This is a genomic window from Pseudomonas sp. BLCC-B112, from assembly GCF_028550695.1.
Lineage (GTDB): Bacteria > Pseudomonadota > Gammaproteobacteria > Pseudomonadales > Pseudomonadaceae > Aquipseudomonas > Aquipseudomonas danubii.
Genome location: NZ_JAQQGK010000014.1, coordinates 23,746 through 80,711, shown reverse-complemented (window position 1 = coordinate 80,711; position 56,966 = coordinate 23,746). Strand labels below are relative to the sequence as shown.

Here is a 56,966-nt window from a genome sequence, read left to right as displayed (position 1 = left end):
ACCGTCGCCCTTTGGGCGGGCACCCTCGGCCTGGCCACAGGGTCTGCAGCGCTGCATGCCGAGGACTGGAAATATGGCGTGCGCGGCGGTGTGGCCAGCGTGCCGCGCTACAGCGGCAGTGACGAGCGCACCGTGGCGCCGATTTTCGGCGGCGAAATCATCAGCCCCTATGGCCTCTTCCTCAACACCGACCAGGGCCTGGGCTGGGGCCATGAATGGGGCGACCTGTCGTTCAGCACCTGGGTCGGCCCCAGCGAAGAACGGCGCGACAAGAACCACCTGGGCCAAGGCTCCAAGCGGCTCAAGGGCATGGGCCAGATCAAGTCACGTGCGCAGTTCGGCGCACACCTGGGTTACGACCTGGGCCCGTTCGAACTGGGAGCCACGGTGACCCACGCCGTGAAGAAGAATGACAATAAGGACACCGGTTCGGCGTACAGCCAGCTGCAGCTGAGCATTGGCACCAACCTGTACGAGGGCCGTTTGGGCAGCCTCGATGCCAGCCTCAACAGCCTGTTCGGCAATGCCGACTACATGCAGACCTGGTACGGCGTGAGCGGCACCCAGGCCGCCAACAGCCGCTTCAGCGCCTACCGCGCCAAGGGCGGGCTGGTGAGCAATGGCCTGGACCTGGAATGGACCCTGCCCCTCAACGAGCAGACCAAGCTTTCGACCCTGCTGTCCCTGCAGTACCTGGGCAAGGAAGCCGGCGACAGCCCGATCGTCGATCGGCGCATGCAGACGGTGCTGGGCACCCAGCTTGAGTACAGCTTTTAAGCGGTAGGCTTCGAGCGGCAAGCGGCAAGCGGCAAGCAGCGAACTGGCGGCTTGAAGCTTGCCGCTTACCGCTTGCAACTTGCCGCTGCCGCTAATCGACATGGGCCCAGGTCAGGCGAAACGAGGCCCCGCCCCACTCCGAATCCACCACCTCGACCCTGCCGCCATGCCACTGGGAGACCCGTCGCACCAGGGCCAGGCCCAGGCCGAAGCCACCGGTACGCCGGTCGCGGCTGGCGTCGAGCCGGGAAAAGGGTTCAAAGATTTTCTCCCGTCCGTCCACCGGCACGCCGGGCCCGTCATCATTGACCCGCACTTCGTAGCCCTGCTCCAGGCGCACCAGGGACACCTCCACCCGCCGGTCGGCGTAGCGAATGGCGTTGCGCAGCAGATTGATCACCGCCCGGGCCATGAAGCGTGGCTCGATCCGCACGTACTCGACCTGGCAGGAGCGGATCAGCAACTGCACCCCCGCCGCTTCCGCCTCCAGGGCGACACTGCCGACCACGCTGTCGAGCCAGCTCTGGGCCTGGATATTCTCGCGACTGATGGTGGCCGCGCCGTGCTCCAGGCTGGCGTAGGACAACAGCTCGGAGACCATGTCCTCCAGTTCGCCAAGGTCGGCGTACATGTCGGCGATCAGTTCGCGGTTTTCCTCCGGGTCCGGTTGCTGCTGCAACTGGTCCAGCTCGAATGACAGCCGCGCGATGGGCGTGCGCAACTCGTGGGACACCGCGTTGGTCAGCTCGCGCTGGTTGGCGATCAGGCCCTCGATGCGCGCCGCCATGCGGTTGAAGTGCTGGGCCAGGTCGCGAATGTTGGAACGCTGGGACAGTTGCAGGCGGGTGCTGAGGTCATTGCCGCCAAAACGCTCGGCGGCCAGGCGCAGGCGCTCCAGGTCGCGCCAGTGCGGGCGCACCCAGAAGTACAGGACGATGGCCAGCAGCGTGCCGAGCAAGGCATAGGCGGCGATGTTGTAGAGCAGGGTCAGGGGTGGGTCTTCCGGCAGCTTGATGCTCAGTAACTGGGGACCGTCGTCGATGCTGGAAATGAATTCGTTGAAATCATCCCGGACCACCAGCTGCTTGGCGCTCAGCAGCGCCCGCTCCTTCTGGTTGAGGTCCAGCTCGCCGGCCTGCACCAGCTTGAGCCCCAGCCCGTAATGGGGTTTGAGCAACTCCAGTTGATGCTGACGCCCGGCCTCGTCAAAGGGCCGCAGTTGCTCGCTGAGGCTATAGGCCGGCCCGCGCACTGCATCGCGGTTGTAGGCCTCGATCAGGTCCACCGCCAGGTAGTTGAGGAAGATGTGTTGCACCGCGGTCATGGCTCCGGCAAAGCCGAGGGCCAGGAACAGGTAGAGCCCCAGAAACAGCCGCAGCATTCAAATCTCCCAGGCGAATGGATTGAACAGGTAGCCCTTGCCCCACACGGTCTTGATGCACACCGGCTCGCGCGGGTTGTCCTTGAGCTTGCCGCGTAATTTGCTGATGTAGACGTCGACGCTGCGGTTCAGACCGTCGAACTCGATACCGCGCATGCGGTTCAGGATGTCATCCCGGGACAGGGTCTTGCCTGCCGCATTGGCCAGCAGCCAGAGCAGCTCGAACTCCATGGTGGTCAGTTCGATCGGCTCGCCGGACAGACGCACCTCGCGGCTGCTGCGGTCGATGCTCAGCACGCCGAACTCCAGGGCCCCGCGCAAGGCGGTCGACTCCGGCACCTGGCGCCGCTGCAGGGCCCGCAGCCGCGCCAGCAGCACCGCCGGCTTGATGGGCTTGATCACATAGTCGTCGGCGCCGGACTCCAGGCCGAGGATGTGGTCCAGGTCGTCTTCCTTGGCGGTGAGGATGACAATCGGGGTATCGGCCACGGCGCGGATTTCCCGGCACACGTGCAGGCCGCTCTGGCCCGGTAACATCAGGTCGAGCACCACCAGCTTCGGTTTGAATTCGAGAAACGCCGCCAAGGCCACATCGCCCCGGTGTACCGTCAGCACTTCAAAGCCATGCTGGGACAGGAAGCTGGCAATCAGCCCGGCGAGCTTCTCGTCATCTTCCACCAGCAGGACTTTGCCAAGACCCAGGTTTTCCATACCTTCCCGTTCGCAAGCACACAATTTTGAGTGCGCGCATTATAGAAGGACCCAGGTTAAAAAAAGGCTAAGGTCGCGGCAAAACCAGCGACTTATCGCGGTTTTGCGCAAAGTTTCATTCTTTTAAGAGTTTTTAACAATCTGCCCCTGCTTTTACACAAGGGCAGCGACACAAGGGTTGTGCCTTACCAGGCCGGTACGCCGCTGTGGAAGCGGAATTCCGGGTCCGGGGACTCGATCAGCTCCTGCTCGGCGGCCCGCACCTTGTCGATCACCTGAGCGATGTCCTTGGCGTCGCCATACTGGTAGGCCAGCTTCAGGTAGCCCTGATAGTGCCGGGCCTCGCTTTTGAGCAGGCCGAAATAGAACTTGCCCAGTTCTTCGTCCAGGTGTGGCACCAGGGCTTCGAAGCGCTCGCAACTGCGGGCTTCGATAAAAGCACCGACCACCAGGGTGTCCACCAGCTTCACCGGCTCATGGCTGCGCACCACCTTGCGCAGGCCCGAGGCGTAGCGCCCGGCATGCAGTTGGCGCAGCTCGACCTTGCGTCGTTTCATCAGGCGCATGACCTGTTCGTGGTGCACCAGTTCTTCCCGGGCCAGGCGCGACATCATGTTGATCAGGTCGACATGGGAATGGTACTTGGCGATCAGGCTCAGGGCGGTGCTGGCGGCCTTGAACTCACAGTTCTTGTGGTCGATCAGCAGGGTTTCCTGGTCGGCCAGGGCCGCCTGGACCCAGGCGTCGGGAGTCCGACAGCCGAGGAAGTCATGAATTTCCAAAAAGTTCATCGGCGCATTTCCGAGCAATCCGCCACAGCAAGGCGAGCAATGGCGGCACTATCAGTGATCGATAACATGAGGCTCACGAGACAAATAAGGCTTCACAGCGAAAGGCTGGCGATTATACCGGCCACGTCGCAGACCACCAGCGACCGCGCTTGATATGCATCAACATGCGGCGCGGGCGCCAGCAACTATAGTTGTGCACGCTAGGGTCTGTTCCCGTTTGGTGACGAGCCGCGTTGCTGGGCCAAACGGGAACAGACCCTAACCATTCATCCCTTTCCTGGAGATCCCGATCATGCAAAGTATCCGCAGCATCCTGGTGGTCATCGATCCCACGCCTGGCGAAAGTCTCGCCCTCAAGCGCGCCAAGCTGATTGCCGGGGTCACCCAGGCCCACCTGCATCTGCTGGTCTGCGACAAGAAGCACGAACACTCGGCGCTGCTCAGCGTGCTCAAGAGCAGCCTGACCGGCGAAGGCTACAGCGTTACCACCGAGCAGGCCTGGAACGAGAGCCTGCATGAAACCATCATCGACGTGCAGCAGGCCGAGGGTTGCGGCCTGGTGATCAAGCAGCATTCCCATGACAATCCGCTGAAGAAAGTCCTGCTGACCCCGGCGGACTGGAAGCTGCTGCGCTACTGCCCAACCCCGGTGCTGCTGGTCAAGACCGCCACCCCTTGGGCCGGTGGCGTGGTCATGGCGGCCATCGATGTCGGCAACATGGACGGCGAACACCGCACCCTGCATGCCAGCATCGTTGACTATGGTTTCGACATCGCCAGCCTGGCCAGGGCCCAACTGCATGTGATCAGCGCCCATCCATCACCGATGCTTTCGGCATCCGACCCGGTGTTCCAGCTCAAGGAAACCATCGAGAAGCGCTATCGCGAGGAATGCAGGGCGTTCCAGGCCGAGTTCGATATCGACGATGCGCACCTGCATATCGAGGAAGGTCCGGCGGACGTGCTGATTCCCCATATGGCCCACAAGCTGGGGGCCGTGCTGACCATCATCGGCACTGTGGCCCGTACCGGGTTGTCGGGGGCCTTGATCGGCAACACCGCCGAAGTGGTGCTCGACTCCCTGGACAGTGACGTGCTGGTGCTCAAGCCGGCGGACATCATGGACCACCTGGAAGAACTCGCCGCCAAAGTCTGAGACCCTTCCCCGCAACGCCAGCGCGTAACCTGCGTCGCCCATGACGACGCTGTCGCTGGCAAGCCCACGCCTGCAGCACCCTTTGCGCAGGAAGTGGCTGGCCGACGAACCTCTCAGCCCAGGGCGTCCTTGAGAAACCCCGGGGCGATGTAGCGCTGGTAGTGGGCTTCCGACAGCAGGAAGAATTCCCGATCGATGGCGTCACGCAACTCCGGCAGGCCCCAGTCGCGGAACTCCGGCAACAGCGCCATGCCGTAGGCGTCGAGCTGGTTGATCACCCGCGCGCCCCGGGCAATCAGCTGGTAGGCCCAGCAATACTCGGACTGGTGCGGCACGAAACGGATCTTGCGCTGCTCCAGTTGCCCGCGCAGACGCGCCGGGTCGAAGACTTCCAGCTTGGCCGCCATCACCTGCACCAGCAGTTGTTCAAGACGCAACCAGACCGCGCGTTTCTCCTCCTCGTTGTAACCGTTCCAGTTGATCACTTCGTGATGGAAACGCTTGCAGCCGCGGCACACCAGGTCGCCGTAGACGGTGGAGCAGAGGCCGACGCAAGGGGTCTTGATGGTCTGATTGGGCATAGAAAAACAACACACGCAAAGGCAAAACAGTCGGCAATGTTAGCCCTTTGTCTAAGATTGATCACCCCTCAAACTTCAATACAGCAACTTACGTTTAGATTTTTTTTGCCGTAGAATCAGCCAGCCTTTTTAGGCGCCAATGTCCGTTTGAAGCTGTTTTCAAAGCGTCACGAGCACAGTCGTTCCTTCAGAGCGGTGTTGGCGAGGGATTTTTCCAGCGGGGAAAAATCCAGCGCCAACCCTCATCAGCTCCCCGTTCTGCAGGCGTAAAACTTTGAAAGCAGCTTCTGTAAGGAATTGTCGGTAATTCTGGCTAAGTGGCCCACAACGCCACGCAGCGCATGAGTACGGCAATTTCGGGATGAGCGTCCCGGACACCCATTTGGGACCACTGATGAGGGTAATAACTGTGCTTGAAGCCTACCGCAAACATATCGAAGAGCGCGCAGCACTGGGTATCGTTCCCCAGCCGCTTAACGCCGAACAAACTGCAGGCCTGGTCGAGCTGCTGAAGAATCCCCCGGCTGGCGAAGAAGCTTTCCTCGTTGACCTGATCACCAATCGCGTTCCACCAGGAGTCGACGAAGCCGCCTACGTCAAGGCCGGTTTCCTCTCCGCGCTGGCCAAAGGCGAAGCCTCCTCCCCTCTGATCGACAAGAAGCGCGCCGTAGAACTGCTGGGCACCATGCAGGGCGGCTACAACATCGTGACCCTGGTCGACCTGCTGGACGACGCCGAGCTGGCGCCTGTTGCTGCCGCTCAACTCAAGCACACCCTGCTGATGTTCGACGCCTTCCACGACGTCGCGGAAAAAGCCAAGAACGGCAACGTTCACGCCCAAGGCGTACTGCAATCCTGGGCCGACGGCGAGTGGTTCAAGAACCGCCCGGTACTGGCCGACAAGATCAGCCTGCGGGTGTTCAAGGTCACCGGCGAAACCAACACCGACGACCTCTCCCCTGCCCCTGACGCCTGGTCCCGTCCGGACATCCCGCTGCACGCCCTGGCCATGCTGAAAATGGCCCGTGACGGCATCGTGCCTGACGTGCAAGGTTCCATCGGCCCGATGAAACAGATCGAGCAGATGCGCAACGACGGCTTCCCGATCGCCTACGTTGGCGACGTGGTCGGCACCGGTTCGTCCCGTAAGTCGGCGACCAACTCGGTGCTGTGGTTCTTCGGCGACGACGTTCCTTACGTGCCGAACAAGCGTGCCGGCGGCTTCTGCTTCGGCAGCAAGATCGCTCCAATCTTCTACAACACCATGGAAGACGCCGGCGCCCTGCCGATCGAATTCGACGTGTCGAAGATGAACATGGGCGACGTGATCGACCTGTACCCGCACGCTGGCAAAGTCACCAAGCACAACAGCGACGAAGTCCTGGCCACCTTCGAAATGAAGACTCCGGTGCTGCTCGACGAAGTCCGTGCTGGCGGCCGTATCCCGCTGATCATCGGCCGTGGCCTGACCGAGAAGGCGCGCGCCGAGCTGGGTCTGCCACCGTCCGACCTGTTCAAGAAGCCTGAAGCTCCAGCCGAAAGCACCAAGGGTTTCACCCTGGCGCAGAAAATGGTCGGCAAGGCTTGCGGCGTGACTGGCGTGCGTCCAGGCACCTACTGCGAACCGAAGATGACCACCGTCGGCTCCCAGGACACCACCGGTCCCATGACCCGTGACGAACTGAAAGACCTGGCTTGCCTGGGCTTCTCCACCGATCTGGTGATGCAGTCGTTCTGCCACACCGCGGCCTATCCAAAGCCGATCGACGTCACCACTCACCACACCCTGCCTGACTTCATCATGACCCGTGGCGGCGTGTCCCTGCGTCCGGGCGACGGCATCATCCACAGCTGGCTGAACCGCATGCTGCTGCCGGACACCGTCGGCACCGGTGGTGACTCCCACACCCGTTTCCCGATCGGCATCTCGTTCCCGGCCGGTTCCGGCCTGGTGGCCTTCGCCGCCGCCACTGGCGTCATGCCACTGGACATGCCGGAATCGATCCTGGTTCGCTTCAAGGGCAAGCTGCAGCCTGGCGTCACCCTGCGTGACCTGGTCCACGCCATCCCTTACTACGCGATCCAGAAAGGCCTGCTGACCGTCGAGAAGAAAGGCAAGAAGAACGCATTCTCCGGCCGCATCCTGGAGATCGAAGGTCTGGAAACCCTGACCGTCGAGCAAGCCTTCGAACTGTCCGACGCCTCGGCCGAACGTTCGGCTGCCGGTTGCACCATCAAGCTGTCCAAAGAATCGATCGCCGAGTACCTGAAGTCCAACATCACCCTGCTGCGCTGGATGATCGGCGAAGGCTACGGCGATGCCCGTACCCTGGAGCGTCGCGCTCAAGCGATGGAAGCCTGGCTGGCCAACCCTGAGCTGCTGGAAGCCGACAAGGACGCCGAATACGCCGAAGTCATCGAGATCGACCTGGCCGACGTCAAGGAGCCTGTGCTCTGCGCGCCGAACGACCCGGACGACGCTCGCCTGCTGTCCAGCGTCGCTGGCCAGAAGATCGACGAAGTGTTCATCGGTTCCTGCATGACCAACATCGGTCACTTCCGCGCCGCCGGTAAGCTGCTGGATCAGGTCAAGGGCCAGCTGCCAACCCGTCTGTGGCTGTCGCCTCCGACCAAGATGGACGCTCACCAACTGACCGAAGAAGGCTACTACGGCATCTACGGCAAGGCTGGCGCGCGCATGGAAATGCCGGGCTGCTCGCTGTGCATGGGTAACCAGGCACGTGTAGAGCCGAACTCGACCGTAGTGTCGACTTCGACCCGTAACTTCCCGAACCGTCTGGGCGATGGCGCCAACGTCTACCTGGCTTCGGCCGAGCTGGCGTCGGTGGCTTCGATCCTGGGTCGCCTGCCGACCGTCGAGGAGTACATGGAATACGCCGGCAAGATCGACAGCATGGCAGCGGACGTGTACCGCTACCTGAGCTTCGACCAGATCGCCGAGTTCCGTGAAGCGGCGGCCAACGCCAAGATCCCGGTGGTGCAAGCCTAAGGCTCTAGCGTTGTAAAAAAGAACGCCGCGTATTCCACGATACGCGGCGTTTTTTTATGCCTGTAACTTTTGCTGACTGCCCTGCCCGCTAGTTCGCCCTGAGCTACGCTGCCACAGGCCAGGCGCGATACACCCAAGCGCCAAGACTCAATGCCAGAGTCCTGCCTGAGCCTGACCGCTCCAGATCTGCAGGCTTTCCTGCAGCGTATCGTCGACGCTGGTGCCACTGAGCAACACCTGATGCTCGGCAGTCGACGGCAGGCCCGCCAGGGCTTCCTTGGCCCTGTGCTTGAGCCGGGCCAGGGCCAGGCGCTTGTGCTCCAGGCGGACCTGACGGAAGAAGTCGTCCAGGGCCTCGATGCTGGTGCCGTCCAGATTCGGCGACTCCTCCAGGCTGAGAATGACCGTGTGAATCGGCGTCTGCACATGCCGGATCAGGTGCAAGGCACCGCCCAGGATGCGCTCGGCGTTGGCGAAGAACAGCGCCTCCCCCGGACGCAGAATCAGCACCCCCGGCACCTGCCGCGCCTGAGGGTGGCGGCTGAGGTCGACAAAATCATGTCCGCTGCCCAATTGACCGAGGATCTGGATATCCGCCGCCGACAACTGGCGCAGCATCAACAGAATGCTCACCCCTACCGAAAGCAGCAAACCATCCAGCACCCCCAGCACCAGCACCGCGGTGACCGCACAGATCACCAGCAACCGATCCCGGCGCCAGATGAAATAGCGCCCCAGCGGTTGCAGGCTCAGGCCATGGCCCAAGGCATAGATGACGATCGCCGCCAGCACCGGCTCCGGGGTCAGGGCGATATAGGGCAGCACCGTCAGAACGATGATCAGCATCACCGCAGCAGCGGTCAGCCCGGCCAGCCGCGAGCGGGCCCCGGCCGCTTCGTTGGCGGAAGTGGCCGAATAGCCGGCGCCGACGGGCATGCCATGGAACAGACCGGAGAGCAGATTGCCAGCGCCCAGGGCCAGCAGGTCGCGGTTGGACGAAACCCGGTCGCCATGCTTGAGCGCCAGGGAGCTGATCGAGCCATAGGACTCGGCATACAGGATCATCACCAGGGCAAACGCCAGTTCCCCCAGGCGCAGCCAGTCGGCAAAGGGCAGGTCCGGCAGGCTCGGCACCTGCAACTTGAGTTCGATCACCCCGATCAGGGCCACCCCATGAGCCGGCAGGTCGAGCCATTGCCCGGCGCCAATGCCGATCACCACCGCCACCAGCCCACCGGGCACGTAGGGAATCCGCGAACAGATCGCCAGCACCAGCAAGGCCAATGCCGCCACCGCCGCGCCGGCCCAGTTCCACTGCGGCCATTGCTCCAGCAACTGCGGCAGGAACCGCACCAGGTTGCCGGTGCTCAGGTGCACCCCGACCACGGTGGCGAACTGCTTGAGAATGATGGTCACCGCCAGGCCGAAGGCGAAGCCGCGCAGCACCGGCTTGGCAATGAACGCGGTGACGCCGCCGAGGCGAAACAGCCCCGCCAGGACGAAGAAGCCTCCGGTCAGCAGCACCAGGGCGAACGCCAGGTTCAGGCGCAGCTGCACGTCGCCCTCTGCCAGGGACAAGGTGGCAGCGGCCAGCACCGCCGCCGATGAGGACGTGGCCGAGACAATGGCGAAGCGGCTGCTGCCCAGTAGGCCGTAGCACAGCAACCCGGCGAACAGGGCAATGACCCCGGCCTGAGGCGGCAAGGCGGCAATACCGGAATAGGCCACAGCCTCGGGCAGCAACAGGCCGGCGATGGACAAGCCGGCCAGCAGGTCACGGCTGCGCTTGGGGACAACAGTTGGCTGGGTGAGGGGTTCAGTGGCCAATCGGGTTCGTCCGTGACAAGGCAAGATTCGAATTCAGAGGGTGTCGCCCAACGGCATCAACGCCTTTGGGCCAGATTGCAGCCCGTGTGACGGGAGTGGCCATTGACGGGTTCCGGGCAGCAATAAGAGCACCAGCTTAGCCCTTTATTCAAGGCAGCAAACGATCCTGATCAATGCCTTGAACGACAACGCCGCCGGTGCTGTGAGCACCGGCGGCGTTGGTTGTGTTGCCAGCAATCGCGTCAGGCTTGAGGGCCTGTCCGCCGGCAAGCCGGCTCCAGGCGGTGAGCGTCGCGCAGGTGTGGAATGCCGGCGAAGGCAGCCGCCAGCGCGTCGCACAAATCACGAAGCCAGGGAGTACACCAGGGCGGTAATGGCCACCAGGCCCACCAGGGTCACGAAGACGTTGGAGGCCTGGCCGCGATAGCGGGCCATGGCCGGCACTTTGCGAATGGCGTACATCGGCATCAGGAACAGGATCGCCGCGATCACCGGGCCACCCATGGTCTCGATCATCGTCAGGATGCTCGGGTTGAGGGTCGCCACGGCCCAGCAGATCACCAGCATGAAGGCAGCGGTAACCCGGTCCAGGGTTTTCGCCCCAGGACGCCGGCCGCTCTTGCCGATCAGGCCCTTGAGGCCTTCGCTGGCACCGATGTAGTGCCCCAGGAAGGACTTGGCGATGGCCACGAAGGCAATCAACGGTGCGGCGAAGGCGATGGTCGGATTCTGGAAGTGGTTGGCCAGGTAGGACAGGATCGACAGGTTCTGCGCCTTGGCTTCGGCCAGTTGCGCCGGGTTCAGGGTCAGCACACAGCTGAAGACGAAGAACAGCACCATGCCCACCATCAGCAGGTGGGCACGCGAGAGGATCTGCGAGCTGCGCTCTTGGGCATGCACGCCATAGCGGCGCTTCTGGTCCACGGCAAAGGCCGAGATGATCGGCGAGTGGTTGAACGAGAAGACCATCACCGGAATCGCCAGCCACAGGGTATGCAGGAAGGCCGAAGGCGCCGGGACATCGCTGACGGTGGCGAGGATGCCGCCATTCCAGTGCGGGATCAGGAACACCGCGAGGAACAGCAGGGCCACGATGAACGGATAGACCATCAGGCTCATGGCCTTGACGATCACCTGCTCGCCGCAACGCACCACCACCAGCAGGCCGAAGATCAGCACCAGGGCCAGGATCGCCCGCGGTGGCGGCGCGATGTGCAGTTGATTGGTCATGAAGCTGTCGACGGTGTTGGTCAGGGCCACGCTGTAGATCAGCAGGATCGGGAAGATCGCCAAAAAGTACAGCAAGGTGATCAGGGCACCGGCGGTGAGACCGAAATGCTCTTCCACCACGTCAGTGATGTCCGCACCGTCACGCCCGGAGAGCACAAAGCGGGTCAGGCCGCGGTGTGCATAGAAGGTCATGGGGAAGGCCAGCAGCGCCAGGATCAACAGCGGCCAGAAACCGCCGATGCCGGCATTGATGGGCAGAAACAGGGTACCGGCACCAATGGCAGTGCCAAACAGGCCCAGCATCCAGGTGGTGTCTTGGCGGTTCCAGCTACTCAGGGTCGCTGGGGTCGCCGTTTCAAAGCGTTGATCAACGCTGTTGGCCTGATCATTCATCCGGTGGGATCTCCACATTCCGGTCGTTTGCCATTCGATCAGGGCGCGTCGGAGTACCCGACAGACAGAGCCCCGACCGAAACAGAGGGGGCGCGATTGTCCGGGATTCCGCGAGCGCTGCATAGACTTAGCTGAGGAACGGTTTGTACGGTGCAGATTTATTTTTTTGCCGTGGCGAAGCGTCTGGCCCGGCCCTCTCCCGCCGTCCCCTGGCACCGGCTTGCCGGCGCAAGCGTCCGCGAAGGCGATGCACATCCCACGCACCTGTTCCTCGGCAAGCCGACGCGCGCTGGGCTGCGTTGACAAGATTCACGGCCAGGCGGCATGATCGGACCCCATGAATATCTACGCGCTCAACCCTACCTCTAGCACCACGACTGCCTACGGCGGGTCGTGTGGTAGCTGTGCGGGATGATGCAAGCACAGTAAAACCAAGGCCCCGCCAGCAATGGACGGGGCCTTTTGTTTCTCCGTCCCGCTGGCACTACAAGGAGAGACAAGATGCCTTTATCCAACGCCAAGCGTGCCCTGCTGGTCATCGACATGCAGGTCGGCCTGTTCAACGGACCGGACAAGCCCTACAAGCGCGAACAGACCCTGGAAAACATCAACCAACTGATCCGCCGCGCCCGCCAGGCCGGGGCGCCGATCTTCGCCGTGCGCCATACCGGCCCCGCCGAATCGCCGATTGCCGCCGGTAGCCCGCTCTGGCAACTGCTGCCGACCCTGGAAGTGGATGAAGAACTGGACTGCGTGCTGGACAAGACCCGCCCCAGTTGCTTTGTCGGCACCGGGCTGGCCGAGCGCCTGCAGGAAGCCCAGGTCAATGAGCTGGTGATCGTCGGCATGAAGACCCAGTACTGCGTCGATGCCACCTGCCGCGCCGCCGGCGACCTGGGCTTTGCCGCCGTGCTGGTGGAGGACGCCCATACCTGCATGGACACACCCGTGCTGGGGGCGAAGAAAATCATCGCCCACCATAACGCCACCCTCAACGGCCCCTTCGTGCGCCTGGCCACGACCGCCGATGTGACCTTCTGACCCCATAGTCCCCACACCGCCCCGGGCACGCCGAACATGGCGTGACTCCCCCGGGAACGGTGCCGGCGAGCATTGCCAAAATCCCTCGCAACCCGCACCCTTGAGCCTTCGTCCCCGCCTGTATGGAATCCTCCATGAGCGCCACCACGATCGCCGGCTGCATCCTCTACAGCCTCGACCCGCCGTCACTCGCCCGCTTCTATGCCGACCTGCTGGGCTGGCCCATCACCGAGCAACAGGCGGATTACCAGCAACTGATGCATCAGGGCTTCGAGCTGACACTGGTCCAGGTGCCTGCGGCGATTGCCGCGCGCATCGTCGTGCAGGAACCGCCACTGCCCCGTAGCGATGGCGCGTGCAAGCCGCTGTTCCAGGTTGCCGATCTGCAACAGGCCAGGCAACGGGCCGCCAGCGCCGGGGGCCGGTTGTACGAGGCCGAGCGCGAATGGTCATTCATGGGGGCGCAGGTCTGCGACGGCGTCGACCCGGAAGGCAACATCTTTCAATTGCGCCAGCCCTTGCCCCATTAACTGCTGAGGAACCGTCATGCGCGCCACCGTCCTGGTCCTGGTCGAGAACGTCAACGCCTACCTGCCCTTGCTCGAAGCGCTGGGCTTCAACCTGATCCTGGCCCCCACGCCCGCCGAACGGGCCCAGGCCATCAAGACCCACGCCCCACAGATCGACGCCGTGCTGACCCGAGGCCCTCTGGGGCTGACAGCGGCGGAAATCAACGCCCTGCCCCGGCTGCAGATCATCTGCGTGATCGGTGCCGGCTATGAGCAGGTGGACCTGCAAGCGGCGAGCAACCGCGGGATTGCCGTGACCAATGGCGCCGGGGTCAATGCCTCGTCGGTGGCCGATCATGCCCTCGCCCTGCTGCTGTCGCTGGTCCGAGGCATTCCCCAGTCAGATGCCGCCGTGCGCCAGGGGCAATGGCCAAAAGTCCTGCGCCCTTCCGTGGCGGGCATGCGCCTGGGCATCCTCGGGCTGGGCGCCGTGGGCAAGGCCATCGCCCGGCGTTGCGCCCTGGGTTTCGACATGACCGTGAGTTATCACAGCCGTCAGCCCCGGCCGGACCAGCCCTACCGCTTTTGCCCGACCCTGCTGGAGCTGGCCCGGGACTCGGATGCCCTGGTGATTGCCACCCCCGGCGGCGCCGACACCCGGCATCTGGTGGACCAGCCGGTGCTGGAAGCCCTTGGCGCCGAAGGTTTCCTGGTAAACATCGCCCGGGCCAGCGTGGTGGACACCAACGCCCTGCTGCAGGCCCTGAAACAGCGGCGGATTGCCGGCGCGGCCCTGGACGTGTTCGATGACGAACCGCAAGTGCCGGACGGTTTCAAGGGCCTGGACAATGTGGTGCTGACGCCCCACGTCGCCGGCCTTTCGCCCCAGGCCAGCCGCGACACCGTGGACATGGTCGGCCAGAACCTGCTGGCCCACTTCGAGGGCCGGCCCCTGCTGACCCCCCTTCCCCTGCCGGCACCGAACTGACCCATCCCCGAGTCAACGCCTATGCTCGTGGGGCGGACAACCTCTGGCCTGCATGGCTTGTGCAGGAGCTGGCTTGCCAGCGAAAGCCAGCGCCGATCATGACATCCTCTTCGCCGGTAAGCCGGCTCCTACGAGGGCTTGGTCTCACCGGGTCGTAGACATACGGGGGTAAATTCAAACGCTTGTATCAAAAGCAATGATTGTCCGGCAACACGCGCACCTATAAAGGCTCGCCGCGATTGTGAGGGGCCGGTAGGCGCATTAGATTAGTCAATAATCTCTGGCCTCCAGAATAAGCAGAAGGGATAAGCATGGCGCTTACAGACCAATCCACCCGTACTCGCCCCGGCGAGGAGCTCGATGCCAACCTGATCGATCCGTACCTCAAGGCGCATATTCCCGGCCTCAGCGGCACACCGCAAATCAGCCAGTTCCCGGGCGGTGCCTCGAACCTCACCTACTTGCTGGAGTACCCGGACCAGGAATTCGTCCTGCGCCGCCCGCCGTTTGGCCACAAGGCCAAGTCCGCCCATGACATGGGCCGCGAGTTCCGCATTCTCAATCAGCTCAGGGACGGTTTCCCCTACTGCCCCAAGGCCTATGTGCACTGCACCGACGAGTCGGTGATCGGCGCCGAGTTCTATGTCATGGAACGAGTCAAGGGCATCATCCTGCGCTCCGACCTGCCGGCGGAACTGGGCCTGGATGCCGGCAGGACCCAAGCCCTGTGCAAGAGTTTCATCGACCGCTTCGTCGAACTGCATCGGGTCGACTACAACGCCTGCGGCCTGGGCGACCTGGGCAAGCCTGAAGGCTATGTGCAGCGTCAGATCAAGGGCTGGAGCGAGCGCTACGAGAAAGCCCTGACCCCCGATGCGCCGCACTGGGAAACCGTGAAGGCCTGGCTCAACGACAAGATGCCCGCCGATCACCCAACCTCAAGCATCGTGCATAACGACTACCGCTTCGACAACGTCATCCTCGATCCCCACAACCCGATGCAGATCATCGGCGTGCTGGACTGGGAACTGACCACCCTGGGCGATCCGCTGATGGACCTGGGCAACACCCTGGCCTACTGGATCGAGGCCGCCGACCCGGCGCCAGTGCAACTGATGCGGCGCCAGCCGAGCAACGCCCCGGGCATGCTGACTCGCCAGGAATTCGTCGATTACTACGCCGAACGCTCGGGAATCGAAATCGGCAATTTCGACTTCTACTACACCTACGGCCTGTTCCGCCTGGCCGGCATCGTGCAGCAAATCTACTACCGCTTCTACCACGGCCAGACCCAGGACAAACGCTTCGCGCAGTTCATTCACATGAACAAACTGCTGGAGCAGATGAGCCTGCAGGTCATCGAAAAATCCAGCCTCTGACCGCGCCCTCGGCGCCCGACAGCCCAGCAAGGAAAAACCATGTCCAAGACTCAGTTGTTCGACCTCGACGGCAAGATCGCATTCGTCTCCGGCGCCAGCCGCGGTATCGGTGAAGCCATTGCCAAGCTCCTGGCCCAGCAAGGGGCCCACGTGATCGTGTCGAGCCGCAAGCTCGAAGGCTGCCAGCACGTGGCCGACGCCATCATCGCCGCCGGCGGCAAGGCCACGGCGATTGCCTGCCACATCGGCGAAATGGAGCAGATCAGCCAGGTCTTCGCCGGGATTCGCGAGCAGTTCGGCCGCCTCGACATCCTGGTCAACAACGCCGCCACCAACCCGCAATTCTGCAACGTCCTGGACACTGACCTGGGGGCCTTCCAGAAGACCGTCGACGTCAATATCCGCGGCTATTTCTTCATGTCGGTGGAAGCCGGCAAGCTGATGCGCGACAACGGCGGCGGTAGCATCATCAACGTCGCCTCGATCAATGGCATCTCGCCGGGGATCTTCCAGGGTATCTACTCGGTGACCAAGGCGGCGGTGATCAACATGACCAAGGTCTTCGCCAAGGAATGCGCACAGTTCGGCATCCGCTGTAACGCCTTGCTGCCGGGCCTGACCGACACCAAGTTTGCCTCGGCCCTGGTGAAGAACGACGCCATCCTCAAGACCGCCCTGGCGCAGATCCCCCTCAAGCGCGTGGCCGACCCGAGCGAAATGGCCGGCGCGGTGCTCTACCTGGCCAGCGACGCCTCCAGCTACACCACGGGCATTTCGCTGAACGTGGATGGCGGCTTCCTCTCCTGAGGCCCGCTTGCACCACCGAAAAGGCAGCCTCCGGGCTGCCTTTTTCATTTCCCTTGGCAGCGGGCTTGCCAGCGAACAGGACCTTGAACCCAGCGCAAGCCACAGGGGCCCTGTCGCCGGCAAGCCGGCTCCTACAGCGCCAGTCGAAATTTTAATTCCAGCAATTGCAATTAGAGAATTTTTATTCCATAACTAGCCCTTCCTAAAACAATAATTCTGCAGGTGCGGCTATGGATGAACTTGGCATTGGCTTGATCGGTACCGGCTTCATGGGCCGGGCCCACGCCCTGGCGTTTCGCAGTGTCAGCGCAGTGTTCGAACTGCCGGTGCGCCTGCACCTGGCGGCCCTGGCCGATGCCGATGCGCAGCGCGCCGAGCACTGTGCCGGGGCCTGGGGCTTCGCCCGGGCCCATAGCGACTGGCAAGGCTTGATCGCCGATCCCCGGGTCAATCTGGTGGCCATCACCACCCCCAACCATCTGCACTTCCCCATGGCCATGGCGGCCCTGGCGGCGGGCAAGGCGGTGTACTGTGAAAAACCCCTGGCCATCAGCGTCGAAGAGGCCCGGCAGATGCACCACGCCGCCCAAGCTGCCGGGCTGGTGACCCGGGTCGGTTACAACTATCAGCACAACCCGATGATCGCCCTGGCCCGGCAGTTGATCGGCCAGGGCGAGCTGGGGCAGTTGGTGAGTTTCCAGGGCGAGTTCAGCGAGGACTTCATGGCCGACCCGGATTCACCCTGGTCCTGGCGTTGCGACCCGCAGCACGCCGGCGGCGCCCTGGCCGACCTGGGCAGCCACCTGCTGGCCATGGCGCGCTTTCTCATGGGGCCGGTGCAGGCGGTGTGCGCCGATGTGCAGACGGTGCATCTGCAACGACCGACCCACGCCGGCAGCCAGGAACGGCGCCATATTGCCGTGGACGATCAGGCCCACGCCTTGTTGCGTTTCGCCAATGGTGCGCGGGGCACGTTGAGCAGCAGCTGGATCAAGCATGGCTACAAAAACCACCTGAGCTTCGAGATCAGCGGCACCCTGGGCACCCTCGCCTTCGACCAGGAACGGCTCAACGAACTGCGCCTGTACCGGGTCGGGCAGAGAGGCTTCCAGCACCTGCTGGCCGGACCGGACCTGCCCGGCTACGCCGCCTTCAGCCCGGCCCCCGGGCATCAACTGGGCTACAACGAACTCAAGACCCTGGAAGTGCATGAACTGATCATGGCCCTGTGCGGCCAGGGTCGGGACGGCACGGATTTCGCCGAGGCCTGGGAAATAGAGCGCCTGGCCGCAGCGATCCGCGCTGCCGCCCAGGAACAGCGCTGGGTCACCCTCCTGTAGCCGCTGCTGAGCCCGCGAAGCTGCGCAAAGGTCCGCAGGACCTTGCCTGACGATCGCCTGCCGAACCCGCAGCAACCTCAAGAACGCCGCGGCCCTAGCGGGCCGTTCGCAGCCTGCGGCAGCGGCTACAAGGGCAATGCCGCCAGGCGCGCGGCGAGGGCCTTGGCCTGCAGGGCGACGTCGGTGACGGCGGTGCTTTCCCACCACAGGCCGCGCAACGGCGGGCCCATGGCGAACAGGCGCTCGGATGCCTGGCCACGGGCGTTGTGCACGGCACCCTCTGCCGTGGCGCTGATGCCCAGGGCCAACGGCCCGGGGATGACCAGACCACGGGCCAGCAGTTGCTGCGGTAAAGGCCGGGCGACCCGGCGCCAGTCGTATTCAATGCCGCTGGAGTTGATCAGTGCGTCCCCCTCCAGGCGCTCGCTGTGCTCGGTGCCGCGATAACGCAGGCGGATCGTCAGGCGACCCTCCACCGAAGGTTCCAGTCCCTGGTAGGCCGCGGCATGAATGCGCAAGCGGCCCTCGGCGTGCAGGCGCGCCACCCGCTCGGCGCTCAAGGGCGGCGAGCGATGGTGGTGGCTCTCCCACCAGGGCCGCACATGCCGCACGAATTGGCGCTTCTGCGCCTCGCTGGCTTGGCTCCACAACCGGCCGATATGCACCCGCACCGTGTCCAGCGGCGCTTGCCAGTCGATGCCTTGAGCCTGGGCCTCGCGGCACTGGCGCCGCACCTCCCGCAGCAGTTGTCGCGGGCTGCGCAGCTTGAGGTCGGCGGCGAGAAAGTCCACCCAGGCCGGCGGCTGGCGGCGCACATGGGGCAGCAGGCCGTGCCGGGAAAACACCTTGATCGGCCCGCGATGCCCGGCCTGCTCCAGGGACACCACGGCGTCCACCATGGTCAGCCCGGAGCCGATGATCAGCACCGTCGCCTGCGGGTCGAGGCGGGCCATGGCAGCCACGTCCCAAGGGTCCAGGGCTGCGGCATTGAGGCCGCTGGACCGGGTTTGCGGTGTGCGCGCCGCCGGGAACATGCCGGTGGCCAGTACCGCCACACCACCGCGCAGCTGGCGGCCGTCCGCCAGCGTCAGGCAGACACCGTCACTGTCGGTTTCCAGGTCCACCGCTTCGCCGCGCACATGGCTCAGGCTGGAGCCCTGTTCCAGGCCCAGCTGCAGCGCCTCGGCCAGGCGTTGCTGCACATAGACGCCAAACAGCCCCCGAGGTGGAAACAGCTCGCTGACCGGCACCGACTGGCGGCCCGATTCGGGCCAGCCACCGCCGGCAATATGCTGGGTCAGCCAGTGGGTCAGGTCATCGGCATTGTCCGGATCGACGCTCATCCGTGCCGCGTTGCCGTTCAGGGTGTGCCCCGGCTCGACAGCGCTGTAGGCCTCGCCGCGACCCAGCTCGCTGCGGGGCTCGATCACTAGCATCCGCCGCCGCCCCGGCAGGCGCAGCAACTGCGCTGCCAGCAAGGCGCCACTGAGGCCGCCGCCGACAATCAGAATTTCAGCATCACGGGTGGCTGGGGTTGCCTGTCCGCAGTGGTTTTGGCTCATGGAATACTCACGCTCAGTGTTTGCCCAGGTAGAAGTCCTGCAGATCGCCCCGGGCCAGCAGTTGCTCGGCGGTGCCGGACAGGGCCACTCGGCCGGTGTCCAGCAGGCAGGCATGGGGAGCGTATTTGAGCGCCAGGTTAATGCTTTGCTCGGCGATCAGAAAGCTCACTACCGCCTCGCGATTAAGCTGGGCAACGATCTGAAAAATCTCCTGGACGATGATAGGCGCCAAGCCCATGGAAGGTTCATCCAGCAGTACCAAAGTAGGATGGGCGCGGTTGGCGTCATGCGCTGTTCCGTTTGAATTCGGCGACCCAGGCCGCAGTTGTAGGTTGAGTTGTGGCCTGGGGCGGCTGCCAGATGAACTTCAGGCGCCCCCCGCAGCCGGGGCAGCGAACGACAGCAGTGACGGGGGCCAGCCCGGGGCCAATCGGGGCAGTGATTGCAGGTCTGTTCGCTGGCAAGCCAGCCCCTACATGCAGGTCGGCGGCGTCTGTGCAGAAGCCGGCTTGCCGGCGAAGGCGCCGGCAAATCGGGCGCAGGTCTTGCGGGCCTCTTTGCCGGCAAGCCAGCTCCTACGAGAGGCGCGGGGTCAGGCGCTGGCGCGTTGCGGCTGAAGCCGGGTTGCGAGGTCGCGCCAGGCGCTGCCGGGGTGGTTCACCGGCAGCCGCGGGCCGGCGCCAAAGAGCTTCTCTCGCAGGGTGCCCGGTGCGTATTCGGTCTTGTAGACCCCGCGTTTCTGCAACTCGGGCACCAGCAACTCCACGGCATCGATAAAGGTTTCATGAGTCAGGGCGTAGGCCAGGTTGAAGCCGTCGACATCGGTCTCTTCCACCCACTCCTGGAGCAGGTCGGCCACGGTTTCCGGGCTGCCGACGAACAGTGGGCCAAAGCCGCCGATGCCGACCCAGTCCGCCAGCTCGTGGGGCGTCCAGACCTTGTTCGGGTCTGCGGTGGAGAAGGCTTCCACCGCAGACTGGATGGCGTTGGTGTGCACGTGTTTGAGGGGCTCGTCGGGCTTGAAGCGGCTGAAGTCGATGCCGGTCCAGCCGGAAATCAGCGCCATGGCGCCTTCGTAGCTGACCCAGGACTTCTATTCCTCGAACTTGGCCTTGGCCAGGGCATCGGTCTCGCCGAGGATCACCGTCTGCAGGTTGAAGATCAGGATCTTCGACGGGTCGCGCCCGGCTTCGGCCGCGCGGCGGCGGATGTCGGCCACGGTCTTTTTCAGCAGCACCTTGGACGGCGCGGCAACGAACACGCATTCGGCCTGTTCGGCGGCGAACTGCTTGCCGCGGCTGGACGCCCCGGCCTGGTACAGCACCGGAGTGCGTTGCGGTGACGGCTCGCACAGGTGAATCCCCGGCACCTGGAAGTGTTTGCCTGCGTGGCGGATCTCGTGGATCTTGCTTGGGTCGCTGAAGATCCGCCGCTCACGGTCACGCAGCACCGCACCCTCCTCCCAACTGCCTTCCCAGAGCTTGTAGCAGACCTCCAGGTATTCCTCGGCGTAGTCGTAGCGCGCATCGTGTTCGGTCTGGGCCTGCTGACCGATGTTCTTCGCCCCGCTCTCCAGGTAGGAGGTGACGATGTTCCAGCCGGCACGGCCCTTCGTCAGGTGATCCAGGGTCGAAAGGCGCCGGGCAAAGGGGTACGGATGCTCGAACGACAGCGAGGCGGTGAGGCCGAAGCCCAGATGCTCGGTGACCAGGGCCATGGGCGGAATCAATTGCAGCGGGTCGTTCACCGGCACCTGGGCCGCCTGGCGGATCGCCGCCTCGCCATTGCCGTTGTAGACGTCGTAGATGCCCAGCACATCGGCAATGAACAGCCCGTCGAACTTGCCCTTCTCAAGGATGCGCGCCAGATCGGTCCAGTACTCCAGGTCCTTGTACTGCCAGGAACGGTCCCGAGGATGGGCCCAGAGCCCCGGTGACTGGTGACCGACACAGTTCATGTCGAAGGCATTGAGGCGGATTTCACGGGACATCACACAGCACTCCTGAAACCTTGGGGCAGCACGCCATTGAGGCGGTAGTTGCCGATCAGTTGATACTTCCAGCGCAGCGGGTCTTGCAGGGCCTGTGGCTGCGGGGTGCGCTGGCCGGTGAGTTCGAATTCGGCGTTGCCGGCCGCCGCCAGGGCTTCGGCGGCGGCAATCGCCGCCTCGGCCAGGGCGATGGCGATCTCGGCCGGGTCCTTGCCCTCTTGCAGCCGGTACTGGGCCCGCTCCTGCAGGGCGGCGGCCACCTCGATGCGGATCTGCAGATCGCCAAAGCGGCTGATCACATACGGGTCGTCGCTGGCCTTGCTCAGGCCGCTGCCGGACCAGGGCCGGGCCTGGTCGCGAACGAACTCCAGGGTCCGCTGCAACAGGTCGCGGGCCCTTTGCAGTTGCTCGCCGATCGCGGCCAGGGCGGCCTGGGGGCTGTCGGGTTGGGTCAATGCGTTCATGGCGGTGTCCTTTCAGTTCCAGGCGTGACGGGGTGGCTTGACGCCGTTGAGCAGGAAGTTGCCGATCAGGTGGTATTTCCAGCGGGCCGGGTCGTGCAGGGTGTGGGTGCGAGCGTTGCGCCAGTGGCGGTCGAGGTTGTACTTGGCCGACACCGAGCGGGTGCCGGCCAGCTCGAACAGCTTGCTGGCGGCGAGCAAGGCGCTTTCCGCCGACAGCACTTTGGCCTGGGCCACCACCAGCGAGGCCTGGGCGACGCTGTCTTCGCTGGGGCTGGCCAGGGCCTGATCAACCGCCTCGGCGGCCTTGACCAGGATCGCCTCGGTGCCGTGCACCCGCCATTCCAGGTCACCGATGGCGGCCTGGGTAAAAGGGTCCTGCCAGCCGTGATCCAGGCCACTGTCGATCCACGGCCGGGACTGCCGGGCGTAATGCTTGGCGTCTTCCAGGGCGGCGACGGCGATGCCGGTGTCCACAGCGGCCTGGATGATCTGCGAGATCGGGCCGTCGGCGGTGGGTTGGTCGAAGGCCCGGTGGGCCGGGATCACCGCGCTGCGCGGCACTTGCACGGCCTTGAGGCTGACCCCGCCACTGGCGGTGGTGCGTTGGCCGAAGCCGTCCCAGCTGTCGATCACCGTGAGGCCGGGGTTGTCGCGCTCGATAAAGGCGATGTGCGCCTGATTGTGCTCATCCACCGCCACCGTCGGCACGATGTGGGCAAACAAGGCGCCGGTGCAGTAGAACTTCTCGCCGTCGACCTGCGCCTGCTCGCCGGTAAAGCGGATCTGGGTTTCAAAGGCACCGACGTGCTTGCTGCCGGCCTCGGAAAACGCGTTGCCAAAGCAGTAGCCCTGCAACACCTTGGCGAAGTAGTGCTGCTTCTGCTCTTCGCTGGCGGTCTGCAACAGAATGTCCACCACGCCGAGGTGGTTCTGTGGCAACTGGCCCAGGGAGGGATCGGCGGCGGAGATGAGCTTGATCACCTCGGCCAGGGTCACGTAGGACACCCCGGCGCCGCCGTAAGCCTGGGGAACGGTGATGCCCCACAGGCCGCTGGCAGAGAACTCGTCGAGTTCCGCCACCGGCAGGCGCCGTTCGCGGTCGCGTACCGCGGCCTCCACGGCAAAGCGCTGGGCCAGGGCCTGGGCCACGCTGATGGCCTCGGCATCGCTGCGGATGAGGTGGGCACTGGGTGAGGGTTGGGCTGGGGCTGTCATGGGCCGACTCCACGTCCTGAAGATCAAGATAAACACCGCTCGGGTGCTCGCTATCAGGACAATTGCAGGAGTCGTGCCTAAATATAAAATCCTTTTATTTCAACAGCTTGAAGATTACTTCGGAGAAAAGGCATCAACTGAAAACAGGCAGAATGTTCAACCGCTGTTGACTGGCCAACAGTGGCCGGCACGCCTGGGCAATCAGTACACCACGTTGCGCACGAAGCGCGTGGCCTGGGCGCCGTCATTGCGATAGCCGTGAGGCACATGACTGGCGAACATGAAGAAGTCGCCGCTTTCCAGGCGCCGCTCGGCGTCGCCGAAGAACAGCGTCAGGCAGCCCTCGACGACATAGATCTGCTCGCTCCAGCCGACGGTGTCGCACTCCGAGTGATAGACCTCGCCAGGCTCGAGCTGCCACTCCCAGAGTTCCACTTCACGGCTGGCCTCGGCCTTGGCCAGGAGCAGCGCCTTGCTCCCGGGGATGACGCCGGCCCAGGCCAGCTCGTTGATACGGCTCGGGTCTCGGGCATCCGGGGCCTGGATCAGGTCGCTGAAAGCCACGTTCAAGGCCTCGGCCACTCGGTCCAGGGTGCCGAGGCTGACGTTCTTCTCCCCGGCCTCGATGGCCACCAGCATCCGCCGACTGACGTCGGATTTTTCCGCCAGGGCGCTCTGGCTCAAGCCTGCGGCATGGCGCAGGCGTCGCACGTTGAGGCTGACATGTTGCAGGACCGAAGCCCGTTGGACGTTATCTTTGTGCACTATATTGCTCGCTCTCCGGGCCTGCGCAGTATACTGCCCAGCTTCCGGCGCATTGTGCGTCCCCCCTCAGGTAGCACGCAAGGCCATGACTTCAACGCCCTCCCGCGCAATGCGCTTCCCACTCAGCAGGGCCGAAGCGGTGCTGGTGCTGATCACCATGATCTGGGGCGGCACCTTCCTGCTGGTGCAGAAGGCCATGAGCGTCAGCGGTCCGATGTTCTTCGTCGGCCTGCGCTTTGCCGCGGCGGCGTGCATCGTCGCCCTGTTTTCACTGCGCCACCTGCGCGGGCTGACCCTGTTCGAGCTGCGTGCCGGGACCTTTATCGGCACCGCCATCATGCTCGGCTACGGCTTGCAGACGGTGGGCCTGCAAAGCATTCCCAGCAGCCAATCGGCGTTTATCACGGCCCTCTATGTACCTTTCGTTCCCCTGCTGCAATGGCTGTTCATGGGCAAGCGTCCGGGACTGCTGCCAAGCATCGGCATCATGCTGGCGTTTACCGGGTTGATGCTGCTGTCCGGCCCCAATGGCGCCTCGCTGGATTTCAGCCCCGGGGAGATCGCCACCCTGATCAGCACAGTGGCCATTGCCGCCGAAATCATTCTGATCAGCAGCTTCGCCGGGCAGGTGGATGTGCGCCGGGTCACGGTGGTGCAACTGGCGGTCACCTCACTGCTGGCCTTTGCCATGGTGCTACCGACCGGGGAAGCGTTGCCGGGGTTTTCCTGGCTGCTGCTGGCCAGTGCCCTGGGCCTGGGGGCAGCCAGTGCGGCGATCCAGGTGGCGATGAACTGGGCGCAGAAAAGCGTCTCGCCGACCCGCGCCACCCTGATCTATGCCGGTGAGCCGGTGTGGGCCGGGATTGTCGGGCGGATCGCCGGGGAACGCCTGCCCGCACTGGCGCTGCTGGGGGGAGCCCTGATCGTGCTGGCGGTGATCATCAGCGAATGGAAACCCAAGGGCCGGGCCGCGGATGCTGATCAAGCGCCATTGACCGGGCAGGCAGCGGACGGCCTGTAGGAGCCGGCTTGCCGGCGAAGGCGGTCTGACGGGCCTCTTCGCTGGCAAGCCAGCGCCTAGAGCGCGGGGTCGCCGGGGGCGTAGAGCCAGGTAGGGACGGTCAACGCCCCCTTGTGCTTGGGCTCCAGCAGCACCCGGTCACCCTCGGGCTCGCCGTGATAGTAGAAATAGGCGTGGTAGAGCACATGCCCCTCGGCAAAGGCGCGGTCGAAGTAGAGCACCGTGCCCGCTGGCAGCTGGTAGGTCCGATCATCCCCCATCGGGCCTTCGATGATCAGCGCCTGGCGGGTCTTGAGCATGTCGGGTCGGTCGAAATAATGCTCCACACCCACCCCCAACCCGGCGCCGAAGGCAGTGAACAGCAAGGCGAAACAGCCCCGTCGAAACAGCCGGCCCATGGCCGATCCTTTAATCATGTGCACCCTTGTCGATCCTTGTGGCGATTTGACCTGGGCAGGACCTTGGCCCTGCAGCGCCCGGTGAACGGGCGCATCAGGCATTTGTCTCCTACCTTTGAAAGCGTATGTAACATTTCTTTGGGGGGCCGGGCCGCGCATGGCGGTTGGTGATCCAGGGCCTGGCACGTATTATGCGTCATACTTTTCCGCAGATTAGAAGCCTATGTCCCTGATAGTTCTACTGCTTCTGCCATTCATAGGCAGCTGTCTGGCGGCCGTGCTGCCGCACAACGCACGTAACACCGAATCCCTGCTGGCCGGCCTGGTGGCACTCATTGGCACCGTCCAGGTGGCTTTGCTGTACCCGCAGATCGCCGATGGCGGGATTATCCGCGAGGAATATACCTGGCTGCCGAGCCTGGGCCTGAACTTCGTGCTGCGCCTGGACGGCTTCGCCTGGCTGTTCTCATTGCTGGTGCTGGGTATCGGCAGTCTGGTGGCGCTCTACGCGCGTTACTACATGTCGCCGCAAGACCCGGTGCCGCGCTTCTTCGCCTTCTTCCTGGCGTTCATGGGGGTCATGCTGGGCCTGGTGATTTCCGGCAACCTGATCCAGATGGTGTTCTTCTGGGAGCTCACCAGCCTCTTCTCCTTCTTGCTGATCGGCTATTGGCATCACCGCTCCGACGCCCGCCGTGGCGCCTACATGGCGCTGATGGTCACCGGCGCCGGGGGCTTGTGCCTGCTGGCGGGGGTCATGCTGCTCGGCCATGTGGTCGGCAGCTACGACCTGGATCAGGTGCTAGCTGCCGGAGACAAGATCCGCGCCCATGCGCTCTACCCGATCCTGTTGCCATTGATCCTGCTGGGCGCCCTGAGCAAGAGCGCGCAGTTCCCCTTCCACTTCTGGCTCCCCCACGCCATGGCCGCGCCGACGCCGGTCTCGGCCTACCTGCACTCGGCGACCATGGTCAAGGCCGGGGTGTTTCTCCTGGCCCGCCTGTGGCCGTCGCTGTCCGGTACGCAAGAATGGTTCTACATCGTCAGCGGCGCCGGGGCCTGCACCCTGGTGCTGGGCGCTTACTGCGCGATGTTCCAGAACGACCTCAAGGGCCTGCTGGCCTACTCCACTATCAGCCACCTGGGCCTGATCACCCTGCTGCTGGGCCTGAATAGCCCCCTGGCGGCGGTGGCGGCGGTGTTCCACATTCTCAACCACGCCACCTTCAAGGCGTCGCTGTTCATGGCCGCCGGGATCATCGACCACGAGAGCGGCAGCCGCGACATCCGCAAGCTCAATGGCCTGATCAAGCTGATGCCCTACACCGCGACCCTGGCCATGGTCGCCAGTGCCTCGATGGCCGGGGTGCCGCTGCTCAACGGCTTCCTGTCCAAGGAAATGTTCTTCGCCGAGACGGTGTTCATCAATTCCAGCGCCTGGGTGGAAATCGCCCTGCCGGTGATCGCCACCATCGCCGGGACCTTCAGCGTTGCCTACGCCCTGCGCTTTACCGTGGATGTGTTCCTCGGCGAACCGGCCACCGACCTGCCACACACGCCCCACGAGCCGCCACGCTGGATGCGTGCCCCGGTTGAACTGCTGGTGTTCACCTGCCTGCTGGTGGGGATCTTCCCGGCGCAGATCATTGGTCCACTGCTGGCCGCCGCCGCACGGCCGGTGGTGGGCGGCACCCTGCCCGAATACAGCCTGGCCATCTGGCACGGCCTCAATGCGCCGATGATCATGAGCCTGATCGCCATGTCCTGCGGCATCGTGCTTTACCTGTTGCTGCACAAACCGCTGGTGGCGGGGCGTTTCGCCTACCCGCCGGGAGTGGGCCGACTCAACGGCAAGCTGCTGTTCGAGCGCAGCCTGGTGGGCATGACCCGCCTGGCCCGGCGCCTGGAGCGGCGGCTGAGCACCAAGCGCCTGCAGACCCAGCTGTTTCTGCTGATTCTGGCGGCGGTGATCACCGGCCTGATTCCCATGCTCTACAGCCAGCTGACCTGGGGCGACCGGCCGAAGATCCCCGGCTCCATCGTCTTCGTGACCTTCTGGCTGCTGGCCATCGCCTGCGCCCTGGGCGCCGCCTGGCAGGCCAAGTACCACCGGCTGGCGGCCCTGACCATGGTCAGCGTCTGCGGGCTGATGACCTGCGTGACCTTCGTCTGGTTCTCGGCGCCGGACCTGGCCCTGACCCAGCTGGTGGTGGAGGTGGTGACCACGGTGCTGATCCTCCTCGGCCTGCGCTGGCTGCCACGGCGGATCGAGGATGTCTCGCCGCTGCCCAGCAGCGTGCCCAAGGCGCGCATCCGCCGCCTGCGCGACCTGAGCCTGTCGATCGCCGTCGGCCTGGGCATGGCCGTGCTGTCCTACGCCATGCTGACCCGCCCCACTCCCAACGATATTTCCTCGTTCTACCTCAGCCGTGCCTTGCCTGAAGGCGGCGGCACCAACGTGGTCAACGTGACCCTGGTGGACTTCCGCAGCTTCGACACCCTGGGCGAAATCACCGTGCTGGCAGCCGTGGCCCTGACCGTGTTCGCCCTGCTGCGACGCTTCCGCCCGCCCAAGGAAAGCATGCAATTGCCGGCGCAACAGCGCCTGCTGGCCCCGGACGTGGTCACCGACCTGGTCAACCCGCGCCAGGCCAGCGACACCGCCCTGGGCTTCATGATGGTGCCAGCGGTGCTGGTGCGCCTGCTGTTGCCGATTGCCCTGGTGGTGTCCTTCTACCTGTTCATGCGCGGGCACAACCTGCCGGGCGGCGGTTTCGTCGCCGGGCTGGTGATGTCGGTGGCCTTCATCCTCCAGTACATGGTGGCCGGCACCCAGTGGGTCGAGGCCCAGATGAGCCTGCGGCCGCTGCGCTGGATGGGCACCGGCTTGCTGTTCGCCCTGGCCACCGGCCTCGGCGCCCTGGCCTGGGGCTACCCGTTCCTCACCACCCACACGGTGCATGTGGACCTGCCGCTGTTCGGTGATATCCATATCGCCAGCGCCCTGTTCTTCGACATCGGCGTGTACGCGGTGGTGCTGGGCGCGACCCTGCTGATCCTCACCGCCCTGGCGCACCAGTCGGTGCGGGCCCATAAGCCGGCCAGCCAGTCCAAATCCCTGATCAAGAGCGGAGCCGCCTGATGGAAGAAGTCATCGCAATCGCCATTGGGGTCCTCGCCGCTTCCGGAGTCTGGCTGGTCCTGCGCCCGCGGACCTTCCAGGTGGTGATGGGCCTGTGCCTGCTGTCCTACGCGGTCAACCTGTTCATCTTCAGCATGGGCAGCCTGTTCATCGGCAAGGAACCCATCGTCAAGGACGGCGTGCCCCAGGACCTGCTGCACTACACCGACCCGTTGCCCCAGGCCCTGGTGCTCACCGCCATCGTCATCAGCTTCGCCATGACCGCGCTGTTTCTGGTGGTGCTCCTGGCGTCCCGGGGCCTGACCGGCACTGACCACGTCGACGGCCGGGAGCCCAAGGAATGAGTTCGTTGTCCCACCTGATCGTCGCCCCCATCCTCCTGCCGCTGCTGACGGCGGCCATCATGTTGCTGCTGGGGGAGAAACACCGCCCGCTCAAGGCGCGGATCAACCTGTTCTCCAGCCTGCTGGGGCTGGCCCTGGCGGCGTACCTGCTGTACTGGACCCAGGTCCAGGGCGCCACCGGCTCCTTCGGCGTGTACCTGCCGAGCAACTGGCAGGTGCCCTTCGGCATCGTGCTGGTGGTGGATCGCCTGTCGGCACTGATGATGGTGCTCACCGGGATCATCGGGGTCAGCGCGCTGCTGTTCGCCATGGCCCGCTGGGACGGCGCCGGGGCCAGCTTCCATGCGCTGTTCCAGATCCAGCTGATGGGCCTCTACGGCGCCTTCCTCACCGCAGACCTGTTCAACCTGTTCGTGTTCTTCGAGGTGCTGCTGGCGGCCTCCTACGGCCTGATGCTGCACGGCTCTGGACGGGCGCGGGTGTCGTCGGGGCTGCACTACATCACCATCAACCTGCTGGCTTCGTCGCTGTTCCTGATCGGCACGGCAATGATCTACGGGGTCACCGGGACCCTGAACATGGCCGACCTGGCGATGAAGATCCCCCTGGTGCCGGAAGCCGATCGCGGCCTGCTGCATGCCGGCACGGCGATCCTGGCCATCGCCTTCCTGGCCAAGGCCGGGATGTGGCCACTGAACTTCTGGCTGGTGCCGGCCTATTCCTCGGCCAGCGCCCCGGTGGCGGCGCTGTTCGCGATCATGACCAAGGTCGGGATCTACACCGTGCTGCGCCTGTGGACCCTGCTGTTCTCCGGGCAGGCCGGGGCCTCGGCCTACTTCGGCAACCAGTGGCTGATCTACGGCGGCCTGGCGACGATTTTCTGCGCCGCCCTGGCGATTCTTCCGGCCCAGCGCCTGGAGCGCATGGCCAGCCTGAGCATCCTGGTGTCGGCGGGCATCCTGATCGCGGTGATCGGCTTCGCCCAGCCGGCGCTCACCGGCGCGGCGCTGTTCTACCTGTTCAGCTCGACCCTGGCGCTGTGCGCGCTGTTCCTGCTGGCGGAGTTGATCGAGCGCTCGCGCTCGGCGGTGGAAGTGCCCCTGGAAGACGAAGGCGAAATCCTTCCGCGGCCCATGGAAACCCTTCCCCCGCCCCGGGGCAGCAACCTCGACGACGAACAGCAAGTGGTGGTCGGCCAGGTGATTCCCTGGACCATGGCCTTTCTCGGCCTGAGCTTCATTGCCTGCGCCCTGCTGATCATCGGCATGCCGCCGCTGTCGGGCTTTATCGGCAAGCTCAACCTGATCGCCGCCCTGCTCAACCCGACGGGCCTGGGAACCAGCAGCGACACGCCGATCCCGCTGGCGGGCTGGATTTTCCTGGTGCTGCTGATCCTCTCCGGCCTGGCCTCGCTGATCGCCTTTGCGCGCCTGGGCATCCAGCGTTTCTGGAGCCCGGAGGAGCGACCTTCACCGGTGTTGCGGCGTCTGGAATGCGTGCCGATCGTGGCGTTGCTGGGGCTCTGCGTGCTGCTCAGTTTCAAGGCCGAGCCGCTGCTGCGCTTCACCCAGTCCACCGCCGACAGCCTCAATCATCCGGAGCACTATGTGATGGCGGTACTGGGCACCCGCACCGTGCTCAGCCCTGAGTCCAAGGCCACCCAGGCGACGGAGGTGCAACCATGAAGCGTCTGTTCCCTGCCCCCTTCCTGTCCCTGGCGCTGTGGCTGCTGTGGCTGGTGCTGAACCTGTCCATCAGCCCCGGCAATCTGCTGCTGGGGGCCATCCTGGGCTTTCTCGCACCGCTGCTGATGCGCCCGCTGCGGCCGCTGCCGATCCGCATCCGCCGCCCCGGCACCATCCTGCGGCTGTTGCTGCGGGTAGGCTGCGATGTGCTGGTCTCCAACCTGATCGTGGCCTGGGGCGTGCTCAACAACGGGCGCCGGCCGGTGCGCTCGGCCTTCGTCAAGATCCCCCTGGACCTGCGCGACGCCAATGGCCTGGCGGCGCTGTCCACCATCACCACGGTGGTGCCGGGCACGGTCTGGTCCGAGCTGTCCCTGGACCGCAGCATCCTCTTGCTGCACGTCTTCGATCTGCAGGACGAAGGGCAATTCATCCAGCACTTCAAGGCGACCTACGAGCGCCCGCTGATGGAGATTTTCGAATGAGCGTGCTGTTGACCAACGCGATCCTGCTGAGCCTGTTCCTGTTTTCCCTGGCCATGGTCCTGACCCTGGTGCGCCTGTTCAAGGGCCCCTCGGCCCAGGACCGGGTCCTGGCCCTGGACTACCTGTACATCCTGGCGATGCTGATGATGCTGGTGCTGGGCATCCGCTACGCCAGTGACACCTACTTCGAGGCGGCGCTGCTGATTGCCCTGTTCGGCTTTGTCGGCTCCTTCGCCCTGGCCAAATTCCTTCTGCGCGGCGAGGTGATCGAATGAACAGCCTGGAACAACTGCCCCTCTGGGTGGAGGTCCTGGTGGCCGTGCTGCTGGTGATCAGCAGCGTCTTCGCCTTGATCGGTGCCTTGGGCATCCTGCGCATGAAGAGCTACTTCCAGCGCATGCACCCGCCGGCCCTGGCCTCAACCATGGGCTCCTGGACCGTGGCCCTGGCCTCGATCCTGTATTTTTCAGCGCTCAAGTCCGGGCCGGTGCTGCATGCCTGGCTGATTCCGATCCTGCTGTCGATCACGGTGCCGGTCACCACCCTGCTGCTGGCCCGCGCGGCGTTGTTCCGCAAGCGCATGGCCGGTGACGATGTGCCGGCAGAGGTCAGCAGCAAACGCAACGAAAGCGGCAACTGAGCACACCACCCCATGCAGGAGCCGGCTTGCCGGCCAAGAGGCCTTTGAGCCTTGCAGCGAATCGGCTGGCGCCTTCGCTGGCAAGCCAGCTCCTACACCAGCCAGCGCCCACAGTGGGCGGGCTTGCCCTTCAGGCCCAGGCCAGCACCAGCAATCCGGCACCCAGTACCACGCACAGCGGGGAATAGAACAGGGTGTCGAGACGGGCGAACTTCGAGTCGCGCACTTGCTTGAAGAAGCCAACCAGCTCGGAATCGCCAATAGCCCGGGCGAACATCAGCAAGGCAATGGCGCTGATCACCCATTGCAGGGACGGATGGGTCACGGTCGGAAGGTAGAGCCCAACCCGCAGGCAAACCAGCATCGCCACCAGCAACAGCCCCACCGCCACCAGCAAGGTGGCCAGGGCCGGAGGGTGAAAGGCCGGTTGGCTCTGCCCGGGAACCGGTCCCGGCACTTGGGGGATCACCGCGTCGCTGCCGCGCTTGCCACCGGCGGCCCAGTACAGATGGATCAGGCTGATGAACAGAAAAGTGCCGGACATCCCCTGAGCGAGCAGAAGATTCATGTTCAGACGTCCTTGTAAAAAAGTCGTAAAGAGAATGGACCCGATTGCTGGTTTTTGTAAGTACGTTCGTCGCCTTCGATGATAAAGTGCCGCCCCATGAAATTGACCCGTTCCGATCGCTCGCTCGTTGCCTGGATGCTTTATTGCTGCGTCCTGTTCAACGTGTTTGCCTGCAGCATCGGCCACGGGCAGATGCTCGGCATGCAGCTCAACGGCATCGGCGGGCAGTTCTGCAGCATCGATCCCAACACCCAAGCCCCCCTGCAACAGCCGGCTGACCAGGACTCCCTGCCCACCCTGTCCAAGGCCTTCGGTTGCCCGCTGTGCTCCACCGGCGGCATGGGCCCGGCACTGAACTCCAGCGTCACCCTGGCGCTGTTGCCCCAACCCCAGGCGCCGCCGCTGGCGCGCCAGCTTCAGACCCACCTCCCGGCCCGTTTCACCTGGCCTGCCGCCCATCCTCGGGCACCGCCCTACGCCTGATTCTTGCTCGTGCTCGACCCGCCCACTGCGCTGCTGCGCGGCGCGCTTTCGTGGGCCTTTTCCTAGTCAAGAATTCAGGATGCATGCATGAAACACCTTCCTTTACTGGCGAGCCTGCTGGCCTGCCTGTCCGTCAACGCCTGGGGCAAATCCGGCCTGGAGCTGGCCCCTACCACCGTTAACGCCGAAGAGGCAGACGTTGAACTCGGCCTGTCCCTGGAGCAGTCCAGCGGCATGGCCTCGCGTTTGGGCCTGAGCCTGCGGGAAACCCCGGCCTCGGTGGCGATAGCCAGCCGCCAGGACATCGAGCGACGGGGTGCCCAGACCTTCCAGGACGCCGCCAACGCCCTGCCCGGGGTCAATGCCAGTGCACCACCGGGGTTCGGCGGCTTCATCTCCTACCGCGGCTTCACCAGCAGCCAGATCACCCAGATGTTCAACGGCATCAACGTCGCCACCGGCCTGGCACGGCCGGTGGACGCCTGGATCTATGACCGGGTGGAACTGGTGGGCGGCCCCTCGTCGCTGATCAATGGCGCCGGCTCCGTGGGCGGCTCGCTGAACTACGTGACCAAGCTGGCGGACCGCCGCGAACAGGCGGCCGAGGGCCTGCTCAGCTACGGCAGCTACGACACCACGCAAACCGCTTTCGGGGTCAATCACGCCCTGAGCCCGGCGGGTGCCGAGGTGCAGCACTACGCGCGCTTCGACGTCAGCCACAACACCAGCAACGGCTACATCGACCGCCAGGAGCGCGATGCCTGGAGCCTGGCGTTCTCGCTGCTCAGCGACTTGACCCCTGACCTGTCCCACACCCTGGCGGTGGAATACCAGGACGAGCACGAAGACAGCCCCTACTGGGGCACCCCGGTGCGCAACCCCAAGGCCGGCGAGCTGAAGATCGACAAGCACCACCGCTTCAACAACTACAACGTCGCCGACGGCCTGTATGAACAGCGCACAGTGTGGCTGCGCTCGATCATCGACTACCGGATCAACCCCAGCACCAGCCTGCGCAACACCCTCTATCACCTGGACAGCCAGCGCGACTACCGCAACCTGGAGACCTACCAGTACAGCCCCGACAACAGCCGGGTGAACCGCTCCACCGCCTATCTGGTGCGGCACCAGGGCCAGCAGGACGGCAACCAGTTCGAACTGCGCCATGATGATCAACTGTTCGGCCTCGACACCACCTGGTCCGGGGGTTTTGAGTACAAGGTCAACAGCACCACCAACTCACCGTGGAACGTGCCGGCCAACAACAGCGTGGACCCCGGCAACTTCCAGCCGGGGTACTTCTACGACCTGAAGGGCACCCGCCAGAGCTGGGTCAAGGACAAGACCAACCAGGTCACCACCCGCGCCCTGTTCGTCGAGAACCGCCTGGCCCTGACCGACGAGCTGTCCCTGCTCAGCGGCCTGCGCTATGACGCCATCGACCTGGACGTGACCAACCACCGCGTGATCACCGCCAGCAACCCGCGGCATCTCAAGCGCAGCTGGGAGCCGGTCACCGGGCGCCTGGGGCTGACCTGGCAGTTCCTGCCCAGCGCCAACGTCTACGTGCAATACAGCACGGCCGCCGAACAGCCCAGCGGCACCCAGAACTTCGAGGTGTCCACCGGCAAGCAATGGGAAGTGGGCAGCAAGTTCGACTACCTGGACGGACGCGGCTCGGCGACCCTGGCGGCCTACCGCATCGAACGCAAGGACTTTGCCGTCACCGATCCCCTGGACCCGGCCAACAGCATTCCCGTGGGCCAACAGACCTCCAGGGGCATCGAGCTGGCCAGTTCCCTGCGGGTCACCCCCAAGCTGCTGGCGGAAGCCAACTTCGCCTGGGTCGACGCCGAATATGACGCGTTCAATGAGAAGGTGGCCAGCGGCGCGGTGGTCTCGCGCAAGGGCAACACCCCGACCAACGTCCCCGAGCGGGTGGCCAACCTGTGGCTGACCTACGACCTGGCCCCAAGCTGGCAGACCGGCGTCGATGCCCGCTACGTGGCCTCGGTGTACGCCGACAACGCCAACACCCTGACGCTGCCGGCCTACACCCTGTACGGCAGCTTCCTGCGCTACCAGGTCGACAGCCACACCACCGTCACCGGCCGGGTACGCAACCTGACCAACGAGGTCTACGGCAAGTTCGCCCATGTCTCCCCGGCTTACTACCTGGGCACCCCGCGCACCTTCGAACTGGCGGTGCAGACCCGCTTCTGACCCGCCTTGGGGGGCTCTTCGCCGGCAAGCCGGCTCCTACAACAGGGCGGCGGCGACTTTGGCGGCGACGTCCTGGGGCACCCAGTTGCGCCAGAGATCAGGATGCTGCTTGAGGAAGGCCCGGGCCGCGTCACGGGGCGTGCTGTGGTTTTCGCTCATCTGCGCCAGGGCCTGGTTGAGGGGTTCGATGGGCAGCTCGACCTGGCTGAAGAAGCTCACCAACTGCGGGTACTGCTTGTGGAATGGCGCAGACACGCCGATGGACAGTTTCGAGGCCAGGGAACGGCTGGGACGCGGGTTAGGGTTGCTGGCGTCGGTCAGGGTCTTCCAGGCCTCGGCATCAAAGGGCGGCTCTTGCAGCTGGACCAGTTTGAAGCGCCCCAGCAGCGGAGTCGGTGACCAGTAGTAGAACAGGATCGGTTTGCCCCGACGGATCGCCGAGCTGATCTCCGCATCCAGGGCTGCGCCGGAGCCACTGCGGAAGTTCACGTAGCTGTCCTCCAGGCCATAGGCTTTGAGCTTCTGCTGGTTGACGATCTCCGAGGTCCAGCCAATCGGGCTGTTGAGGAAACGTCCCTTGGTCGGACTCTCCGGGTCCTTGAACACCTCCTTGTAGCGCGCCAGGTCGGTGACGCTGCGCAACTCCGGCGCCAGGGCCGCGATGCCCTTGGCGGGATCACCCTTGATCACGTACTCCGGCACCCACCAGCCTTCGGTAGCGCCCTTGACCGTGTCCCCCAGGGCCAGCACCTTGCCTTCGGCCTCGGCCTTGACCCACACCGGGCTGCGCCCCGCCCACTCTTCGCCAATCACCTGGATATCGTTGTTGGCCAGGGCGGTTTCCAGGGTGATGGTGGTGCCAGGCAGTGTATCGGTGGGCAGGCCATAACCCTTCTCGACCACGATCCGCAGGATCTCGGTGATCAGGCTGCCGCTCTCCCAGTTCAGGTCGGCGAAGTGAATTGGCGCGGAAGCCGCCGCCACCGGTGGCGCGTTCAAGGCGGCAAGGGCCAACAGGCTGCTGGCCAGCAGCGCTCGAATTCCTTTCATGGGTGCACCTCTCGGATCAGGACCAGGACCAAAGGGACACGCCACGCAAAGCTGCCAGGCCCCTGAAGCATTCAGTCAACTGACTGTAGTAGAGGTTCCATATTTTCAACCGGGGGCGCGGCCCGGATCGACCATCAAGGGTCCGCCGGCTCCTGCAGCCGCTGCAACTCGCGGCGCACCATGCTGGCGTATGCCGCCGGGCGCAGGTGGTACAGCTGGCCGGCCACCCAGTTCAGCCAGGCGCCCTGCAAGCGCGCCTTCTCGGCGAACAGGCGTTGAGCTTCGTCACACGCGGCCTGCTGGTGCTGCTGGTGAAACTCGGCGCGGCTCTGGCTCATTACTCGCTGGCCTTGAAACTCACCAGTTCGCCCTTGCGGAATTTGGCCGCCTTGGCGCTGACCGCCTTGAGCGTCTTGCTCAAGCCTTCCTGCAATTGCTCGTTGGCGGCAAACACCATCACCACCGAGTGACCTTCCTTGAACACGATCCCCTGCCCCAGGGGACTGCTGACAAAGGCATAGTCGCCCAGGCCGTATACCGTCAGCTTGATCTCGCGAAAGCGGATCTCCAGCTTGCCGCCTTCCCGGCTGGGCAGTACAGCAGCGCGAAAATGATCGCCCACCTTGAGCTCCAGCCGAGGCTTGTCGTCCACCACCAACGCGCTCTCGGTATCGATCTCGGCGATGTAGATGCCTTCGGCGGACTGTTCGGTGATGTAGACAAAACGAGATTGGAACTGCTTGACCAGCTTTGCGCGCAAATCACCCAAAACGAACAACGCATGCATTTCAAGATTACTTACTGCCAAGGAACACTCCCCGATACTCAAAAGGGTGCCGTCCGAGGAAAAACGGACAGCACAAAAAACCGCCATGACGGCGTGATCACCCCAATCAGTTACCCCAAAAAAACACTCAAATGCAGCGGGTACTCCAGGCCACGGCGTTAACGCCGGCGCTGAGCAGCGGGCATTTCGCCGAAGCATCAGGCACAGGTCAAAGGCTGTAGGAGTAGGCTCTGACACCCCGAAAAGTGTGGCGGCGAGCTATCTGGGGCGGGTACTGAAACAGGCCGGAAAGCCGGATATACCCTGAGATTGAATCCCCGGATCGGCAGCCACTTCGGGTTGCAGAAGCAATTCTAGAGCAACTTTGTGCATTTCGACCATTTAAAGCGAGCGATTCATGACTGCACGGCCATTCATTAGTACAAAGACTAATGTTGCTCATCAGCGGGTATGTTGCCCGCAGTCGTCACACAAGGCCCGGCATTCTAACCAGTAACACTCTGGTGCAGTGATCTGGATTGGCGGATTGAAGCGTAAGAAAGTTCACTTTAGTGCCTCAGAACAATCTCTACCTAAAACCGCAATGACATAACTCAGCCCGTCGCAACGCAACAACTGCCATACTCCCTCGCTGGTTGAGCGCTCGCGGTACGGGCGCTCAAGCACTCACTCATCTCCAAGGGAAGGCTAGAAGTGACCGAACTAGATATTGGCGAGTTTTTCATTCGTGGCGAGTGCAGAGAAGTCGAAGGCGAATTCCAGGCCGTGATTGCCATGCGCGCCAAACCTCCACTGACCCAGATCACCTTCCACCAGGTGGAACGCGACCGCTGGTTCAAGACCTCCGAAGAAGCTGCAGCGGCGGCCAGGGAATCCGCCAAGGCCCTCAAGCTGGCCATTGACCAGGGCGCCCTGAACGCCTGATACCTGCCACAGCGCGCCGCCCGGGAACCCAGCGGCGCCCCCGTGACCCAGGCGAGATCCGTTTAAGAGCATCATGATGATTAACTTAACACCAGCGACTCGCCTTCGGGCCTTGCCTGCAACAGCCTGAATCCAGACATCCGCCCCAACCGATCAAGCCTCTATCTGCCGCCCAAGCATCAAGCCGAATGCTGGAATGCATGGCGCCCAGGCCGGTACTGCGCCAGTTTCGCCTGCCAGGCCTGCCGGCACTCCTCGGCCTCGACGCGGCTGGCAAAGGCAGTGCCACGTTGTTCGCCATTGACCAGCACCACCCAGCACGCCTTGCGTCCCAGGTCCCGCAGCATGGGGGGAACACCACTGCCGATCATCACGGCTACATCAACTTTGCTGTGCATGGAGAACCTCCAGGAATTAGTTAGCTCCCTAACGATGTGAGCATACTAGTCAGTTCCCGGCGTCTGAAACAGTCACATCCTGCACAGCAGTCTTACGCCCCTGGTAACAATGTTCTCAGCCCTTGCGCTGGGGCGGCGCCTGCTCGGGCTTGTAGCCCAGGCGCAACCCGCCCCAATGCCGTCCCTGGACCCAGATCGGCACCGACAAGTCGTGCATCAGTTCGCCGGTATCGCGGGTATAGGTTTGCAGCAACAGCGGTTGCTGGTGACTGCCACAACGAATGCCGGTGCGATCGGCGAACTTGCGCTTGCTGCGGTTATGCAGGTTGTCCGCCACGGGATCGCCGGTCAACGGCTGGGAGAAGGCCAGGTTGTGGGTCGGTACATAACCCTCCTGGGTACAGGCGATGGCGAACACCAGGCCGTCGTGGCGCGGCAGCAGGGATTCCTGGATCGGCGGCAGCACCTGATCGGTGTAGCGGTCGAAACGGGTCTGGTACCTGGCCGGATCGGTGTTGGCGATCAACTGGTAATGGCGGTCGAACAGGTCGTCGAGGCTGATGCGGTTCTGCGCCAGGTCGGTCTCGAACTGCTCGGCGATACGCCGGGCGCCTTCACGGGCCAGGTCATAGATGCGCTGGTGGTAGTCATCCAGCCCCACAGCCGCCAGACGCTCACTGATGGTTTCCGCCTGCCCTTCCATCTGCACCGCCGCCTGAGCCAGGCTGCGGGTCTGCTGATCGCTGACCGCCAGGTCGCTGCGCATCTGCTCCACGGCATGGAACAGGCTGTCCAACTGTTCGCGGTTGGTCTCGGCGCCCCGGGCGATCTCGCTGACCTGGCCTTCCACCCCTGCTGCCAGACGGGCGATGTTGTCCAGGTGCCGACCGGTGTGTTCCACCTGCTCCACCCCCAGGTTCAGGTCGTCGGACAGTTGACGGATCTGCTCCACCACATCGCTGGTGCGTTGCTGGATATCGGCCACCATCACCCCGACCTCATCGGTGGCCGTAGCGGTGCGCCCGGCCAGCCCGCGCACCTCGTCGGCGACCACGGCAAAACCCCGTCCGTGCTCCCCGGCCCGGGCGGCCTCGATAGCGGCATTCAGGGCCAGCAGGTTGGTCTGGCTGGCGATGGACTGGATCACCAGGGTCACCCGCTGGATCTCTTCACTGCGCTGGCTCAAGGCCTCGATCAGCTCGCGGCTGCCACTGGCCCGCTCGCTCAGGGAGTGCATGCGACTGATGGACTCCCCGAGCACCGTGCGCCCTTCGGCGCTGCTGGCGTGGGCCTCACTAGCCGCCTCCAGGGCCTGTCGGCTGAGTTGCGAGGTGGCCTGTTCGGTCTTGATCATCACTTCGGCGTTGCCGACGATGCGCGCCGCGGCATCCAGCTGGGATTGCAGCTTGCCCGCCAGTTGCGTCACCGAATAGGCCACGCCAGCGGCAGACAGGGCGTTATGGGTGGTGCTGTAGGACAGGTCGCGGGTCAGCGAGGACAGCTCGCTGTCGGCCGTTGTCGCCGGCGCCTCGGGCACCTTGCGGCTTCTCAGCCGAGGCAGCCAGACCACCAGCACCGCCAGGGGCAGGCACAGGTACAGCGGCCAGTCACCCAGTGCCTGGCCACCCAGCAAGCCCATTAAGGCCGCGCTCTGCAAAGTCGGCGCCCACCAACGGACGGCGGGTGTTGCTGCCAGCGGTTGCGCGATCGGCACCGCTAGAGATCCTTCTCTTGACATGTTTAGCACCCCACATCGTTCTAATTATTTTCGGCATTAGACGCCACTAGAAGGCCATTATCCATGGTCCCTTAGTCGGGGGTTTGCAGTAGATCAAGGGAATGAGCGGGTATGGAGTCGTACCCGAAAAAACAAAGCCCCCGCTGTGGCGGGGGCTGGCGATCAGGCTTGACGCTGATGCTTGTCGATCTGCTCGTGGCGCTCTTGGGCTTCGATGCAGTACTTGGTGGTCGGGCTGATCAGCAGGCGCTTGAGGCCGATCGGCTCGCCGCTGTCATCGCACCAGCCGAAGCTGTCGTCACTGATCCGGCCCAGGGCCTGCTCCAATTGCGGCAGCATGCGCTGGTCACGATCAATGGCGTTGACCAACCAGGTGCGCTCTTCTTCGACGGAAGCGGCGTCGGCCGGGTCAGCCGGGGTGTCCAGGCTTTCAATGGCGATCCGGTTCTGTTCGATGCGCTCGTGGGTTTCCACCTTCATGGCTTGCAACAGGTCGCTGAAAAAAGCGTGCTGCTCGGCATTCATGTAGTCATCCGCCGGCATGGCCAGCAACTTTTCCTTGGTCATTGATTTCTCTATAAAAAATACGTGCATTAAGGCGAATTCAAACTGTTTCCGGTTGACCCGTCAGGTCATCAGAAAGGCGCCATACCTTCCAAGCGCCACCCGGCACTCAATTTACGAGGGGCGGCAGTCTAAGGCCGGTTTGAGGGCGCAGCAACTGAAATGACAGCGAATCTGTCTGACAAACCGCACAAAGCCCGCAATTGCGGGCTTTGGTGGCGCTTGTCAGAGTGCTTTTATAACAAAAAATTCCATACGAGCAGGTCTTTTAGAAGACAAACGGCAGTACCGGACGGCGGATTCGGAGCCTTTTTCCCCGTTTCTCCGCCGCAAAAACCAACGTGCCGGCGAACAGCCCCGTCCGTTGTACCTCATCTTTTGGGCGCCTTCGCTGGCCAGCCGGCGCCGACAACAGACTGGTGGATCAGCGCTTGAGCTTGCGCTTGTTGCGGTACTGGTCGATGACCACCGCCACCACGATGATCAGGCCCTTGATGATGTCCTGGATGTAGGCATCCACGCCGACAAAGGTGAAGCCGCTGGCCATGACGCCAAGAATCAGCGCGCCGATCACCGTGCCGGTGATCCGCCCCACGCCACCGGCCAGGCTGGTGCCGCCGATCACCGCCGCGGCAATCGCATCCAGTTCATAGGACATGCCCATCCCCGCCTGCCCAGTGGCGGCCCGCGCCGAGGCCACCACCCCGGCCAGCCCCGCCAGCAACCCGGCGATGCTGTAGACGATCACCAGATGGCGCTTGACGTTGATCCCCGAGGTGCGCGCCGCCTGCATGTTGCCGCCGATGGCGTAGGTGTATTTGCCGTACTTGGTGTAGCGCAAGGCGATGTGGAAGATCACCGCCACCACCAGGAAGATGATCACCGGCATCGCCCCGTGACCGATGGCAGTGTAGGAATCGGACAGCATGCTCACCGGCTGGCCTTCGGTGTAATAGCGGGCCAGGCCGCGGGCCGAGACCATCATGCCCAGGGTGGCGATAAAGGGCGGAATACCAGTGATGGCGATGATGCTGCCGTTGATCGCCCCCGCCAGCAGGCCCACCCCCAGCCCGGCCACTACCGGTATCCACACCGGCAAGTCGGTCAGGGACGGAAACACTGCCCGGGCAAAGTCCGAGGTCTGAGCCAGGCTGGCGGCAATCATCGCCGACAGCGCCAGCACCGAGCCCGAGGACAGGTCGATGCCCGTGGTGATGATCACCTGGGTCACGCCGATGGCCAGCAGGCCGATGATCGACACCTGGAGGATCATCAGCACCAGGCGCTGGGAGTTCATCAGGAAGCTCTGGTCACGCACGATCCAGCCGAACAGCTCGAAGACCAGGCCGATGCCGATCAGGACCAGAAAAATACTCAGTTCGGTGGGAAGGCGCCGGCGCGTTCTAGCGGGCGCCGCGGCCGGTTTGTTTTCAGACATCACGTTCATAACCACTCACCTTTGTTAGTGCCTGGCCGCGGCGAATCACAGCGCCACCGGCCGCCATCGATTGAAGAATCAGTGCACCACCGACATTCCTGACGCCAATTGCATCACCCGTTCCTGGGTCGCCTCGCTGCGGTCGAGGGTGCCCATGAGTTCACCTTCGTGCATGACCATGACCCGGTCGCTCATGCCCAGCACTTCGGGCAGCTCCGAGGAAATCATGATCACCGCCATGCCTTCGCTGGCGAGGAAGGAGATCAAGCGGTAGATCTCGGCCTTGGCCCCGACGTCGATACCCCGGGTCGGCTCATCAAGGATCAGGATGCGCGGGTTGGTCATCAGCCAGCGCGCCAACAGGGCCTTCTGCTGATTGCCCCCGGACAAGGTATCGATGCATTGCTCCAGGGACGGGGTCTTGACCCGCAGCTTCTTGCACATGTCCTCGCACAGGGCACGCAAGGCCTTCTGCTGGACAAAACCGCCGCCGGCGTAATGCGGCAGCACCGCCACTTCCATGTTTTCCAGGACCGACAGGCACGGGAACAGCCCGCTGAGCTTGCGATCCTCGGTCAGCAGGGCAAAGCCCTTCTCGATCGCCTGGTGCGGGTCGCTGATGCGCAGGGCCTGGCCGTCGAGAACCATCTCGCCGCCGTCGCAGGGGGTGATGCCGAACAGGGTCTCGGCGACATTGGTCCGGCCCGAGCCCATCAACCCGGCGATGCCGAGGATCTCCCCGGCGTGCAGGTCGAACGACACCCTGTCGAACACCCCGTCCAGGCGCAGGTCGCGGACCTGGAGCAGCAGATCGCCGACGGGGTTCTCGCGCTGGGGAAACAGCTGGCTCAGCTCGCGCCCCACCATCATCGAGATCAGGCTGTCGCCGTCCAGGCTGTCGGCCCGTTGCAGGCCGATATAGGCACCGTCGCGGAACACCGCCACTTCATCGGCGATGGCGAACACTTCGTTCATTTTGTGGGTGATATAGATGATGCCCTTACCCTGGGCCTTGAGGTCGGCAATGATCGAGAACAGGTGCGCCACTTCCTTGTCGGTAATGGCCGAGGTCGGTTCGTCCATGATCAGCACGTCGGAGTCGTAGGACACCGCCTTGGCGATCTCCACCATCTGCCGCTCGGCAATGCTCAGGTTGCCCACCTGCTCCTCGGGGTCGAGGTTGATGCGCAGGCGTTCCAGCAACTGCGCGGTGCAGCGGTGCATGGCGCGGTGATCGATCATGCGCAGGCCGTTGAGCTGCTCACGGCCGATCCAGATGTTCTCGGCAATGCTCATGTGCGGCATCAGGTTGAGCTCCTGATGGATCATGGCGATGCCCGATTGCAGGGCCTGCAGGGGCGTTTCGAAGACCACCGGCCGGCCCTTGAGGCGCAGCTCGCCGGCGTCCGGCTGATAGATGCCAGCGATGATTTTCATCAGGGTCGACTTGCCGGCGCCGTTCTCGCCCATCAGCGCCAGCACCGTTCCCGGGCGTACCCGCAGTTGCACATCGGACAGGGCGACCACACCGGGAAAGCCCTTGCTGACATTGATGACCTCCAGCAGATAGGGTTCTTCAATCGATGTGGCGGCAGGCAAGATACCCGCCAGCGGGGTGCTCGAGGCAGTCGCGCTAGAGAACATGATCAGGTACTCCATCGGCAAGGCCGCCCGAGGCCGCCTTGCCACTTATTACTTATTGTTGTTAGAGCCTGTTCTTCTGGAACAGCTCTGGAAGGTGAGCGGCGTTACTTGAACTGGTCGACGTTGTCCGGGGTGATCAGCCGATACGGAACCCACACCGCCGGCTCTACCGGCTCATGCTTGATCATCTTCACCGCGGTATCGATGGAACCGTCCGCCTGGCCCTTGGCGTCTTGGAACACCGAGAGCGCCAATTCGCCCTTTTTCACCGCACGCAGGCCATCCGGAGTGCCGTCGACACCGGCGATCAGCACACTGCCCTTCTCGACTCCGGCCTGCTTCAGCGCCATGGCGGCACCAATGGCCATTTCATCGTTGTTGGACACCACCGCGTCGAACTTGCGGCCCTGGGTCAGCCAGTCGTTGACCAGGGTCATGCCCTTGTCCCGCAGCCAGACCCCGGTCTGTTCCTGGTCGACCTTGATCCCCGGGTACTGGGCCAGCACCTCCTTGACCCCCTTGGTGCGGTTGGTGGTGGAGTTGTTCGCCAGGTCGCCCAGCAGGATCACGATGTCGCCCTTGCCGCCCATCTTGTCGGCCAGGTATTGCATCTGCATTTTCCCGGCTTCCAGGTCATTGGAAGCCACGGTCACCACGCCCTTGGGCAGGTTCAGGTCATCCGGGCGGCGGTTGACGTACACCAGGGGGATGCCGGCCTTCACCGCAGCCTCGGTGATTTTCTTAGTGGCGGCGGTGTCCACCGGGTTGACCACGATCGCGTCGACCTTCTGGCTGATGAAGTTCTCGACCTGGCTCAATTGCTTGACCACATCGCTGCGGGCGTCTTCGAACTGCAGCTTGACGCCATCGGGCAGGGACTTGGCTTTCTGATCCATCGACTCGCGCAGATAGGTCAGCCAGGTGTCATCGAACTGCGACATGCTCACGCCGATCTTGATGTCGGCGAAGGCGGCCCCACTGGCCAGCAGCATCGACAGTGCAAGCGAGGCAAAACGGATCTTGGTGTTCATCACAGGTCTTTCTCCACATTCTTGTAGGTTTTATGGATAAAGCGCAGAAACCACTCAGAGCGACAGATGCACGATGGGGGCACCGGGTACGCAGCACAGCAGTGAACCGTTGCGTTCTACACACAGAAAGCCGAGGCAGGTCAGGAGGACGGCAGAGCGGCTGGGCCGAGGCGAAGCGGAGGTTGGCGCGGGCGAGCTGCGAAACCGCGAACGTAGAGCGAGGATGGTGCTAGTGAAGGTTTTCATCGACGGTACCTGTTGTTTTTGTGGGTCGGTCCGCACGCCTCTCATGGTTTGCTTGAGGGCGTGCGACCTAGCGAGTCGGCAACCTGAAAATGACTTTATTGGAAAATAATTTCCACATCAACTCATTTTAGAATTTTATTCTAAATCAGTTAAAGCCTTGAAAATCCTGGCCCCGTGGCGAATGTGCGCCCAAGCGCAATGGGGGCGCGCCCGGGGAAAACCCGGGCGGCGGTTCAGCGGCGCCCAACCGGAGGCGCCCCCCGCAAATCCCCCCGGGCGGGCCCGGTACAAGGTCAGGCGTAGAAGCCCGGGCGCTCAGGCAGCTCGATCTTGACGATCTGGCCGCTGCCCTGCGCTTCGATGCAGGCATCGGCCGCCACGGCGGCGGCAAAGCCGTCCCAGGCCGAGGGCCCGCCTACCTGGCCGGCGCGCACGCCGTCGATAAAGGCCTGCAACTCCACGTCATAGGCGGCGATAAAACGCTCCTTCCAATCCATCAGGATGGCGTTGGACAGCTTGGCTTCGCTGCGCAATTGCACCTGGGACGGCTCCGGCAGCCTGGCGATACCGCTCTCCCCCACCACTTCGCACTGGATGTCGTAGCCGTACTGGCAGTTGACGAACACCTCGACGTCGATGCGCGTGCCACGGGCGGTTTCCAGCAGCACGATCTGCGGGTCGCGCAAGTGGGCCAGGGCCTTGCTGGTCTTGCGCGGGAACACCACCTGCACCGACACATAGTCGTCAGCCAGCAGCCAGCGCAGTACGTCCAGCTCATGGATCAGGGTGTCGGTGATGGCCATGTCGGTCTTGTAGTTCTCCCCCACCCGCGGGTTGCGGTGGGCGCAGTGCAGCATCAGCGGCTCGCCGATCTGGCCGCTGTCGATCACCGCCTTCAAGGCCTGGTAGCCGGCATCGTAGGGGCGCATGAAACCCACCTGCACCAGGCGCTTGCCGTGGGCGATTTCGGCCTCGACGATGCGCCGGCAGCCGGCGGCGGTCACCGCCAGGGGCTTTTCACAGAACACCGGCTTGCCCGCGGCAATCGCCGCCAGCACGAATTCCTCGTGGCTCGGGCCCCAGGAGGTGACCAGCACCGCCTCGACGTCCGCCGCCTTGATCAGCGCGTGGCCATCCGGATAGACCTCGGCGCTGAGCTTGAGGTCGCTGACCACCTTGGCCGCCGAGGCCAGGTTGATGTCGGTGACCGCCACCACCTGGCTGCCCAGCAGGGTCTGGCTGCAACGACGGATGTGATCCTGGCCGATGGCCCCGGTCCCGATAACGCCAAGTTTCAAAGACATGCAGATACTCCTGTTGTTGTTCGTTGCAGAGCAATCAGTACTGCCGGGCCTGGGCCAGGCGTTCATTAAGGGTCTTGGCCGCCGCATCGGTGCGTTCGCTGGTGGACACCTGGGCCACGCCCACCCGCCACCAGGACAGGTAGCTGTGGATCATGGTCTTGGGCAAGACCTTGATGTCGATCAGGGTCGATACCGTCTGGGTCCGGGCATCGGCCAGGGCCGCCAGCAGTTGCTCCTCAGTGCTGACCTTGTAGGTCTTGCAGCCGTAGGCGGCGGCGCTCATGGCGAAGTCCACCGGCACAAAGCCGCCGTCGAGCTTGCCGCTCTGCAGGTTGCGGTAGCGGAACTCGGTGCCGAAGCTGTCCATGCCGTGGCCCATCTGCAGGTTGTTGATGCAGCCGAAGGTCATGTTGTCCAGCAGCACCACGTTGATCTTGCGCCGCTCCTGGATCGAGGTGACCAGCTCCGAGTGCAGCATCAGGTAGGAGCCGTCGCCCACCAGGGCGTACACCTCGCGATCCGGCTCGGCGAGCTTGACCCCCAGGGCCGCGTTGACCTCGTAGCCCATGCACGAATAGCCGTATTCCACGTGGTAGCTGTTGACCCCCTTGCTGCGCCAGCTGCGCTGCAGGTCGCCGGGCAGGCTGCCGGCGGCGGCGACGATGATGCCGTCCTCGGGCAAGGCCTGGTTGAGCAGCCCGAGCACCCGGCTCTGGGTCAGGCAGGAACCGGTCAGCTCGATGAATTCGCGCAGCACCGCCGGGTCCATGTGGTCGTTGATCTCCGGGACAAAACCATCGTCCTGGTATTGCACCTGATACACCCGGTCCACCTCGGCCTCCAACTGCGCCTTGGCCGCACTGACCTGTCCGTCCCAGGCCGCCCGATAGCCGCTGCGGCCCAGGGTTTCGCTCAGGGCCTGCAAGCCGGCGCGGGCATCGGCCAGTAGCTGCACACCCTCCATCTTGAGGCTGTCGCCAGGGCAGACATTGAGGTTGAGGAACGCCACCTCCGGGTGCTGGAACAGCCATTTCGACGAGGTGGTGAAATCGCTGTAGCGGGTGCCGATGCCGATGATCAGGTCGGCGTCCCTGGCCAGCAGGTTGGCCGCCAGGCAGCCGGTCTCGCCGATCCCGCCGACGTTCAACGGATGCTCGGAAACCACTGCGCTCTTGCCCGCCTGGGTTTCGGCAAAAGGAATGCCGAAGCGTTCGGCAAAGGCCTGCAACGCCCGGTTGGCCCCGGAATACTTGACCCCGCCGCCACAGATAATCAGCGGTTTGCGCTTGCCTTTGAGCAGCGCCAGGGCATCGCCGAGCATGGCCTCGGTGGCCGGGCGGCGGTCGATGCGATGCACGCGCTTGGCGAGGAAGGAATCCGGGTAATCGTAGGCTTCGCCCTGCACATCCTGGGGCAATGCCAGGGTCACGGCGCCAGTTTCCGCCGGGTCGGTGAGCACGCGCATGGCGTGGATCGCCGCGCTCATCAGTTGCTCGGGACGGTTGATGCGGTCCCAGTATTTGCTCACGGCCTTGAAGGCATCGTTGGTGCTGATGCTCAGGTCATGGAACTGTTCGATCTGTTGCAGCACCGGGTCCGGCTGGCGGCTGGCGTAGACGTCCCCCGGCAGCAACAGCAAGGGAATCCGGTTGGCCGTGGCGGTGGCCGCCGCGGTCAGCATATTGGCCGCGCCGGGGCCCACCGAGGAGCTGCAGGCGTAGATCTTGCGCCGCAGGTGCTGCTTGGCGAAACCGATGGCGGCGTGGGCCATGCCCTGCTCGTTGCGGCCCTGGTGCACCACCAGGTCGCCACTGTCCTGCTCCAGGGCCTGGCCCAGGCCGAGCACGTTGCCGTGGCCGAAAATGGTGAAGACCCCGGCGATGAACTTGCTCTGGACCCCATCCACCTCGACGTATTGGTTATCGAGGAATTTCACCAGGGCCTGGGCCATGGTCAAGCGTGTCGTACTCATGGTTTGCACCTTCATCTTGTTATGTCGCCCTGCGGGAGCCGGCTTGCCTGCACCCACAAGGAAATGACCTCAGGCCAGGGCCTGCCGCAAGTGGGCAATGCTCGCCGCCAGCGCCTGCTGGATGTCCGCCAGCCCGTGCACGCTCTCGGCAAAAGGCTCGAACGACAGGTAGCCGCGGTAGCCACCGCTCAACAACGTGTCGATCTGCGCCACATTGCCGAGGATGTCCGCCTCGCCTACTAGTACCCGATGGCCGTCGCGAATGCGGTTGAGCGGCGCTTGGCGATCCTCGACCCCGGAGATGTGCACCAGCCCGGTCAGCTCGGGGAACAACTCATGCTCGCCGGCCAAGTGGTGGTGGAAGGTGTCGTGCACCAGGCGCAACACATCCAGGCCGCCGATGGCACGGATCGCCTCCACTGCCGTGCGCTTGTGGCGCAGCGCACATTCCTCAAAGCCCAGGGGCTCGATAAACCCCAGCAGGCCGTGATCCCGCAGAATCGGCGCCAGCTCGGTCAAAGCGCTGTGCAAACCGCTGCTGCGCTGGGCCTCAGTGCGCGGATCGGCAGGGTCATTGAGCGGGCACAACACCAGCCCCTCAGCGCCGCAGGCACGGGCATAGGCGGCAAGTTTCAGGGCCTGCTGGCGACGCTCGTCGTTCCACACATCGAAGGGGTACAGGGCGTTGATCGACAACACCTTGATGCCCTGGGCCGCGCACAATTCGCGGACCCGCTGCGGCGGCGTGCCGTCCTCGATTTCCACGCCCGCAAGGTCGTTACGGAGCTCAATGGCATCGACCTTCAGCGTCAGCGCCAGGTCGATAAACGCCGGCAGTGACAAACGCGGTGCAACCATACGATTCAGGGCGAAACGCAGGGGCTGGCTCATTCTTCTTGTTCTCCAAAATCCATCGCGTCGCGACCGTTACTTGGCCGTCGGCATGCTGAACTCCGGGCCCTTGGCGATGCTGTCGGGCCAGCGCTGCATCACGCTCTTGTAGCGGCTGTAGAAGCGCACGCCTTCCTCGCCGTAGGCATGGTGATCGCCGAACAGCGAGCGCTTCCAGCCGCCGAAGGAATGCCAGGCCATGGGCACCGGAATTGGCACGTTGATGCCGACCATGCCCACCTTGATACTGCGGGCAAAGGCCCGGGCCACGCCGCCGTCGCGGGTGAAGCAGGACACGCCATTGCCGAATTCATGGGCGTTGATCAGCTCCACTGCGCTGGCAAAATCAGGCACCCGCACAATGCCCAGCACCGGCCCGAAGATTTCCTGCTGGTAGATGCTCATCTGGGTGGTGACGTGATCGAACAGGGTGGCGCCGACAAAAAAGCCCTGCTCCGCCCCCGGTACCTTGAAGCCGCGACCGTCCACCAGCAGCTGTGCGCCCTGGGCCACGCCCTGGTCGATGAAACCTTCAACCTTGGCCTTGTGCTCGGCGGTCACCAGCGGCCCCATGTCGCTGTCGCCCTGCAAGCCGTTGCCGACCTTGAGCTGGTCGATACGCGGCAGCAGCTTGGCGATCAATTCATCGGCCACCTCGCCCACCGCCACGGCGATGGAGATCGCCATGCAGCGCTCGCCGGCCGAGCCGTAGGCCGCACCGATCAGTGCATCGGCGGCCTGGTCCAGGTCGGCGTCGGGCATCACGATCATGTGGTTCTTGGCCCCACCCAGGGCCTGCACGCGTTTGCCTCGGGCGCTGGCCTGCTGGTGGATGTACTCGGCAATCGGCGTCGAACCGACAAAGGAAATCGCCTCGATGTCCGGGTGCTGGAGCAAACCGTCCACCGCGCTCTTGTCGCCCTGGACCACGTTGAACACCCCTTCGGGCAACCCGGCTTCGGTCAGCAGGCGCGCCAGCAGCAGGCTGGCGGACGGGTCGCGCTCGGACGGCTTGAGGATGAAGCAGTTACCGCTGATCAGGGCGATGGGGATCATCCACAGCGGCACCATCACCGGGAAGTTGAACGGCGTGACCCCGGCGCACACGCCCAGGGGCTGGCGCAGGTTCCAGTTATCGATGCCGCCACCGATGTTGTCGCTGAAATCGGTTTTCAACAGGTTCGGCGCGCCACAGGCGTATTCGACGATCTCGATGCCACGGGTCACCTCGCCCATGGCGTCGGACAGCACCTTGCCGTGCTCGCGGGTGATGATCTGCGCCAGTTCCTGGTGGTGCCGGTCCAGCAGCTCCTTGAACTTGAACATCACCCGCGCACGGCGCAGGGAGGACTGTTCGGACCAGGCGGGAAAGGCCCGCAGCGCCGCGGCCACGGCCTCGTCCACGGTCTTCTGGCTGGCCAGGGCGACGCGGGCCTGGACCGCACCCGTGGCCGGGTTGAACACCTGGCTGAAACGTTCGCCAGCGTCCTGCACCTGACCGCCGATGTAATGACCTATTACCGGGGTGTCGCTCATTGTTCTTGTTCTCCGTAAAGGGTTGCCGTCTGAGTTCGGCGCTTCAGAGATCCAGCAGCCAGCTGTGCTGCGGGTCGTTATGGAACTGCCAGACGCGCTTGGGCCCGGCCATGACGTTCAGGTAATAGGACTCGTAGCCGTAAGGCACGCTGACCGGGTGATAGCCCTTGGGCACCACCACCAGGTCGCTGTTTTCCACGGCCATGGCCTGATCGATGCTGCGGTCGTCGGTGTAGACCCGCTGGAAGACAAAGCCCTGCGGCGGGTTGATCTGGTGGTAATAGGTCTCTTCCAGAAAGCTCTGGTGCGGCAGGTCATCGGTGTCGTGCTTGTGCGGCGGGTAGCTGGAGGAATGCCCGGACGGCGTGCGCACCTCCACCACCAGCAGGGAATGGGCCGGCTCGCTGTCGGGCAGGATGTCGCAGACATAACGGGTATTGGCGCCCTTGCCGCGCACGCTGCGCTTGCACTGCTCCGGGCGAATCAGGCGCGCGCCGAGGCCAGCGGCGGCATCACCCGGGGCGGCGCACAGGGCAATCTGCACCTCGCTCAAGGCGCTGACCTGGGCCTGGCTGCCCGGCGGCAGGTAGGCGGCAAAGGGCGATTTGTCTTCGAACACCGATTGCCGGTCCCCCAGGTTGTCCCACTGGAAGGCGCCCTGGGGCGCTTGGCCCTGCACATCGATGCGGCCGCTGAGCAGCACCAGGCACAGCTCCTGGTCGCCGGCACTGACCGGCAGGCTTTCCCCAAGGCTCAGGCGGTAGGCACTGAAGCCCACGTATTCCAGGGCGCCCTCTGGCAGCTGGACCAGGGTCCGGCCCTTGGCCGCGCTTTTCACCAGCAGGCTCATTGGGCAGTACTCCTGCGGTGCAGGCCGGCGTCCAGCAGGGCCCACAGGGTGTCGTAACCTTTTTTCGCATAGACGTAGCTCGGCGCCACGGCCGGGTCCTGCTCGGCTTCCACCACCAGCCAGCCCTGGTAGCCCGCGTCCAGCAGCACGTCGAGCAAGGCGGCAAAATCGAGGTCGCCATCACCGGGCACGGTGAAGGTGCCGTTGACGATGCAGTCCGGGAAGCTCCACAGGTTGTTGCGCGCCAGTTGCACCACCGGCTTGCGCACGTCCTTGAAGTGCACGTGGCAGACGCGGCGAATGTGCTTGCGCAGCACCTCCAAGGGTTCGCCGCCGCCCATGTAGCAGTGGCCCGAATCGAACAGCAGGCCGACTTCCTCGCCGGTCAGGCTCATCAGTTTGTCGATGTCTGCCGGGGACTCGACGTAGGCGCCCATGTGGTGGTGGTAGGCCAGGCGCACACCCTCAGACAGGGTGAAGCGCGCCAGCTCCGTGAGCTTGTCGGCGTAATCCTGCCAGGCCTGTTCACTGTGGAAGCGCGGACGCTCGATCAGGCGCACCGGTGAACCCTGGATCGAGTCGGCCACTTCGCCGTAGACCAGCACCGAGGCGCCGTTGCGTTTCAGCAGTTCGACGTGGCTGGCAATGGCGTCGATTTCCTGCGCCACCGAACGCCGGGCCAGGCGGCTGGAGTACCAGCCCGAGACCAACGCCAGGTCATAAGGGCGCAACACATCGCCCACGCCCTTGGCGTCCTTGGGGAACTTGCCGTTGAGTTCAAAGCCTTGGTAACCGATGTCCCGGCCTTCGCTCAGGGCGGTGCTCAGGGGCGTTTCACCGCCCAGGGCCGGCAGGTCGTCGTTGCTCCAGGAGATCGGGTTGATGCCAATTCGGATAGCGGGCATGGCTGCACCTTTTGTTGTTATTCATGAAAGCGTGGAGTACGGCCTCGCACTCGTAGGAGCTGGCTTGCCAGCGACGGCGCCGGCAAGCCGGCTCCTACTGGGAGCGGGCGCTGCGCCAGGCGTTGATCAGTTGCTCGAAGGTGCCCTGCACTTGCCGGATCAGGGTTTCGTCGTCGATCTCCCCCGCCAGCCACCCACGGCTCGGCTCCTGGAAAATCGTCCGGCCCACGGCAAAACCACGGCAAGTCTGGCTGTTGGCGGCTTGCCGGAAGCCCTCGGCCAGGCACTCGGCCGAGGCATTCAGGCCCAGCAGCACCACGCCACGGCAGTACGGGTCACGCTCCTGGATCAGCTCGTCGAGCTTTTGCCACTCCTCGGCCGACTGCGCCTCGATCTTCCACCACGCCGGGTAAATGCCCAGGTTGTATAGGCGCTTGAGGCTGCGGTAGAGCACCTCGGGATGGGCCCCGGGCAGGTCCTTGGGCGGGATGATTTCCAGCAGCAGCTCGTGGCCGCTGACCTGGGACGCCTGATACAGGCCGCGGATCTGTGCTTCCTGCTCCAGGCGCAGCAGCGGTTCATCGTCCGGGTGATATTGCACCAGGCACTTGATGATCTGCTCCTGGGGCCAGGCGATCAGGTTGCTGCCCACCGAGCGCCCATGCTCGAAGGCCAGCGGCCGCGAGCCCTGCACCTCCACCGGACGCGCCACCCACCAACCGCGCCCGGTGGCGGCATTCAGCGCATCCTGGCCGAAGCGCTGGTCGGCCAGCAGGCCGACATCGGCCGCCACGCCCTGCTCGCGCAGCAGCTGCTCGACCCGCTCCACCGCCTGGATAAACAGCTGCTTGAGGACGCTGATGCGCGTCGGGTCCTGGCCGCCCTGTTGCGCCAGTTCCACCAGTTGCCCACGGTGATCGAAGGCAAAGACGAACAATTGCTTCCAGGCCTTGCGCGGCACGCTGACCTGATGCAGGCGCTGCAGGACCGGGTCCTGATCGGGACGGGTAATGGGCACCGGGCTGCTGAACAGGTAGTCCAGTTCGGCGCGGGTCGGCATGGCCGGGGCACAGGCATGGCGCGACACCACCAGGCCGCCGCAGGCGTTGGCCAACTGGCAGCAGCGCTCATCGCTGGCGTCTTCCAGCCAGCCACTGAGGAAGCCGGACATGAACGCATCGCCGGCGCCCAGCACGTTGAGCACCTCCACCCGCACACCGGGGTAGATCGCCCCGTCTTCCAGGCGCTGCGGAATCTCGCCGTGGATCACCGTGCACCCTTGCGGGCCGAGCTTGACCACCAGGGTCGCGGCGCTCAAAGAGCGCACCGTGCGCAAGGCCGTCAGCAGGTCGTCGCTGCCGCCGGCAATGAGGAATTCTTCTTCGGTGCCGACGATCAGGTCGAAGCGCGGCAGGATGCTTTGCACATGCTGGCTGACCTGGTGATCGGCGACAAACCGGGTCTCGCCGTCAGCCTTGCCCGCCAGGCCCCAGAGCACTGGCCGGTAGTCGATGTCCAGGACCCGCTTGACCCCGTGCTTTTGCGCGTAGTCCAGGGCCTGGAGGCTGGCCCGGTAGACGCCGTCGGTGGAGAAATGGGTGCCGGTGATCAGCAAGGCCTTGCTGGAGGCAATAAAGGCTTCGTCGATGTCTTCGGCGCGCAGCGCCATGTCCGCGCAGTTCTCGCGGTAGAACACCAGGGGGAAGGTTTCGCGGTCCTTGAGGCCCAGCAGGACCATGGCGGTGAGGCGTTGCGGGTCGACCTGGATGGCACTGACGTCACAGCCTTCGCGTGCCAGGGACTCCATCAGGAAGCGCCCCATGTGATCGTCGCCGACCCGGCTCAACATCGCCGACTTGAGGCCCAGGCGCGCGGTGCCGAAGGCAATGTTCGCCGACGAGCCGCCGAGGTACTTGGCAAAACTGCTGACATCCTCCAGCCGCGCACCGACCTGCTGTGCATAGAGATCGACGCCCAGGCGTCCGAGGCAAATCAGATCCAATTGACGCCCACTGGCAAAACGAGTCTGGCCCATGCTGGCTCCTGTTATTTTTATCAGCCTGTGCTCGCCGCCCTTGGCAGGCGCCGAACACTCTTGGTGGATGCAGACTAAAACGTCTCTCGGCACCAATCAATATTTTTTCTATAAGTTTTTTACGTGGAATATTTTTTCCATTAAACTTGTTCTAGCCTGAGCCAGAGGTCATGCATCGTTTCAGCAAGGTGCCGGCCGGCATCAGCCCGAAGATTTTATGGGCCCCTACCCTGTAGACTGCCGGCTGCCCACCTATTGTCAGGGGACGGGGCCACAGGCCGTTCCCATAAGCACAAGCCAGAAGGATTTTCTATGTCCCGCACCGATCAGCCGGCCTTGTCCGAGAGCACGCCCGAGAGCGACCTCGTCAGCCCTCCGATCAATGCCGAACGCCTGCTGCAACTGATCACCGAGGAATACGAGAGCCTGCCGCGCCAGCTCAAGCGCATTGCCAGCTACATGAGCCAGCAGAGCGACCGGATCATGGTCGACCGCATCAGCGACATCGCCCGGGAATGCGAAGTGCATCCCTCGGCCATCGTGCGCTTCTCCCAGCGTTTCGGCTTCAGCGGCTTCAGTGAAATGCAGGCGCTGTTTCGCCAGGCCTACACCCACAAGGCCACGCCGGTACAGAACTACCAGCAGCGCATCCGCAGCATGATTGCCAACAAGTCGCAGAAGGCCAGCGGCGGCGACCTGGCTCGGGAATGCGTCAACGCCACCCTCTCGGGGATCGAGCGCCTGGGCCTGGAACTGGACGACACGGCCTTCGACAAGGCCGTGGACCTGGTGGTCAACGCCGACAACATCTACGTGGTGGGGGTGCGCCGTTCCTTCGCCGTGGCCGACTACCTGGTGTACAACCTGCAGCACACCAACAAGCGCATTCATCTGGTGTCGGGCCTGGGGGGCAGCTACCGCGAGCAGATGCGCAGCATCCGCCCCAACGACCTGGTGATCGCCATCAGCTTCACCCCCTATGGCAAAGAGACCCAGCACTGCCTGCGCATTGCCCAGCACAACCAGGCCAAGACCCTGATCATCACCGACAGCACCCTGTCACCCCTGGCCAAGCGCGCCAACAGCGTGCTGCTGGTCAATGAAGGCAGCTCCTTCGCCTTCCGCTCACTGAGCGCCACCCTGTGCCTGTGCCAGGCGCTGTTCATCGCCGTGGCCTACCGCCTGGAACTGAAGATGGACGAGATCCACGAACAGGGCGGCTTCGACGACTAACCCGTCCGACAGGACGGGGCCTGGAGCGCCAGGCCCTTGCGCAGCAGCTCCTTGCGCAGGATCGGCCGGGCCAGGCAATGCACGCCGTCCAGGGCGCTGCACTCCAGCAGCCGCTCCAGCTTGCGGGCACTGCCCGGGCTGCCGGTCAGCAGGTAGCTTTTGCCCTCACTGAGGCTGATCAGGTTCAGCAGCCAGTCATCGCCCCACTGCCCCAGCACCTGCTCGATCAGGCTGCGCTGGCGCGCCAGCAAACCCTCGCCATTCCATAGGGTCAGTTGGGCAAAGCGCCTTGGCAGGTTGCTGGAAGGTTCAAGAACCTTCAGGTCCTTGAGCAAGGCCTGCGCCAGTTGCGCTTCGATTTGCTGCTGGCATTGCTGGAAATACGCTTCGGGCCACTGCGGCCCCAGGCCTGCATGGGCGGCCAGGGCGGAATAGGCCTGGCGGTCCGCTGCGGTGCATCCCTGGTCGGTGAAGTTCAGGGTGTTGTCGAGGATTCTCGCCGCCAGCAATTGCGCGCTGTCGCGGCTGATCCTGGGCAGCAACCCGGAATCGCGCCAGCGCTCAAAGACCTGGGTGCAGGCGGCGCCGATCTGGCGGATATCGGCGTATTTGCCCAGGCGCTCGTCCCAGAAGGCCTCGAACCCGGGGTGATGGTCGATGACCTCGATCACCCGGGCGAGGTCCACCAACGGGTCCAGGTGCAGGTGGTTGGAAATGTCCACCAGCACGAACTGATCGGCGCCCTCCGGGACGTGGCGGTCCAGGCCCTTGAGCTGCTGGCGGAAATGGGCCGGGATGCTCTCGTTCAGCGGTGCGCTGCTCAGGGCCCGGGCCGGGCGGCCGCTGAGGTTGAGCAATTCGGCGTAGGCGATGCAGCCGGCGTAGGCGTCGATATCCAGATAGGCCGCACCGGCGGTGACAATGATCATGACGTCCGTGTAATCCACAAAGGCCGAAGGCCGGGGCGTCGAGGGTGCCCGAGCGAGATGACAGCTCGATGACCGTCAGGGCTCACCGCTCATGTTCCTGCCCCGCCTCGGCCACCAGCAGCGCCGCCAGACGCGCACCGCTGAAGCGAATCTGCGCCAGGCTCAGGGCCGCATAGCCGATGATCACCGCTGGCGCCCGGCGCACCTGCTGGCAATGTTCAATCACCCCTTGCAGCATGACCTTGCTTGACGATCACCCGCCGAACTCGCAGCGGCCTCAAGAACGCTGCGGCCCTTCGTGCCGTTCGCAGCCTGCGGCAGCGGCTACACCAACCTCGGATCGGCATTGGCCCTGTAGCCGCTGCTGAGCCACGGCGAAGCTGCGCAAAGGTCCGCAGGACCTTGCTTGACGATCTCCAGCCGAACTTGCAGGGACCTCAAGAGCGCTGCGGCCCTTCGTGCCGTTCGCAGCCTGCGGCAGCGGCTACACCAACCTCGGATCGGCACTGGCCCTGTAGCCGCTGCTGAGCCACGGCGAAGCTGCGCAAAGGTCCGCAGGACCTTGCTTGACGATCTCCAGCCGAA

General features: G+C 64.1%; 49 protein-coding genes and 3 pseudogenes (1 of these 52 running past the window's edge). 20 read left to right on the top strand and 32 right to left on the bottom strand.

The window, feature by feature from the left end:
- Window positions 1-777 carry the 3' portion of a MipA/OmpV family protein gene (locus PQT43_RS28600; RefSeq protein WP_102879724.1) on the top strand. The gene continues 24 nt to the left of window position 1, outside the view, so 777 of the gene's 801 nt are visible here — the last part of the coding sequence; its start codon lies beyond the left edge, outside the window; the stop codon is at window positions 775-777.
- A gap of 91 nt (window positions 778-868) precedes the next feature.
- Here PQT43_RS28600 and PQT43_RS28595 read toward each other — a convergent pair whose 3' ends face one another.
- The 3 genes from PQT43_RS28595 to PQT43_RS28585 form a co-directional block, all read right to left on the bottom strand.
- Entirely contained in the window at window positions 869-2,158 is a 1,290-nt protein-coding gene (locus PQT43_RS28595) for an ATP-binding protein (protein WP_272755314.1), read from the bottom strand.
- Window positions 2,159-2,869, bottom strand: coding sequence for a winged helix-turn-helix domain-containing protein (locus PQT43_RS28590; protein WP_102879726.1), 711 nt, complete (start codon window positions 2,867-2,869; stop codon window positions 2,159-2,161).
- Window positions 2,870-3,054: 185 nt separating this feature from the next.
- A complete protein-coding gene (locus PQT43_RS28585) occupies window positions 3,055-3,660 on the bottom strand; it encodes a tRNA-(ms[2]io[6]A)-hydroxylase (RefSeq protein WP_253085725.1) in 606 nt (201 codons plus the stop codon).
- A gap of 292 nt (window positions 3,661-3,952) precedes the next feature.
- Between PQT43_RS28585 and PQT43_RS28580 the strand changes: the two genes are divergently transcribed.
- Entirely contained in the window at window positions 3,953-4,816 is an 864-nt protein-coding gene (locus PQT43_RS28580; RefSeq protein ID WP_102864486.1) for a universal stress protein, read from the top strand.
- A gap of 113 nt (window positions 4,817-4,929) precedes the next feature.
- Here the strand turns inward: PQT43_RS28580 and PQT43_RS28575 are convergent, their stop codons facing one another.
- Window positions 4,930-5,397, bottom strand: coding sequence for a DUF1289 domain-containing protein (locus tag PQT43_RS28575; RefSeq protein WP_102879728.1), 468 nt, complete (start codon window positions 5,395-5,397; stop codon window positions 4,930-4,932).
- A gap of 409 nt (window positions 5,398-5,806) precedes the next feature.
- On the opposite strand from PQT43_RS28575, the gene acnB reads away from it, so the two are divergent.
- Complete coding sequence (gene acnB, locus PQT43_RS28570; protein ID WP_102879729.1) at window positions 5,807-8,407, top strand: bifunctional aconitate hydratase 2/2-methylisocitrate dehydratase; 2,601 nt, start codon at window positions 5,807-5,809, stop codon at window positions 8,405-8,407.
- 147 nt (window positions 8,408-8,554) lie between these two features.
- Here the strand turns inward: acnB and PQT43_RS28565 are convergent, their stop codons facing one another.
- Window positions 8,555-10,234: a SulP family inorganic anion transporter gene (locus PQT43_RS28565; RefSeq protein WP_110653528.1), complete on the bottom strand. Its 1,680-nt coding sequence runs from the start codon at window positions 10,232-10,234 to the stop codon at window positions 8,555-8,557.
- Window positions 10,235-10,576: 342 nt separating this feature from the next.
- Entirely contained in the window at window positions 10,577-11,857 is a 1,281-nt protein-coding gene (locus PQT43_RS28560) for a serine/threonine transporter (RefSeq protein WP_102864482.1), read from the bottom strand.
- A 501-nt stretch (window positions 11,858-12,358) separates the two neighbouring features.
- On the opposite strand from PQT43_RS28560, the gene PQT43_RS28555 reads away from it, so the two are divergent.
- From PQT43_RS28555 to PQT43_RS28530, 6 genes are all read left to right on the top strand, one after another.
- Window positions 12,359-12,898 (top strand): cysteine hydrolase family protein, encoded by a 540-nt coding sequence (locus tag PQT43_RS28555; protein ID WP_102879731.1) that lies wholly within the window; start codon window positions 12,359-12,361, stop codon window positions 12,896-12,898.
- A 134-nt stretch (window positions 12,899-13,032) separates the two neighbouring features.
- Window positions 13,033-13,428: a VOC family protein gene (locus PQT43_RS28550; protein WP_253085728.1), complete on the top strand. Its 396-nt coding sequence runs from the start codon at window positions 13,033-13,035 to the stop codon at window positions 13,426-13,428.
- A 16-nt stretch (window positions 13,429-13,444) separates the two neighbouring features.
- On the top strand, window positions 13,445-14,395 hold the full coding sequence (locus PQT43_RS28545) for a 2-hydroxyacid dehydrogenase (RefSeq protein WP_253085729.1): 951 nt from the start codon (window positions 13,445-13,447) through the stop codon (window positions 14,393-14,395).
- 311 nt (window positions 14,396-14,706) lie between these two features.
- Window positions 14,707-15,774 carry a phosphotransferase family protein gene (locus PQT43_RS28540; protein WP_110653615.1) on the top strand — a complete coding sequence of 356 codons (1,068 nt, stop codon included), beginning with the start codon at window positions 14,707-14,709 and terminating at the stop codon, window positions 15,772-15,774.
- A gap of 39 nt (window positions 15,775-15,813) precedes the next feature.
- Window positions 15,814-16,581: an SDR family oxidoreductase gene (locus PQT43_RS28535; protein ID WP_110653616.1), complete on the top strand. Its 768-nt coding sequence runs from the start codon at window positions 15,814-15,816 to the stop codon at window positions 16,579-16,581.
- A 230-nt stretch (window positions 16,582-16,811) separates the two neighbouring features.
- Window positions 16,812-17,921: a Gfo/Idh/MocA family protein gene (locus PQT43_RS28530; protein ID WP_253085730.1), complete on the top strand. Its 1,110-nt coding sequence runs from the start codon at window positions 16,812-16,814 to the stop codon at window positions 17,919-17,921.
- Between the two features lie 125 nt (window positions 17,922-18,046).
- Here PQT43_RS28530 and PQT43_RS28525 read toward each other — a convergent pair whose 3' ends face one another.
- The 6 genes and pseudogenes from PQT43_RS28525 to PQT43_RS28500 form a co-directional block, all read right to left on the bottom strand.
- Window positions 18,047-19,483, bottom strand: a complete 1,437-nt coding sequence (locus PQT43_RS28525; RefSeq protein WP_272755311.1) for an FAD/NAD(P)-binding protein — start codon at window positions 19,481-19,483, stop codon at window positions 18,047-18,049.
- A 13-nt stretch (window positions 19,484-19,496) separates the two neighbouring features.
- Window positions 19,497-19,751 (bottom strand): annotated as a pseudogene (locus PQT43_RS28520) (ABC transporter ATP-binding protein); the annotation flags it as partial.
- 324 nt (window positions 19,752-20,075) lie between these two features.
- Window positions 20,076-21,473, bottom strand: a pseudogene (locus PQT43_RS28515) (LLM class flavin-dependent oxidoreductase).
- Window positions 21,473-21,937 (bottom strand): acyl-CoA dehydrogenase, encoded by a 465-nt coding sequence (locus tag PQT43_RS28510; protein ID WP_170003268.1) that lies wholly within the window; start codon window positions 21,935-21,937, stop codon window positions 21,473-21,475. Before PQT43_RS28510 ends, PQT43_RS28515 begins: the two are co-directional and overlap by 1 nt.
- Before the next feature lie 12 nt (window positions 21,938-21,949).
- A complete protein-coding gene (locus tag PQT43_RS28505) occupies window positions 21,950-23,152 on the bottom strand; it encodes an SfnB family sulfur acquisition oxidoreductase (protein ID WP_272755310.1) in 1,203 nt (400 codons plus the stop codon).
- A 201-nt stretch (window positions 23,153-23,353) separates the two neighbouring features.
- Entirely contained in the window at window positions 23,354-23,917 is a 564-nt protein-coding gene (locus PQT43_RS28500) for a helix-turn-helix domain-containing protein (protein ID WP_102879741.1), read from the bottom strand.
- On the opposite strand from PQT43_RS28500, the pseudogene PQT43_RS28495 reads away from it, so the two are divergent.
- Window positions 23,912-24,938 (top strand): annotated as a pseudogene (locus PQT43_RS28495) (DMT family transporter). The gene PQT43_RS28500 and the pseudogene PQT43_RS28495 overlap by 6 nt on opposite strands.
- Window positions 24,939-24,994: 56 nt before the next feature.
- Here the strand turns inward: PQT43_RS28495 and PQT43_RS28490 are convergent.
- Window positions 24,995-25,354, bottom strand: coding sequence for a hypothetical protein (locus PQT43_RS28490; RefSeq protein ID WP_272755307.1), 360 nt, complete (start codon window positions 25,352-25,354; stop codon window positions 24,995-24,997).
- 205 nt (window positions 25,355-25,559) lie between these two features.
- Here PQT43_RS28490 and PQT43_RS28485 point away from each other — a divergent pair, with 205 nt between their 5' ends.
- From PQT43_RS28485 to PQT43_RS28460, 6 genes are read left to right on the top strand one after another with little or no spacing between them, the layout of a single operon-like run.
- Complete coding sequence (locus PQT43_RS28485; RefSeq protein WP_272755306.1) at window positions 25,560-28,478, top strand: monovalent cation/H+ antiporter subunit A; 2,919 nt, start codon at window positions 25,560-25,562, stop codon at window positions 28,476-28,478.
- Window positions 28,478-28,822 (top strand): Na+/H+ antiporter subunit C, encoded by a 345-nt coding sequence (locus PQT43_RS28480; protein WP_011060906.1) that lies wholly within the window; start codon window positions 28,478-28,480, stop codon window positions 28,820-28,822. Before PQT43_RS28485 ends, PQT43_RS28480 begins: the two co-directional genes overlap by 1 nt.
- Window positions 28,819-30,507, top strand: a complete 1,689-nt coding sequence (locus tag PQT43_RS28475) for a monovalent cation/H+ antiporter subunit D (RefSeq protein WP_272755303.1) — start codon at window positions 28,819-28,821, stop codon at window positions 30,505-30,507. The genes PQT43_RS28480 and PQT43_RS28475 overlap by 4 nt, the downstream gene beginning before the upstream one ends.
- Window positions 30,504-30,992, top strand: a complete 489-nt coding sequence (locus PQT43_RS28470; protein ID WP_102864464.1) for a Na+/H+ antiporter subunit E — start codon at window positions 30,504-30,506, stop codon at window positions 30,990-30,992. The genes PQT43_RS28475 and PQT43_RS28470 overlap by 4 nt, the downstream gene beginning before the upstream one ends.
- Window positions 30,989-31,267, top strand: coding sequence for a K+/H+ antiporter subunit F (locus PQT43_RS28465; RefSeq protein ID WP_016962858.1), 279 nt, complete (start codon window positions 30,989-30,991; stop codon window positions 31,265-31,267). Before PQT43_RS28470 ends, PQT43_RS28465 begins: the two co-directional genes overlap by 4 nt.
- The gene (locus PQT43_RS28460) at window positions 31,264-31,632 is read left to right on the top strand and encodes a Na+/H+ antiporter subunit G (RefSeq protein ID WP_102864463.1); all 369 of its coding nucleotides are present in this window, start codon (window positions 31,264-31,266) and stop codon (window positions 31,630-31,632) included. The genes PQT43_RS28465 and PQT43_RS28460 overlap by 4 nt, the downstream gene beginning before the upstream one ends.
- Window positions 31,633-31,762: 130 nt before the next feature.
- On the opposite strand, the gene PQT43_RS28455 is transcribed toward PQT43_RS28460, so the two are convergent.
- Entirely contained in the window at window positions 31,763-32,200 is a 438-nt protein-coding gene (locus PQT43_RS28455) for a DUF3995 domain-containing protein (RefSeq protein WP_102864462.1), read from the bottom strand.
- Window positions 32,201-32,296: 96 nt separating this feature from the next.
- Here PQT43_RS28455 and PQT43_RS28450 point away from each other — a divergent pair, with 96 nt between their 5' ends.
- Both PQT43_RS28450 and PQT43_RS28445 read left to right on the top strand, forming a co-directional pair.
- Window positions 32,297-32,683 (top strand): DUF2946 domain-containing protein, encoded by a 387-nt coding sequence (locus tag PQT43_RS28450; RefSeq protein WP_170003274.1) that lies wholly within the window; start codon window positions 32,297-32,299, stop codon window positions 32,681-32,683.
- Between the two features lie 87 nt (window positions 32,684-32,770).
- Window positions 32,771-34,906, top strand: a complete 2,136-nt coding sequence (locus PQT43_RS28445) for a TonB-dependent receptor (RefSeq protein ID WP_272755302.1) — start codon at window positions 32,771-32,773, stop codon at window positions 34,904-34,906.
- Window positions 34,907-34,942: 36 nt separating this feature from the next.
- Here PQT43_RS28445 and PQT43_RS28440 read toward each other — a convergent pair whose 3' ends face one another.
- The 3 genes from PQT43_RS28440 to PQT43_RS28430 all read right to left on the bottom strand — a co-directional run bounded on the left by PQT43_RS28440 (window position 34,943) and on the right by PQT43_RS28430 (window position 36,764).
- Window positions 34,943-35,956, bottom strand: coding sequence for an ABC transporter substrate-binding protein (locus PQT43_RS28440; protein WP_272755301.1), 1,014 nt, complete (start codon window positions 35,954-35,956; stop codon window positions 34,943-34,945).
- A gap of 134 nt (window positions 35,957-36,090) precedes the next feature.
- Complete coding sequence (locus PQT43_RS28435; RefSeq protein ID WP_102864458.1) at window positions 36,091-36,294, bottom strand: hypothetical protein; 204 nt, start codon at window positions 36,292-36,294, stop codon at window positions 36,091-36,093.
- Complete coding sequence (locus PQT43_RS28430; protein ID WP_102864457.1) at window positions 36,294-36,764, bottom strand: hypothetical protein; 471 nt, start codon at window positions 36,762-36,764, stop codon at window positions 36,294-36,296. Before PQT43_RS28430 ends, PQT43_RS28435 begins: the two co-directional genes overlap by 1 nt.
- Before the next feature lie 672 nt (window positions 36,765-37,436).
- On the opposite strand from PQT43_RS28430, the gene PQT43_RS28425 reads away from it, so the two are divergent.
- Entirely contained in the window at window positions 37,437-37,667 is a 231-nt protein-coding gene (locus PQT43_RS28425; RefSeq protein ID WP_102864456.1) for a hypothetical protein, read from the top strand.
- A gap of 179 nt (window positions 37,668-37,846) precedes the next feature.
- Here the strand turns inward: PQT43_RS28425 and PQT43_RS28420 are convergent, their stop codons facing one another.
- The 13 genes from PQT43_RS28420 to PQT43_RS28360 all read right to left on the bottom strand — a co-directional run bounded on the left by PQT43_RS28420 (window position 37,847) and on the right by PQT43_RS28360 (window position 54,219).
- Entirely contained in the window at window positions 37,847-38,065 is a 219-nt protein-coding gene (locus PQT43_RS28420) for a hypothetical protein (RefSeq protein ID WP_110653627.1), read from the bottom strand.
- Window positions 38,066-38,180: 115 nt separating this feature from the next.
- The gene (locus PQT43_RS28415) at window positions 38,181-39,803 is read right to left on the bottom strand and encodes a methyl-accepting chemotaxis protein (RefSeq protein WP_267269914.1); all 1,623 of its coding nucleotides are present in this window, start codon (window positions 39,801-39,803) and stop codon (window positions 38,181-38,183) included.
- 162 nt (window positions 39,804-39,965) lie between these two features.
- Complete coding sequence (locus tag PQT43_RS28410; protein ID WP_011060892.1) at window positions 39,966-40,370, bottom strand: TraR/DksA family transcriptional regulator; 405 nt, start codon at window positions 40,368-40,370, stop codon at window positions 39,966-39,968.
- A 421-nt stretch (window positions 40,371-40,791) separates the two neighbouring features.
- On the bottom strand, window positions 40,792-41,814 hold the full coding sequence (locus tag PQT43_RS28405) for an ABC transporter permease (RefSeq protein WP_102864453.1): 1,023 nt from the start codon (window positions 41,812-41,814) through the stop codon (window positions 40,792-40,794).
- A gap of 69 nt (window positions 41,815-41,883) precedes the next feature.
- Window positions 41,884-43,449, bottom strand: a complete 1,566-nt coding sequence (locus PQT43_RS28400; protein ID WP_110597018.1) for a sugar ABC transporter ATP-binding protein — start codon at window positions 43,447-43,449, stop codon at window positions 41,884-41,886.
- A gap of 104 nt (window positions 43,450-43,553) precedes the next feature.
- Entirely contained in the window at window positions 43,554-44,480 is a 927-nt protein-coding gene (locus PQT43_RS28395) for a sugar ABC transporter substrate-binding protein (protein WP_102864452.1), read from the bottom strand.
- Between the two features lie 539 nt (window positions 44,481-45,019).
- A complete protein-coding gene (locus PQT43_RS28390) occupies window positions 45,020-46,030 on the bottom strand; it encodes a Gfo/Idh/MocA family protein (RefSeq protein ID WP_110596971.1) in 1,011 nt (336 codons plus the stop codon).
- 34 nt (window positions 46,031-46,064) lie between these two features.
- Window positions 46,065-48,002 (bottom strand): 3D-(3,5/4)-trihydroxycyclohexane-1,2-dione acylhydrolase (decyclizing), encoded by a 1,938-nt coding sequence (gene iolD / locus PQT43_RS28385; protein WP_272755298.1) that lies wholly within the window; start codon window positions 48,000-48,002, stop codon window positions 46,065-46,067.
- A 69-nt stretch (window positions 48,003-48,071) separates the two neighbouring features.
- Window positions 48,072-48,893 carry a TIM barrel protein gene (locus tag PQT43_RS28380; RefSeq protein WP_272755297.1) on the bottom strand — a complete coding sequence of 274 codons (822 nt, stop codon included), beginning with the start codon at window positions 48,891-48,893 and terminating at the stop codon, window positions 48,072-48,074.
- A gap of 36 nt (window positions 48,894-48,929) precedes the next feature.
- Complete coding sequence (locus PQT43_RS28375; protein WP_272755295.1) at window positions 48,930-50,429, bottom strand: CoA-acylating methylmalonate-semialdehyde dehydrogenase; 1,500 nt, start codon at window positions 50,427-50,429, stop codon at window positions 48,930-48,932.
- Between the two features lie 43 nt (window positions 50,430-50,472).
- Window positions 50,473-51,279 carry a 5-deoxy-glucuronate isomerase gene (iolB, locus tag PQT43_RS28370; protein WP_110653633.1) on the bottom strand — a complete coding sequence of 269 codons (807 nt, stop codon included), beginning with the start codon at window positions 51,277-51,279 and terminating at the stop codon, window positions 50,473-50,475.
- Window positions 51,276-52,184 (bottom strand): myo-inosose-2 dehydratase, encoded by a 909-nt coding sequence (gene iolE, locus PQT43_RS28365; protein WP_272755294.1) that lies wholly within the window; start codon window positions 52,182-52,184, stop codon window positions 51,276-51,278. The genes iolB and iolE overlap by 4 nt, the downstream gene beginning before the upstream one ends.
- A gap of 94 nt (window positions 52,185-52,278) precedes the next feature.
- Window positions 52,279-54,219 (bottom strand): bifunctional 5-dehydro-2-deoxygluconokinase/5-dehydro-2-deoxyphosphogluconate aldolase, encoded by a 1,941-nt coding sequence (locus tag PQT43_RS28360; RefSeq protein WP_272755293.1) that lies wholly within the window; start codon window positions 54,217-54,219, stop codon window positions 52,279-52,281.
- Window positions 54,220-54,531: 312 nt separating this feature from the next.
- On the opposite strand from PQT43_RS28360, the gene PQT43_RS28355 reads away from it, so the two are divergent.
- Window positions 54,532-55,452 (top strand): MurR/RpiR family transcriptional regulator, encoded by a 921-nt coding sequence (locus PQT43_RS28355; RefSeq protein WP_102879756.1) that lies wholly within the window; start codon window positions 54,532-54,534, stop codon window positions 55,450-55,452.
- Here PQT43_RS28355 and PQT43_RS28350 read toward each other — a convergent pair.
- Window positions 55,449-56,381 (bottom strand): DHH family phosphoesterase, encoded by a 933-nt coding sequence (locus PQT43_RS28350; RefSeq protein WP_272755292.1) that lies wholly within the window; start codon window positions 56,379-56,381, stop codon window positions 55,449-55,451. The genes PQT43_RS28355 and PQT43_RS28350 overlap by 4 nt on opposite strands.
- An 82-nt stretch (window positions 56,382-56,463) precedes the next feature.
- Window positions 56,464-56,619 (bottom strand): hypothetical protein, encoded by a 156-nt coding sequence (locus PQT43_RS28345; protein ID WP_272755291.1) that lies wholly within the window; start codon window positions 56,617-56,619, stop codon window positions 56,464-56,466.
- Between the last annotated feature and the right edge of the window lie 347 nt (window positions 56,620-56,966).

Excerpts from the sequence above, each read along its gene's own strand:
- PQT43_RS28590 (WP_102879726.1), bottom strand. The coding sequence starts at position 2,869 with ATGGAAAACCTGGGTCTTGGCAAAGTCCTGCTGGTGGAAGATGACGAG.
- PQT43_RS28415 (WP_267269914.1), bottom strand. The coding sequence starts at position 39,803 with ATGTCAAGAGAAGGATCTCTAGCGGTGCCGATCGCGCAACCGCTGGCA.
- PQT43_RS28375 (WP_272755295.1), bottom strand. The coding sequence starts at position 50,429 with ATGAGCGACACCCCGGTAATAGGTCATTACATCGGCGGTCAGGTGCAG.
- PQT43_RS28470 (WP_102864464.1), top strand. The coding sequence starts at position 30,504 with ATGAAGCGTCTGTTCCCTGCCCCCTTCCTGTCCCTGGCGCTGTGGCTG.
- PQT43_RS28550 (WP_253085728.1), top strand. The coding sequence starts at position 13,033 with ATGAGCGCCACCACGATCGCCGGCTGCATCCTCTACAGCCTCGACCCG.
- PQT43_RS28465 (WP_016962858.1), top strand. The coding sequence starts at position 30,989 with ATGAGCGTGCTGTTGACCAACGCGATCCTGCTGAGCCTGTTCCTGTTT.
- PQT43_RS28350 (WP_272755292.1), bottom strand. The coding sequence starts at position 56,381 with ATGATCATTGTCACCGCCGGTGCGGCCTATCTGGATATCGACGCCTAC.
- PQT43_RS28490 (WP_272755307.1), bottom strand. The coding sequence starts at position 25,354 with ATGATTAAAGGATCGGCCATGGGCCGGCTGTTTCGACGGGGCTGTTTC.
- PQT43_RS28545 (WP_253085729.1), top strand. The coding sequence starts at position 13,445 with ATGCGCGCCACCGTCCTGGTCCTGGTCGAGAACGTCAACGCCTACCTG.
- PQT43_RS28400 (WP_110597018.1), bottom strand. The coding sequence starts at position 43,449 with ATGTTCTCTAGCGCGACTGCCTCGAGCACCCCGCTGGCGGGTATCTTG.
- PQT43_RS28580 (WP_102864486.1), top strand. The coding sequence starts at position 3,953 with ATGCAAAGTATCCGCAGCATCCTGGTGGTCATCGATCCCACGCCTGGC.
- PQT43_RS28555 (WP_102879731.1), top strand. The coding sequence starts at position 12,359 with ATGCCTTTATCCAACGCCAAGCGTGCCCTGCTGGTCATCGACATGCAG.
- PQT43_RS28595 (WP_272755314.1), bottom strand. The coding sequence starts at position 2,158 with ATGCTGCGGCTGTTTCTGGGGCTCTACCTGTTCCTGGCCCTCGGCTTT.
- PQT43_RS28405 (WP_102864453.1), bottom strand. The coding sequence starts at position 41,814 with ATGAACGTGATGTCTGAAAACAAACCGGCCGCGGCGCCCGCTAGAACG.
- iolB (WP_110653633.1), bottom strand. The coding sequence starts at position 51,279 with ATGAGCCTGCTGGTGAAAAGCGCGGCCAAGGGCCGGACCCTGGTCCAG.
- PQT43_RS28390 (WP_110596971.1), bottom strand. The coding sequence starts at position 46,030 with ATGTCTTTGAAACTTGGCGTTATCGGGACCGGGGCCATCGGCCAGGAT.
- PQT43_RS28540 (WP_110653615.1), top strand. The coding sequence starts at position 14,707 with ATGGCGCTTACAGACCAATCCACCCGTACTCGCCCCGGCGAGGAGCTC.
- iolE (WP_272755294.1), bottom strand. The coding sequence starts at position 52,184 with ATGCCCGCTATCCGAATTGGCATCAACCCGATCTCCTGGAGCAACGAC.
- PQT43_RS28380 (WP_272755297.1), bottom strand. The coding sequence starts at position 48,893 with ATGAGCCAGCCCCTGCGTTTCGCCCTGAATCGTATGGTTGCACCGCGT.
- PQT43_RS28460 (WP_102864463.1), top strand. The coding sequence starts at position 31,264 with ATGAACAGCCTGGAACAACTGCCCCTCTGGGTGGAGGTCCTGGTGGCC.
- PQT43_RS28530 (WP_253085730.1), top strand. The coding sequence starts at position 16,812 with ATGGATGAACTTGGCATTGGCTTGATCGGTACCGGCTTCATGGGCCGG.
- PQT43_RS28505 (WP_272755310.1), bottom strand. The coding sequence starts at position 23,152 with ATGACAGCCCCAGCCCAACCCTCACCCAGTGCCCACCTCATCCGCAGC.
- PQT43_RS28450 (WP_170003274.1), top strand. The coding sequence starts at position 32,297 with ATGAAATTGACCCGTTCCGATCGCTCGCTCGTTGCCTGGATGCTTTAT.
- iolD (WP_272755298.1), bottom strand. The coding sequence starts at position 48,002 with ATGAGTACGACACGCTTGACCATGGCCCAGGCCCTGGTGAAATTCCTC.
- PQT43_RS28575 (WP_102879728.1), bottom strand. The coding sequence starts at position 5,397 with ATGCCCAATCAGACCATCAAGACCCCTTGCGTCGGCCTCTGCTCCACC.
- PQT43_RS28560 (WP_102864482.1), bottom strand. The coding sequence starts at position 11,857 with ATGAATGATCAGGCCAACAGCGTTGATCAACGCTTTGAAACGGCGACC.
- PQT43_RS28435 (WP_102864458.1), bottom strand. The coding sequence starts at position 36,294 with ATGAGCCAGAGCCGCGCCGAGTTTCACCAGCAGCACCAGCAGGCCGCG.
- PQT43_RS28480 (WP_011060906.1), top strand. The coding sequence starts at position 28,478 with ATGGAAGAAGTCATCGCAATCGCCATTGGGGTCCTCGCCGCTTCCGGA.
- PQT43_RS28525 (WP_272755311.1), bottom strand. The coding sequence starts at position 19,483 with ATGAGCCAAAACCACTGCGGACAGGCAACCCCAGCCACCCGTGATGCT.
- PQT43_RS28345 (WP_272755291.1), bottom strand. The coding sequence starts at position 56,619 with ATGCTGCAAGGGGTGATTGAACATTGCCAGCAGGTGCGCCGGGCGCCA.
- PQT43_RS28445 (WP_272755302.1), top strand. The coding sequence starts at position 32,771 with ATGAAACACCTTCCTTTACTGGCGAGCCTGCTGGCCTGCCTGTCCGTC.
- PQT43_RS28440 (WP_272755301.1), bottom strand. The coding sequence starts at position 35,956 with ATGAAAGGAATTCGAGCGCTGCTGGCCAGCAGCCTGTTGGCCCTTGCC.
- PQT43_RS28455 (WP_102864462.1), bottom strand. The coding sequence starts at position 32,200 with ATGAATCTTCTGCTCGCTCAGGGGATGTCCGGCACTTTTCTGTTCATC.
- PQT43_RS28510 (WP_170003268.1), bottom strand. The coding sequence starts at position 21,937 with ATGAACGCATTGACCCAACCCGACAGCCCCCAGGCCGCCCTGGCCGCG.
- PQT43_RS28410 (WP_011060892.1), bottom strand. The coding sequence starts at position 40,370 with ATGACCAAGGAAAAGTTGCTGGCCATGCCGGCGGATGACTACATGAAT.
- PQT43_RS28475 (WP_272755303.1), top strand. The coding sequence starts at position 28,819 with ATGAGTTCGTTGTCCCACCTGATCGTCGCCCCCATCCTCCTGCCGCTG.
- PQT43_RS28395 (WP_102864452.1), bottom strand. The coding sequence starts at position 44,480 with ATGAACACCAAGATCCGTTTTGCCTCGCTTGCACTGTCGATGCTGCTG.
- PQT43_RS28485 (WP_272755306.1), top strand. The coding sequence starts at position 25,560 with ATGTCCCTGATAGTTCTACTGCTTCTGCCATTCATAGGCAGCTGTCTG.
- PQT43_RS28585 (WP_253085725.1), bottom strand. The coding sequence starts at position 3,660 with ATGAACTTTTTGGAAATTCATGACTTCCTCGGCTGTCGGACTCCCGAC.
- PQT43_RS28420 (WP_110653627.1), bottom strand. The coding sequence starts at position 38,065 with ATGCACAGCAAAGTTGATGTAGCCGTGATGATCGGCAGTGGTGTTCCC.
- PQT43_RS28360 (WP_272755293.1), bottom strand. The coding sequence starts at position 54,219 with ATGGGCCAGACTCGTTTTGCCAGTGGGCGTCAATTGGATCTGATTTGC.
- PQT43_RS28355 (WP_102879756.1), top strand. The coding sequence starts at position 54,532 with ATGTCCCGCACCGATCAGCCGGCCTTGTCCGAGAGCACGCCCGAGAGC.
- PQT43_RS28535 (WP_110653616.1), top strand. The coding sequence starts at position 15,814 with ATGTCCAAGACTCAGTTGTTCGACCTCGACGGCAAGATCGCATTCGTC.